Annotated in this window: 50 protein-coding genes, 2 rRNA genes and 1 riboswitch (2 of these 53 only partly in view); of the genes, 5 read left to right on the top strand and 47 right to left on the bottom strand. The window is 54.0% G+C overall.

Annotated features, from left to right (window positions below; translation table 11 throughout):
* The 5 genes from spoIIE to yabP all read right to left on the bottom strand — a co-directional run.
* Positions 1–1890 carry the 5' portion of a stage II sporulation protein E gene (spoIIE, locus tag NSQ80_RS00310; protein ID WP_339300863.1) on the bottom strand. Its footprint begins 618 nt before the window's first position, so only the first 1890 of its 2508 coding nucleotides appear in the window; it begins with the start codon at positions 1888–1890; its stop codon lies off the left edge, out of view.
* Positions 1891–2289: 399 nt separating this feature from the next.
* Positions 2290–2760, bottom strand: a complete 471-nt coding sequence (locus NSQ80_RS00305; RefSeq protein ID WP_009226325.1) for a S1 domain-containing RNA-binding protein — start codon at positions 2758–2760, stop codon at positions 2290–2292.
* Between the two features lie 124 nt (positions 2761–2884).
* Positions 2885–3241, bottom strand: a complete 357-nt coding sequence (locus NSQ80_RS00300; RefSeq protein ID WP_339300861.1) for a septum formation initiator family protein — start codon at positions 3239–3241, stop codon at positions 2885–2887.
* A 17-nt stretch (positions 3242–3258) separates the two neighbouring features.
* Positions 3259–3846, bottom strand: coding sequence for a spore cortex biosynthesis protein YabQ (gene yabQ / locus NSQ80_RS00295; protein WP_260071765.1), 588 nt, complete (start codon positions 3844–3846; stop codon positions 3259–3261).
* Positions 3843–4124 (bottom strand): sporulation protein YabP, encoded by a 282-nt coding sequence (gene yabP / locus NSQ80_RS00290; protein WP_009226328.1) that lies wholly within the window; start codon positions 4122–4124, stop codon positions 3843–3845. The genes yabQ and yabP overlap by 4 nt, the downstream gene beginning before the upstream one ends.
* A 159-nt stretch (positions 4125–4283) precedes the next feature.
* Here yabP and NSQ80_RS00285 point away from each other — a divergent pair, with 159 nt between their 5' ends.
* Both NSQ80_RS00285 and hydF read left to right on the top strand, forming a co-directional pair.
* The gene (locus NSQ80_RS00285; protein ID WP_339300859.1) at positions 4284–5717 is read left to right on the top strand and encodes an aspartate ammonia-lyase; all 1434 of its coding nucleotides are present in this window, start codon (positions 4284–4286) and stop codon (positions 5715–5717) included.
* 15 nt (positions 5718–5732) lie between these two features.
* A complete protein-coding gene (gene hydF / locus NSQ80_RS00280) occupies positions 5733–6995 on the top strand; it encodes a [FeFe] hydrogenase H-cluster maturation GTPase HydF (RefSeq protein ID WP_339300857.1) in 1263 nt (420 codons plus the stop codon).
* 1169 nt (positions 6996–8164) lie between these two features.
* Here the strand turns inward: hydF and hydG are convergent.
* The 29 genes from hydG to NSQ80_RS00135 all read right to left on the bottom strand — a co-directional run bounded on the left by hydG (position 8165) and on the right by NSQ80_RS00135 (position 43077).
* On the bottom strand, positions 8165–9601 hold the full coding sequence (gene hydG / locus NSQ80_RS00275) for a [FeFe] hydrogenase H-cluster radical SAM maturase HydG (RefSeq protein WP_323078424.1): 1437 nt from the start codon (positions 9599–9601) through the stop codon (positions 8165–8167).
* A 194-nt stretch (positions 9602–9795) separates the two neighbouring features.
* A complete protein-coding gene (locus NSQ80_RS00270) occupies positions 9796–11532 on the bottom strand; it encodes an NADH-dependent [FeFe] hydrogenase, group A6 (RefSeq protein ID WP_339300854.1) in 1737 nt (578 codons plus the stop codon).
* An 18-nt stretch (positions 11533–11550) separates the two neighbouring features.
* Positions 11551–13437 (bottom strand): NADH-quinone oxidoreductase subunit NuoF, encoded by a 1887-nt coding sequence (gene nuoF, locus NSQ80_RS00265; RefSeq protein ID WP_339300852.1) that lies wholly within the window; start codon positions 13435–13437, stop codon positions 11551–11553.
* Positions 13438–13453: 16 nt separating this feature from the next.
* A complete protein-coding gene (gene nuoE / locus NSQ80_RS00260; RefSeq protein ID WP_036646164.1) occupies positions 13454–13957 on the bottom strand; it encodes an NADH-quinone oxidoreductase subunit NuoE in 504 nt (167 codons plus the stop codon).
* 37 nt (positions 13958–13994) lie between these two features.
* Positions 13995–16286: a thiamine pyrophosphate-dependent enzyme gene (locus NSQ80_RS00255; RefSeq protein ID WP_339300850.1), complete on the bottom strand. Its 2292-nt coding sequence runs from the start codon at positions 16284–16286 to the stop codon at positions 13995–13997.
* A 63-nt stretch (positions 16287–16349) separates the two neighbouring features.
* Positions 16350–17342, bottom strand: a complete 993-nt coding sequence (locus NSQ80_RS00250) for a 2-oxoacid:acceptor oxidoreductase family protein (RefSeq protein WP_339300848.1) — start codon at positions 17340–17342, stop codon at positions 16350–16352.
* 100 nt (positions 17343–17442) lie between these two features.
* Positions 17443–18501: a [FeFe] hydrogenase H-cluster radical SAM maturase HydE gene (gene hydE / locus NSQ80_RS00245; protein WP_339300846.1), complete on the bottom strand. Its 1059-nt coding sequence runs from the start codon at positions 18499–18501 to the stop codon at positions 17443–17445.
* A gap of 504 nt (positions 18502–19005) precedes the next feature.
* Positions 19006–19287, bottom strand: a complete 282-nt coding sequence (locus NSQ80_RS00240; protein WP_009226338.1) for an RNA-binding S4 domain-containing protein — start codon at positions 19285–19287, stop codon at positions 19006–19008.
* Complete coding sequence (locus tag NSQ80_RS00235) at positions 19287–19559, bottom strand: HU family DNA-binding protein (RefSeq protein WP_009226339.1); 273 nt, start codon at positions 19557–19559, stop codon at positions 19287–19289. The genes NSQ80_RS00240 and NSQ80_RS00235 overlap by 1 nt, the downstream gene beginning before the upstream one ends.
* A 195-nt stretch (positions 19560–19754) precedes the next feature.
* Positions 19755–21251 (bottom strand): nucleoside triphosphate pyrophosphohydrolase, encoded by a 1497-nt coding sequence (mazG, locus tag NSQ80_RS00230; RefSeq protein WP_260071392.1) that lies wholly within the window; start codon positions 21249–21251, stop codon positions 19755–19757.
* 138 nt (positions 21252–21389) lie between these two features.
* Positions 21390–23045, bottom strand: a complete 1656-nt coding sequence (locus tag NSQ80_RS00225) for a polysaccharide biosynthesis protein (protein ID WP_260071391.1) — start codon at positions 23043–23045, stop codon at positions 21390–21392.
* A gap of 205 nt (positions 23046–23250) precedes the next feature.
* Positions 23251–23793: a stage V sporulation protein T gene (gene spoVT, locus NSQ80_RS00220; protein ID WP_009226342.1), complete on the bottom strand. Its 543-nt coding sequence runs from the start codon at positions 23791–23793 to the stop codon at positions 23251–23253.
* 314 nt (positions 23794–24107) lie between these two features.
* Positions 24108–25268 carry a peptidylprolyl isomerase gene (locus NSQ80_RS00215; RefSeq protein ID WP_036646169.1) on the bottom strand — a complete coding sequence of 387 codons (1161 nt, stop codon included), beginning with the start codon at positions 25266–25268 and terminating at the stop codon, positions 24108–24110.
* Entirely contained in the window at positions 25255–28779 is a 3525-nt protein-coding gene (gene mfd / locus NSQ80_RS00210) for a transcription-repair coupling factor (RefSeq protein WP_036646172.1), read from the bottom strand. The genes NSQ80_RS00215 and mfd overlap by 14 nt, the downstream gene beginning before the upstream one ends.
* A 158-nt stretch (positions 28780–28937) precedes the next feature.
* The gene (locus tag NSQ80_RS00205; protein ID WP_009226345.1) at positions 28938–29168 is read right to left on the bottom strand and encodes an anti-sigma-F factor Fin family protein; all 231 of its coding nucleotides are present in this window, start codon (positions 29166–29168) and stop codon (positions 28938–28940) included.
* Positions 29169–29253: 85 nt separating this feature from the next.
* Positions 29254–29814, bottom strand: coding sequence for an aminoacyl-tRNA hydrolase (pth, locus tag NSQ80_RS00200; RefSeq protein WP_009226346.1), 561 nt, complete (start codon positions 29812–29814; stop codon positions 29254–29256).
* A gap of 664 nt (positions 29815–30478) precedes the next feature.
* The gene (locus tag NSQ80_RS00195) at positions 30479–31432 is read right to left on the bottom strand and encodes a ribose-phosphate diphosphokinase (RefSeq protein ID WP_009226347.1); all 954 of its coding nucleotides are present in this window, start codon (positions 31430–31432) and stop codon (positions 30479–30481) included.
* Positions 31433–31529: 97 nt separating this feature from the next.
* Positions 31530–32945: a bifunctional UDP-N-acetylglucosamine diphosphorylase/glucosamine-1-phosphate N-acetyltransferase GlmU gene (glmU, locus tag NSQ80_RS00190; RefSeq protein WP_260071388.1), complete on the bottom strand. Its 1416-nt coding sequence runs from the start codon at positions 32943–32945 to the stop codon at positions 31530–31532.
* Positions 32946–33108: 163 nt separating this feature from the next.
* Positions 33109–33393: a septation regulator SpoVG gene (gene spoVG / locus NSQ80_RS00185; protein WP_009226349.1), complete on the bottom strand. Its 285-nt coding sequence runs from the start codon at positions 33391–33393 to the stop codon at positions 33109–33111.
* 176 nt (positions 33394–33569) lie between these two features.
* Positions 33570–34406: a pur operon repressor gene (gene purR / locus NSQ80_RS00180; protein ID WP_260071387.1), complete on the bottom strand. Its 837-nt coding sequence runs from the start codon at positions 34404–34406 to the stop codon at positions 33570–33572.
* A 116-nt stretch (positions 34407–34522) separates the two neighbouring features.
* On the bottom strand, positions 34523–35377 hold the full coding sequence (gene ispE / locus NSQ80_RS00175; protein WP_260071386.1) for a 4-(cytidine 5'-diphospho)-2-C-methyl-D-erythritol kinase: 855 nt from the start codon (positions 35375–35377) through the stop codon (positions 34523–34525).
* Positions 35378–35565: 188 nt separating this feature from the next.
* The gene (locus tag NSQ80_RS00170; RefSeq protein WP_036646175.1) at positions 35566–35745 is read right to left on the bottom strand and encodes a small, acid-soluble spore protein, alpha/beta type; all 180 of its coding nucleotides are present in this window, start codon (positions 35743–35745) and stop codon (positions 35566–35568) included.
* Between the two features lie 223 nt (positions 35746–35968).
* The gene (locus NSQ80_RS00165; RefSeq protein WP_009226353.1) at positions 35969–36244 is read right to left on the bottom strand and encodes a Veg family protein; all 276 of its coding nucleotides are present in this window, start codon (positions 36242–36244) and stop codon (positions 35969–35971) included.
* Positions 36245–36451: 207 nt separating this feature from the next.
* Positions 36452–37354, bottom strand: a complete 903-nt coding sequence (gene yabG, locus NSQ80_RS00160) for a sporulation peptidase YabG (RefSeq protein WP_260071385.1) — start codon at positions 37352–37354, stop codon at positions 36452–36454.
* A 38-nt stretch (positions 37355–37392) separates the two neighbouring features.
* A complete protein-coding gene (gene rsmA, locus NSQ80_RS00155) occupies positions 37393–38289 on the bottom strand; it encodes a 16S rRNA (adenine(1518)-N(6)/adenine(1519)-N(6))-dimethyltransferase RsmA (protein WP_260071384.1) in 897 nt (298 codons plus the stop codon).
* A 5-nt stretch (positions 38290–38294) separates the two neighbouring features.
* Complete coding sequence (gene rnmV / locus NSQ80_RS00150; protein ID WP_036646178.1) at positions 38295–38840, bottom strand: ribonuclease M5; 546 nt, start codon at positions 38838–38840, stop codon at positions 38295–38297.
* Between the two features lie 164 nt (positions 38841–39004).
* A complete protein-coding gene (locus NSQ80_RS00145; RefSeq protein ID WP_260071383.1) occupies positions 39005–40141 on the bottom strand; it encodes a 3D domain-containing protein in 1137 nt (378 codons plus the stop codon).
* 446 nt (positions 40142–40587) lie between these two features.
* A riboswitch (cyclic di-AMP (ydaO/yuaA leader) is annotated at positions 40588–40800 on the bottom strand.
* A 197-nt stretch (positions 40801–40997) separates the two neighbouring features.
* Positions 40998–41771, bottom strand: coding sequence for a TatD family hydrolase (locus NSQ80_RS00140; RefSeq protein ID WP_009226358.1), 774 nt, complete (start codon positions 41769–41771; stop codon positions 40998–41000).
* 16 nt (positions 41772–41787) lie between these two features.
* Complete coding sequence (locus NSQ80_RS00135; protein WP_009226359.1) at positions 41788–43077, bottom strand: HD domain-containing protein; 1290 nt, start codon at positions 43075–43077, stop codon at positions 41788–41790.
* Positions 43078–43381: 304 nt separating this feature from the next.
* On the opposite strand from NSQ80_RS00135, the gene NSQ80_RS00130 reads away from it, so the two are divergent.
* Positions 43382–43636 (top strand): AbrB/MazE/SpoVT family DNA-binding domain-containing protein, encoded by a 255-nt coding sequence (locus NSQ80_RS00130; RefSeq protein ID WP_009226360.1) that lies wholly within the window; start codon positions 43382–43384, stop codon positions 43634–43636.
* Between the two features lie 150 nt (positions 43637–43786).
* Here the strand turns inward: NSQ80_RS00130 and rsmI are convergent, their stop codons facing one another.
* The 10 genes from rsmI to NSQ80_RS00080 form a co-directional block, all read right to left on the bottom strand.
* The gene (gene rsmI, locus NSQ80_RS00125) at positions 43787–44686 is read right to left on the bottom strand and encodes a 16S rRNA (cytidine(1402)-2'-O)-methyltransferase (protein ID WP_036646180.1); all 900 of its coding nucleotides are present in this window, start codon (positions 44684–44686) and stop codon (positions 43787–43789) included.
* Entirely contained in the window at positions 44683–45438 is a 756-nt protein-coding gene (locus NSQ80_RS00120) for a tRNA1(Val) (adenine(37)-N6)-methyltransferase (RefSeq protein ID WP_260071382.1), read from the bottom strand. The genes rsmI and NSQ80_RS00120 overlap by 4 nt, the downstream gene beginning before the upstream one ends.
* A gap of 67 nt (positions 45439–45505) precedes the next feature.
* Positions 45506–45877 carry a DNA replication initiation control protein YabA gene (locus NSQ80_RS00115; protein ID WP_009226363.1) on the bottom strand — a complete coding sequence of 124 codons (372 nt, stop codon included), beginning with the start codon at positions 45875–45877 and terminating at the stop codon, positions 45506–45508.
* A gap of 49 nt (positions 45878–45926) precedes the next feature.
* Entirely contained in the window at positions 45927–46727 is an 801-nt protein-coding gene (locus tag NSQ80_RS00110) for a stage 0 sporulation family protein (protein ID WP_016314716.1), read from the bottom strand.
* Positions 46728–46877: 150 nt separating this feature from the next.
* Entirely contained in the window at positions 46878–47858 is a 981-nt protein-coding gene (gene holB / locus NSQ80_RS00105; RefSeq protein WP_028539759.1) for a DNA polymerase III subunit delta', read from the bottom strand.
* Positions 47859–47882: 24 nt separating this feature from the next.
* Positions 47883–48326, bottom strand: coding sequence for a YaaR family protein (locus NSQ80_RS00100; protein WP_016314718.1), 444 nt, complete (start codon positions 48324–48326; stop codon positions 47883–47885).
* 162 nt (positions 48327–48488) lie between these two features.
* Positions 48489–48818, bottom strand: coding sequence for a cyclic-di-AMP receptor (locus NSQ80_RS00095; protein ID WP_009226367.1), 330 nt, complete (start codon positions 48816–48818; stop codon positions 48489–48491).
* A gap of 51 nt (positions 48819–48869) precedes the next feature.
* Positions 48870–49520: a dTMP kinase gene (tmk, locus tag NSQ80_RS00090; protein WP_009226368.1), complete on the bottom strand. Its 651-nt coding sequence runs from the start codon at positions 49518–49520 to the stop codon at positions 48870–48872.
* 55 nt (positions 49521–49575) lie between these two features.
* Positions 49576–51108 (bottom strand): aminotransferase class I/II-fold pyridoxal phosphate-dependent enzyme, encoded by a 1533-nt coding sequence (locus tag NSQ80_RS00085; RefSeq protein WP_339300826.1) that lies wholly within the window; start codon positions 51106–51108, stop codon positions 49576–49578.
* 143 nt (positions 51109–51251) lie between these two features.
* Positions 51252–51437, bottom strand: coding sequence for a sigma factor G inhibitor Gin (locus tag NSQ80_RS00080; RefSeq protein WP_036646182.1), 186 nt, complete (start codon positions 51435–51437; stop codon positions 51252–51254).
* A 216-nt stretch (positions 51438–51653) separates the two neighbouring features.
* On the opposite strand from NSQ80_RS00080, the gene NSQ80_RS00075 reads away from it, so the two are divergent.
* Positions 51654–52181 carry a hypothetical protein gene (locus tag NSQ80_RS00075; protein ID WP_323078385.1) on the top strand — a complete coding sequence of 176 codons (528 nt, stop codon included), beginning with the start codon at positions 51654–51656 and terminating at the stop codon, positions 52179–52181.
* 253 nt (positions 52182–52434) lie between these two features.
* Here the strand turns inward: NSQ80_RS00075 and NSQ80_RS00070 are convergent, their stop codons facing one another.
* Positions 52435–52866, bottom strand: coding sequence for a hypothetical protein (locus NSQ80_RS00070; protein ID WP_009226373.1), 432 nt, complete (start codon positions 52864–52866; stop codon positions 52435–52437).
* A gap of 415 nt (positions 52867–53281) precedes the next feature.
* Between NSQ80_RS00070 and NSQ80_RS00065 the strand changes: the two genes are divergently transcribed.
* Positions 53282–55195, top strand: a complete 1914-nt coding sequence (locus NSQ80_RS00065; RefSeq protein WP_260071999.1) for an amidase family protein — start codon at positions 53282–53284, stop codon at positions 55193–55195.
* A 368-nt stretch (positions 55196–55563) separates the two neighbouring features.
* Here the strand turns inward: NSQ80_RS00065 and rrf are convergent.
* A 5S ribosomal RNA gene (gene rrf, locus NSQ80_RS00060) occupies positions 55564–55680 on the bottom strand.
* A gap of 215 nt (positions 55681–55895) precedes the next feature.
* Positions 55896–57671 (bottom strand): 23S ribosomal RNA (locus tag NSQ80_RS00055); it runs 1154 nt beyond the window's last position.

Genomic DNA, 57671 nt, shown 5'->3' with positions numbered 1-57671 from the left:
CACAGCAAACGTGCCGTTGCCCAGCTCCTTGGCACTGAAGCTGTCGCCCGAGAGCATGTCTCCGCCTTTGGCGGTGCCGGCGACCCCGGTCGTAATCTCAAACGCTTTCGCCGAGCCGAAGGTGACGGTCGCCAGGCCTTCTTTTCCTCCATGATGGACTTCATTCATTACAGCGATATGCTCTCCGAGGATATCTGACAGCAGCGGAGCAATAATCTTCCGGCATTCATCGAAACCGCGGGTGTACGCATGTACGATTTCGATCTCTACGTTTCCGTGGTCCAGACTCACAATGTCGATGCTATGAATGGACAAGCCCATTTTCTCCAGCGCTTCGCGGATTTGCTCCTCCTGCTTATACATGGCTTGTCCTTCGCGTTGGATCTCTCGGGCCAAATCCTCCATCACCTGCGAGACCCCCGAGAGCTGTTCGGCCACCAACTGGCGGCTGTCGTAGATTTGCCGTTTCCAATGCAGATCATGCTGATACAGATCGTACTCGTGTTTCATAATATCCAGCACCTGGTCGGTCTTCGCGCACATCTTCAACCATCTTGCCGGCAACTCGTCCGCAGTAATGTCCGGCTTCTCCTCGATCGCGGTCATCATTTCTGTCATCAGCTTGTACGTTTGATAGAATCGTCCGTCCCAGCACGTATTCTTGCGGAAGCAGGTAGCGCAAGCGCCCTGGGTCACCGCATTCATAAAATGGTCGATCTCCTCGCCGCGCTTAGCGATTTCCCCGGTGCTGGACACTTGTCCGAAGCTTCGCGCCAGCTGCTTGAAGACTTGGGAGAACTGCGCCACCCGGCCAGCCGTAATATCGCGTACCCGTTTGGCGTACTCATGCTGGGTTTTGGCATGCTCCTGCGTACCGGGTACGTATTTGGCAATAATTTGGACCATCTTTTTGGGGGTCAGCAGGAAGAGCAGAACTGCGGTGCAGCTCTCCCAAGTGGAGGACATCACATCCGCCGGGCCGGCGATATAGATGGACAGAATGGACGAACCGAGCAACATGCCGAATCCGACCGCCCATTTGCGCCCTTCCCGAAGCATCCCGGCCAGCATCCCGGAGAACGCCAGCAAGCTCATTTGATACAAGGCCGACGTATCTGCAAGGCTGAGGATCAATCCGGTGATCACGCCAACCGAAGCTCCCAAAGGTGCACCGCCTGCCAAGGCGAACAGCAGGATCAGGTACCTCGACAGCACGTGCTCGGCCGATAACCCTTGAATCTCCCACCCGACCGTTCCGGTCATCACTGAAGCCAGCAGGATCACGAGGCATAAAATTTCCTCGCCGCGCAGCTGGTAATGCTTCTTCCGGTAGGTAAACACCGGGACCGCCTGAATGAAGACAAGCGTCAATACGAAGCTGAGCAGTGCATCCATCACGGTCATCGCGAGTGCGTACCAAGTCAGGGAAGGGCCAATCACCGCCCCGAACATCCCAACGAAGAACGTACTCGTAAACACCATAATCGGCGCATAGGAGAGATCTGCCCGTTCAAAAGACTCCAGCCCCTTTTGCAGCAAAGCGAAGATCAAAAGCTCCACGGCGATTTCCATGGCATGAAGATGCGCACCCGGCGTCAGCAGCGCTCCGCAGACCATCGCCGCCCCTGCGAACCACGCGATATCCCGCCGCATAAATCGAATCACCGCAAAGAAAGCGACGGCAAAAGGAGCCAGCTCATCCAAGATCGTCGCCCGGCCCAGCAGGAAGCTCATCGCAAGAAGCAGTCCGGTCCACTTGTTGACCGCGAACAGCCGCCCAGCCCGCTGGATGATTGGCTGGCCCAGCAGCATATTCCGCAACGCTCCCTTGTCCCATGCCTTCGCCTTTCTCATCCCTGGAAACAGGGTGACATTCCACTTATTCAACATCCTGGCACCGCCTTTTCCAAATTAGTAAGGTATGTCCCATTATAGGAGGCTAGAACCGGAAAGTTTGTCAGATACCGGAGCCGGTGCAAAAGAAATTTCCGACAAATTGAGAGGGAACGCCGACACCGCGCGAATACAGGCCCCCCATAGCGATGAGCCGCATCAGGGGTTTCTATGTTCGCATGGGGAATCACGGGCTTGTTCTGCGAACAACGGCCATTTGAACGCGCTCCTCGTAAAAAACCGTAAGAACCTGTCGGCAAAAAGCCCAGAGGCGACAAAACATGCTTTATCGCATAGGCAAAAGTCAACTTGTGAAGATTGGAGCGCGAAACAAAACAAAAAACCGCAGGCGAGCGATTCGCCTACGGTGGGTTTGATTAATTAAGTTTTCAGGGATTACATTCGTTTGGCTCCGCGACCTCCGCGTTTGCCTTCCGTATTCTTCTTCAACGAAGAAATGCGCTCCTCGCTGTCCTTCAGGAAACGAGAAACTTTGTCTTCGAATGAGGATTTGCTGGCTGGGGGCTTGAAAGAGCGTCCTCCCCGGTCCCGGTTAAATCCGCCGCCAGGACGGTCTCCGCCGATTGGCCGGTCCGTTCTCGGTGCACGAGGCGGTCTGGCTTCGGCCGGTTTGTCAACAGCCTGCTTGATGGAAAGTCCGATCTTGCCGTCCTTATCGACATTGATTACCTTTACGGTAACCATATCGCCGATCTTCAGATGATCGTTAACGTCTTTCACGTAATTGTCGGCGATCTCCGAAATATGAACGAGACCCGTGACACCTCCTGACAGATCCACAAATGCTCCGAAATGCGTGATGCCTGTCACTTTTCCTTCTAACTTGGTGCCCACTTCAATTGCCATAAAATAAAATGATCCTCCCTTAAAAATATACAGCCAGGCCTCGAAATCTTGACTGCGGTGATTTGATTATACCGAATGACTGAAACAAGGTCAACAGACGGATGTCCCGTCAACCCGCATGGGGTCAGTCATTTCCGGCTTCGGACTCGGATACCCGGACAGGGATTTCACCCGGTTTGTACAGACCATATTTCTTCATGGCAATTTGTCCAATGTATTCGGGGTCATTCAAACGGTCAATCTCATATTTGAGCTGGTTCAAGCTCTGCTCACTGGCTGCCTTGGCGGCTTGCCGTTCCGCCAGCTCTTGCGATTTGCTGCCGATCTCCCCGGCTTGAGAAATGAACGTATATCCGGCCCAGCTTAAAAACAGGACCATAAATCCCATCCAAATCCGCAGCCTGCGCTTAGCGAAAGCAGATCCGTTTCCGGAGGATGAAGTTTTGTTCGATGGTTTCGGATTTGTCGACACTTCGCGCACCAGGGCACCTCCCAGCCTTATTCTTTGTAGAACCAGCGTAATAGACGCAAAACACGCTCTCGCCACACAGCCGCCCAACGCCGAATCTTGTCCACCCCCTGCGGAATCCGAAGCCTTGTCCATATAGGTGTAAGCACCCACACGAGCAGCTTCCAGATCGGCAACAAGGTGATCCGGCCTAGGAACAGCAGCACAATCCAAACGAATCCGAGCAGAACACGGATCATTTTGACCAGCCATTGTAACGGAGCGATGATGAAAATCTCAATCGTTCGTACGATAAAATGATAAATTTTGTTAGCTATCCTCATTAACATTAACACAAAACGCTCGGTGAGAACACTAAGGAACAAAAAATAAATCCAAATACCTAGAAAAAGTCCTAAAAAAACATAGAACCTTAGTTCCCCCTGGTTGCTGTGATACAACGTGCGGAAGACGAATAAGGCGGCAGCCAACCAGTAGAGCAAATCGAGGGCATGGACACTCCAGCGGGGAAACCGGAGCTGTCCCGAGACGACGCGATAGCTGTCAAAGGCGATACCCATGATCCCCCCGGATGCCAGCATCCAGAGCAGGGTCGCCCATTGTGTCTCCAAATTCATCGGAACAGCTTGCCGAGCAGGCCCTTACTGGACGAATTGGACCCCGGATCCAAATACGAAAGCGAGTTCACCGTACCTTCGATGCTGACCAGTCCCTGCTCCAGGTTCAGGTTTTTGATATGTAAATTATGCCCTCGGATCGTCATCGCACCAAGTTCGGTTTGAAGCAAAAACTCCTCGCTGTCGAAGCTTTCCACATTGAGGACCCCCGTAATGTCCAACAGCTTGCGATTTAGCAAATGCAGCTCCTGATGCTTGGCTTTATTTGGTTCGACCATGGCATGTACCCCTCCTTCTTATCCCTAGCTTATGGACGAAAAATCGTCTTTAGAACAAGTTCCTTCCGGCCTTTCACGTGATCTTCTTTACTGTCTCGAGAAATCGCTTTCAACTACGATGGAAAGGAAGAGATTGACATTTGTCGGAGGCGAACCCGAATGCGTCAAGAATTTCCGAATGAACCCGATTCCGATCAAAAATATCGCATGGAGACCGACGCGCTAGGCCCCAAAGCGATCCCGGCAGAAGTCTATTACGGCATTCATACGGCGCGGGCGATGGAGAATTTTCCGGTCAGCGGGCGTCCAGCCCATCCCCGGCTGATCGAAGCGATCGCCGTGGTCAAGAAAGCGGCGGCGCGGGTCAATGGCAAGCTGGGCCTGATCCCGGCTGAGGTCGCGGAAGCGATTGAATGGGCGTGCGACAAGATTGCCGAGGGCGCCTTGGTCGATCAATTCGTGGTTGATGCCCTGCAGGGCGGCGCGGGCACGTCCACGCATATGAACGTCAACGAGGTGATCGCCAATTTAGCGATTAAACGGCTGGGAGGGACAAAAGGCGACTACCAGCTTGTCCATCCGTTGGACCACGTCAACCGATGTCAATCGACCAACGACGTGTACCCCACCGCGCTTCGAATCGCGGCGATCCGGCTGCTGCGCCCGCTCAGCGACGCTTATGCCTCCCTGCAGGAGGCGCTGCAGGAGAAGGAGCGGGAATTCGCGGATGTGCTGAAGCTCGGACGCACGCAGCTGATGGACGCCCTGCCGATGATGGCCGGCCAGGGCTTTGGCGCTTCCGCCAAGGCGGTCGCCCGCGACCGGTGGCGGCTGTACAAAGCCGAGGAGCGGCTGCGCGAGATTCATCTCGGCGGTACGGCGATCGGCACCGGGTTGGACGCGCCCCGGGCTTACATCTTCCAGGTCACCGACACGCTGCAGGAGTTGACCGGGCTGGGCTTAGCGCGCAGCGAATTTCCGATGGACGGGACGCAGAATATGGACGTCTTCGTCGAGGTGTCCGGGCTGCTGAAAGCGGCAGCCGTGACGCTGTTCAAGATCGCCGGCGACCTGCGGTTGCTGGCGTCCGGCCCCGCCGGGGGCATCGGCGAGTACACGCTGCCCGCCGTCCAGGCCGGCTCGTCGATCATGCCGGGGAAGGTGAACCCCGTCATGGCGGAAATGGCCGGCCAAGCGGCCATGCGCGTGATCGCAAACGATGCTGCGATCACTTGGGCCGCCGCGGGCGGCCAGCTCGAACTGAACGCGTACGGCCCGCTGATCGCCGATTCCCTGCTGGAATCGCTGGAGATTCTGGGGCGGGCCATGCCGCTGTTCGAGCAGCGCTGCATTCGCGGCATCGCCGTCAACGAGGGCGTATGCCGCGAGCATCTGCGGCGTTCCACCGTGCTGGCCGCCGCGCTGGTCCCGCATCTCGGCTACGAGGCGGCCGCCGAGATTGCCGGGATCGCCCGGCGCGAGGGGCTGTCGGTGGAGCAGGTCGCTGTGAGCGGCGGCTGGCTGACCGCCGAACGCGCTGCCGCCATCCTGAATCCGCTGCAGGTCACGAAGCCGGGCATCCCCGGCGAATAGAGGGGGAATGGTTAGATGAGTCTGAACGCAACGCCGCGCGGGGAGCGGACGCATATCGCCGTCTTCGGCCGGACGAATGTGGGGAAGTCCAGCGTGGTGAACGCTTTAACGGGGCAGGAGATTGCCGTCGTCTCGCCGGTGAGGGGGACGACCACCGACCCGGTGTACAAAGCGATGGAACTGCTGCCGCTGGGACCAGTGGTGCTGATTGATACCGCCGGGCTGGACGACGAAGGCGAGCTTGGCGAGCGGCGCAAGCAGAAAACGCGGGAGCTGATCCACCGCGCCGACCTCGCCTTGTTGGTGATTGATGCGTTGACGGGTCCCGATGATTTTTATCGGGAGCTGTTGGCCGAACTGAAGCAACGGAAGATCCCTGTCGTAGGCGTGGTTAATAAAGTCGACGCGCTGTTGGATACGGACGCGAGGGCGGCTGTACTTGCCGAGGTGAAGGCCCAGCTTGGCCTGGAATGCGTGGCATTCAGCGCTTTGGACGGGAGCGGCGTGCCGGAGCTGAAGCGGGCCATCGTCGCGGCGCTTCCGCACGAGGAGGAGCGCTTCCGGCTCGTCGGCGACCTCGTGGCGCCGGGCGACCTGGTCGTGCTGGTCGTGCCGATCGACAAAGCCGCGCCCAAAGGCCGGCTGATCCTGCCGCAGCAGCAGACGATCCGCGACCTGCTCGAGAGCGACGCCATCGCCGTTGTGACGAAGGAGCACGAGCTCCGGGCCACGCTGGATCGGCTCGGGACGAAGCCGCGGCTCGTCATCACCGACTCGCAGGTCTTCCTTAAGGTCGCCGCCGATACGCCGCGGGACGTGCCGCTGACCTCGTTCTCCATCCTGTTCGCCCGCCATAAAGGCGACCTAAATGAGCTCGTCCGAGGCGCGCGGGCCGTGGAGAACCTGCAGGACGGCGACCGCGTGCTGATCGCGGAAGCCTGCACGCACCATCAGCAGTCCGACGACATCGGCACCGTCAAAATCCCCCGCTGGCTGCGCCAAACCACGGGCAAGCAGCTGCAGATCGAGCACGTCTCCGGCTACAGCTACCCGCCGAACCTGTCCCGCTACGCGCTGATCGTGCATTGCGGCGCCTGCATGCTCAACCGCCGCGCCATGCTGCACCGCCTCGGCGAAGCCAAAGCGGCCGGCGTCCCGATCGTCAACTACGGCGTGCTAATCGCCTACCTTCACGGCGTGTTCCCTCGCGCGATCGAGCTCTTCCCCTCCGCCATGATGGCGTGGGATGAGGCGGCTCGGGGGTCTCAGTCGCAGTGAGAGAAACTCGGCTCCTGTGATCTGATCGGCTCCGGTGATGGCTGTTGAGGCGAAACGAACCTCTAACGCTTGCCAGCAACGCTATTGGGCCCAAAATGGGGATTTTCAAAATGTAACGCTTATGAGAGAGCTTATTTTCCTGTTTCGCCCCCGAAACGAGGCCATTTGATGCCAATAAGCTCGCTGACAAGTGTTAGAATTGAAATCCCCCTCATTTGGCCCAAATAAGCGCTCTGACAAGCGTTAGCCGCACGCCGGAGTCCGCAGGCGAAAGCAAGAGAAATAGTTACTCCAAAAGCAAGGTGTGCAGGAGCTTTAAACGTCGCAGGTGTGTTAGGGCAGTTGGGAGTAGTTAGAGTAGTTAGAGTAGTTAGAGTTAGCAGAAGTTAGGTGCAGTTAAGGTAGTTTGAGTAGTTAAGCACATTTAAGCGCAGTTAAGCACAGTAGTAACTTTCGCGTCGGCAGCGTCAATAGTGACAACAGTGACACTCACGGATCAACAACATTAGCGTCAGCAATAGACACTGAAAGAGCACAATAGTAGTGTCAGCAAAGATTGGCAAAACAAAAACAGTAGCAAACAGCACGGACATTGGTGGAATAACAACAGTAACTAACAGTACGGACACTCGCTGAGTAACAACACTAGAGACAGCAGAGACACTAGCAGAGCAACAACACTAGAGACAGCAGAGACACTAGAGGAGCAACCACGGCAGAGACACCAGGCAACCACGGCGAAACGAACCTCTAACGCTTGCCAGCAACGCTATTGGGCCCAAAATGGGGATTTTCAAAATGTAACGCTTATGAGAGAGCTTATTTTCCTGTTTCGCACCCAAAACGAGGCCATTTGATGCAAATAAGCTCGCTGACAAGCGTTAGAAATGAAATCCCCCTCATTTGGCCCAAATAAGCACTCTGGCAAGCGTTAGCCGGAGTCCGTAGGCGAAATAATGGGTTAGCCACACGCCGCACGCCGGAGTCCGCAGGCGAAATAAAGCACTAGCCGGGAGTTGAGCGCAGTAAGTGTACCCTGTACCGTGGCAAGCGGAATGGAGTTGGCAACTGGGCGAGATGCCGAATAATCAGCATATTGGCGCCAAAAAAACCTTCAACGCCAACCGCTAAGGTGGCATTGAAGGTTTTTGATTTCCGCGGGCCCCGGGCTAGAAATACAAATCCCGCTCGCCTTCCTTGAGACGCTGCAGGCGGTTGATCGTCGCATCGCGGGCGGAGGTTTTGGGGATGCGGCGGAGATTGTTTTTGATCAGCGTGGCTCCCATCTCCCGGGCTTCGTCATCCCCGTAGTCCAGCAAATACTCCTGCAAAGTGAGCAGAGCGTTGGGATGACAGATGTTGTGGATCTGGCCCGATTTGGCCAGCCGCATGAAACGGTCGCCCGTCCGCCCCTCCCGGTAACAAGCGGTGCAGTAGCTCGGTATATACCCGTCCCGGCACAGCGACTTGATCATCTCCAGCGGCGAACGGTGGTCACCTACCTCGAACTGGGCGGTATCGCTGCTTGAGATCGCTTGGCCCTCGCTGCCGTACGTGTTGGTATAACCGCCAACGCCGGTGCACGAGCCTGCGCTGATCTGGGAGATCCCCAGCTTGATGACCTCGTCGCGGAATTTCGAGTCCTCACGGGTGGACAGAATCATGCCGGCATAAGGCACCGCGAGCCGTAACACGGCCACGATCTTCTTAAATTCATGATCGTTCACGAGATACGGGAAGCTGTTCAGATCCACGCCGTCCGCCGCCCGCAAGCGAGGGACGGAAACCGTGTGTGGCCCGCAGCCATACGTCGCTTCCAGATGCTCGGCATGCATCAGCATGGCGATCGTCTCGTATTTGTGATCATACAGCCCGTACAACACCCCCACGCCAACGTCGTCGATGCCGGCTTGCATCGCGCGGTCCATCGCCGTCGTATGCCAGTCGTAATCGCGTTTTGGCCCTTTGGGGTGCATGCGGCTGTAGGTCGGGCGGTGGTACGTCTCCTGGAACAGGATATACGTGCCGATCCCGACGCTCGCCAGCTTGCGGTAATCCTCCACCGTCGTCGCTGCGATATTGACGTTAATCCGGCGAATGCTTCCGTTGTCGACCTTCACGGAGTAGATCGTTTCAATGCATTCAAGAATGTAATCGATCGGGCAATGCTCCGGATCCTCCCCGGCCTCCAGTGCCAGCCGCTTATGCCCCAGTTGCTGCAGCACCTCGACTTCTCGGATCAGCTCCTCCCGGTTCAACCGCCGCCGAACCATGCCCCTATTCGACAGCTTATAGCCGCAATACTCGCAGTTATTGACGCAATAGTTGCTGACATATAAAGGAGCAAACAAGACGATCCGATTCCCGTAAATGCGTTCCTTCACCTCGCGTGCCGCATGGTAAATCTCCTCCAGCAATACATCGTCCTCCACGTTCAATAGGACGGCGGCTTCCTCCGCACTGATGCCTTTGGCGGTCCGGGCACGCTCCAGAATCGCCAGCACTTTTTTACGGTCGCGGGCTAGCCGCGACCCGTAAGCGAGCGCTGACACAATGGTCTCATCCCGGATGAAGTCCGCTGCCTGCCTTTGATCTGACCTGCTCATCCCCATCCCTCCCTGTGAGATGCCAAAATGACTTCTGAACCCCTTCGAGACTGTATGGACAATAGCAACTTAACACTTAACGCTCAACGATGAACACTCAATACTCAATACTCAATACTCAATACTCAATACTCAATACTCAACACTCAACGCTCAAAGCGCAACACCGATACCCCACACGCAACGGCAAAAAGCTAATAACGAGAGCGCACCAAATAATGTGTATGCAAATACTTATGGCTCTTATGGCTGTTCGGCTTCTCCAAAAACTCGCGATAAATTTGCTGGATATACGGGTTCTTGTGCGATTTCCGAACCGTAGACGCTTCGTCCTCGTCATAAATCGCCTTGGCTCGGGCCGCCTTCACGTCGAGGGTATCCCGCAGGCTCGCACCCACGATCGGCTGCCCGCCGCCGCAGATACAACCGCCCGGACAAGCCATCACTTCAATAAACTCGTATTGGCGCTGACCGGACTGAATCATCGACATCAGCTTACGCGCGTTGCCGAGCCCGTGAACCACCGCCGTGCGGATCATCCGGCCGTCCGGCAGCTCCACCGTCGTCTCCTTCATGCCGTCCATTCCGCGTACTGCGGTATATTCCACCGTCTCCAGCTCTTCGCCGGCGACCAGCTCGAACACCGTGCGAAGCGCCGCTTCGGCCACCCCGCCGGTCGCGCCGAAGATCACGCCGGCCCCCGAAGCTTCGCCAAACGGGTTGTCGAACGTCTCGCCCTTCAGGTTCACAAAATCGATCCCCGCCTCTTTGATCATCCGCGCAAGCTCCCGGGTCGTCAGCACGTAATCGACGTCCGGTAATGACTCGTGAGCCAGCTCCTCGCGCTGTGCCTCAAACTTCTTCGCCGTACACGGCATGATCGACACCACCACAATGTTCCCCGGATCGATCCCCATGGTTTGGGCGAAATAGCTCTTGATCATCGCCCCTTCCATCTCATGCGGCGATTTGCAGCTCGACAGATTCTCCATCATATCCGGGAAGAAATGCTCCACAAACTTCACCCAGCCCGGACAACAGGAGGTCATCAGCGGCAAGTTCTCCCCGGTGGCCAAGCGATGCACCAGCTCGGTGCCCTCCTCCATAATCGTTAAGTCGGCGGCAAAATCGGTATCAAACACCTTGTTGAAGCCAAGCCGGCGCAACGCGGCGACCATCTTGCCCGTCACCCGCGTCCCGATCGGCATCCCGAACTCCTCGCCCAAGGCGACGCGCACCGCCGGAGCCGTCTGCACAACGACGAATTTATGCGGGTCAGCGATTGCCTGCCACACGTCGCCCACATTCTCCCGCTCCTGCAGCGCGCCAACCGGACAAGCCATGATGCACTGCCCGCAGTTAACGCAGACCGATTCGCCGATCGGCCGCCCCAAAGCCGGCCCAATCACCGTGTTGAATCCGCGGTTCATGAACCCGATGGCCCCCACAGTCTGCACCTCGCTGCACACGGAGACGCACCGGCCGCACAGCAGGCATTTTGAAGTGTCGCGCACGATCGACGGCGACGAGATATCAACCGTCGACCGCGCCTTGCCTCCCGCATATCGCACATCGCGCACCCCAATTTGATTCGCCACCTCCTGCAGCTCGCAGGTTCCGCTGCGCAGGCAGGTGAGACATTCCCGATGGTGATCCGACAGAATCAGCTCAACCGTCGTTTTGCGGGCTTTCCGCACCCGCGGCGTATTCGTCCGAATCCGCATGCCGTCCTCGGCCACCAGCGTGCACGAAGCGATCAGGCGGGGGCCCGACTCCACCAAGCAGACGCGGCAGCTGGACGGGTGGTTCATGCCCTGCAGATGGCAAAGGGTAGGAATGTGAATGCCTAGTCCGCTGGCAGCCTGGAGCACCGTTGTTCCCTTCGGCACTTCCGTTTCCATATCGTCAATCCATAATTTCACCGTATCCATGCTCGAACTCTCCCCCCTTCAGCTCTTATAGATCGCTTCAAATTTGCAGCTGTCGAAGCAAATTCCGCATTTGATGCACAGCTGCGGATCGATGACATGCGGCTCTTTCATCTCGCCCGAGATCGCTTCCGCCGGGCACTTCCGGGCACAAAGGGTACAGCCGCGGCATTTCTCCGGATCGATCGTGTACGTAATCAGCGAGCGGCAAACGCCGGCAGGACATTTCTTGTCGACCACATGGGCGATATATTCCTCGCGAAAATACTTCAGCGTGGACAGCACCGGATTCGGCGCCGTCTGGCCGAGCCCGCACAGCGAAGCCGCCTTAATTTGCTCAGACAGGTCCTCTAGCACATTCAGGTCCTCCATCGTTCCTTTGCCTTCCGTGATTTTCTCCAAAATCTCCAGCAGGCGTTTGGTCCCGATCCGGCAAGGCGCGCATTTCCCGCACGATTCGTCACGCGTAAAGTCGAGGTAATACCGGGCCACGTCGACCATACACGTCTCTTCGTCCATCACGAGCATGCCGCCCGAGCCCATCATCGACCCCAAGCTGAGCAGCGTATCGTAATCGATCGGCCGATCGAGATGCTCGCTCGTTAAGCAGCCGCCGGACGGCCCCCCGGTCTGCACCGCTTTAAACGCTTTGCCGCCGGGAATCCCGCCGCCGATTTCGTAGATCACATCGCGCAGTGTAATCCCCATCGGCACCTCCACCAGCCCGGTGTTGACGACTTTGCCACCCAAGGCGAAGACCTTGGTGCCTTTACTCTTTTCCGTCCCGATGCTCGCATACCACGAAGCGCCCTTGAGCATAATGATCGGCACGTTAGCCAGCGTCTCCACATTATTGATCACCGTCGGCTGCCCCCATAACCCGCTGACGGCCGGGAACGGCGGTTTCGGGTTCGGCATGCCGCGCTTGCCTTCGACGGAGTTCATCAGCGCCGTCTCTTCCCCGCAGACAAACGCCCCAGCTCCCAGACGGACGCTGATATCAAAGGAGAAGCCGGTGCCAAACAAATCCTCGCCCAGCAGCCCGTAATCCCGGGCCTGCTTAATCGCCGCCTGCACCCGGCGCACGGCGATCGGATATTCCGCCCGTACGTAGATGAAGCCGTGATTCGCTCCGATGGCGTAGCCGGCGATCGCCATGCCTTCCAGTACAGAGTGCGGATCGCCCTCCAGGATCGAGCGGTCCATAAACGCGCCCGGGTCGCCCTCGTCGGCGTTGCAAATCATGTATTTTGGCCCCGTCTGCTGCTTCGCCGCCGTCTCCCACTTGATTCCGGTCGGGAACCCGCCGCCCCCGCGTCCGCGAAGGCCTGCTTCCTTCACCTCGGCGACAACCTGCGCCGGCTCCATCGTCGTCAGGACCTTATGCAACGCTTTATACCCATTCATGGCGATATATTCGTCAATGTCCTCCGGATCGATCGTCCCGCAGTTACGCAGCGCGATCCGTTGCTGTTTGCGGAAGAAGTCGACCTCATGCAGCGGCTTGATCCGCCCGTCCTTCTCCAGCGACTGTCGGTAGACGAGGCGATCGACGATTTTGCCCTGAAGCAGGTGCTTGTCGACGATCTCCGCTACGTCCTTCACCTTCACCCGGTTGTAGAATACCTCCTCCGGGTAAATGATCACGACCGGCCCCAGCTCGCACAGCCCAAAGCAGCCCGTCCGGACAATCTCGATTTTGTCCTGAATCCCTTGGCTGGCCACCGCTTGCTCAAAGGCTTCCGCAATGAACATCGAGTCCGAGGAGGTACAGCCTGTGCCGCCGCAAATCATGACAGAACGCTCGGCAACGCCCCCTTCAACAGCCTCGACCTTGCCCAGCTTACGGCGGACCAGCCGGCTAAGCTGCGACGTTCGAATGCCCTCGAGATCCAACAACGTTTTCATCGTTCCACCATCCCTTCTAATGCGTCTGTACAGGTGTGCGCATCTGCTTCAGTATTTTCGGTATCTCGTTTGGCGTCAGCCGGCCATGCACTTTCTCCCCAATGGTCATGACCGGCGCTAAACCGCAAGCCCCCAGACACCGGGTCGCATCCAGCGTGAATTTCCCGTCGGCCGTCGTCCCTTGGACCGGAACGTTCAGCTCCTGGCTCAAGCGATCCAGCACCCCTTGCGCGCCCTTAATGTAACAAGCCGTCCCCATGCAGACGCGGATGATATGCTCTCCCTTGGGCTCCAGCGAGAAAAAAGAGTAGAACGTCGCCACCCCGTAAATCTCAGCCATCGACATTCCCAGCTCCCGCGAAACGATCTGCAGCGCTTCCTCCGGCAGATAGCCATACAAATCCTGAATTTCGTGGAGCACCGGGATCAGCGCGCCCGGCAGCTGGCGAAACTGATCGATGATTTCCCCCACCCGGTGCAGCCGCTCCTCATCCTTCGCACAACGGCAAGTCTCTTCCATCTTCGCTTTCTCTCCCTTCATCGTCCGAATGCTGACCTTAAAGCAGCGGACTTTCGTGCTTCAGCTTGAGCCGTTCCCAACGCCGGTTGACCTCTTCCTCGAAGGCATCCAGCAGTTCCTGGTCATGCAGCATGTGCTTCGTTTTACCCATCAGCTTCAACCATTCCTGCGGCGAGATCCGCTTGTTTTTCGCCTCCGGATTGTAGGTGATGTTCGTCACGCCATGCTCGACTTCGTACAATGGGAAGAAGCAGGAGTCTACTGCCGTTTGCAGGATTTTCGTACCGAGCTGATCCTCAGACCGCCAGTTGAGCGGACAGGTACTAAGCATTTTTCCGTAAACCAAGCCTTCATGTTGTGCGTACCACTGCGCTTTGGCCGCCTTCATAATCAGGTCCTGCGGGAAAGCTTCCGCCCCGGTAAACACGTACGGGATATTCGTCGCCGCCATGATCTGCGGAGTATCCTTGTGGTGGAACGCTTTCCCCTTCTGCGCCTTGCCTACACCGGACGTGCTGGTCTGATGACCCAGCGGCGTGGAGTAGGAGAGCTGTGAGCCGGTGTTCATGTACCCTTCGTTGTCGTATTCCAAAATAATCATCTTGTGGTTCCGCAGCGCCGAGCCGATCGCCGGCCCCATGCCAATGTCCATCCCGCCATCACCGGTCACCATGATAAAGGTCACGTTATCCGAGACGTCGATCTCGCCGCGGCGCTTCCGCTCCCAGAACGCTTCGACGACACCGGCCACGGTTGCGGCCCCGTTCTGGAACAGGTTGTGGATGAATGTTTGCTTATGCGAGGTATAAGGGTACCCGGCCGTAACGACGTACGAGCAACCGGTCTGGAACAACGTGACCACGTCACCTTCAATCCCTTTGTAAAACAGCTCCAGTGAAGAGATCGCGCTGCAGCCCGGACATGCCCCATGGCCCGGCGCCAGCCGCTTCGGCTTCGCCGTCAGGCTGCGCAGCGGCGGCAGCTTCACCTTCAGCTTGCCGGTTGCCTCATCCGGCGTTACTTGAATCAGCCCGCTGTTAAAGGCATCGCCGTGCTGCGGCGTCAAGATCGGTTTGAGCTCGTGCACCGGATCCCCGGGCACCTGCCCAAAATAATCGAACGGCACCGCAGCTTCGCCTTGGTTCATCGCCTCAACGGCCAGGTTAAAGAACGCTTCCGCTTCATCCGGATAGAAGTCTTTACCGCCCAGGCCAAACACGCGGGACAAGACGATCGTTTGGTTCGCCGGGTCCAGCTTCAGCGCGGAGCGGATTTCATGCGTCATATTGCCGCCTTTGCCGCCGTAGGAATCGGCGCGTTCCCCCACCAGCAGCGCTTTGACGCCCCGCAGCGCGGTGCGGATCTCCTCCGCCGGGAAAGGCCGGATGACGTTCGGCCGAATGAGCCCCGCTTTAATCCCCTGACCCCGCAGCTTATCCACGATGATCTTGGCCGTTTCCGCCGCCGAGTTCAGCAGAAATAAAGCGACCTCCGCATCCTCCATTTGATACAATTCGAGCACCGGGTAATCGCGTCCCGAAATCGCCTTATATTCGGCAGCAATTTGTTGATACACTTCGGCTGCCCGCTCCTGAGCCAGGTGCAGCTGGTAGTGGTCATTCAATAGGTCATCGCCGTTCATATGCGCGCCAACCGAGATCGGCCGCGACGGATCGACTACGTTATCAAATCCGACCGGCGGCGTTTCACCTACGAACGCCCGGACCGTCTTGGCGTCCTTGAAATAACTTAACTTCCGTTTCTGATGAGACGTGAAGAACCCGTCATAGGCAACGATCACTGGCAGACGAACCTCTGGATGCTCCGACCACTTCAGCGCCATGATGTTCATGTCGTATGCCGCTTGCGGGGTGCTCGCCGTCAGGATCAACCAGCCGGTGTTCAGCGCGAAATACAAATCGGAGTGGTCGCCGCGAATATCCAGCGGACCGCTGATCGCGCGCGTGACCAGGTTCAGCACCATCGGGAACCGCGTCCCGGACTGCACCGGCAGCTGTTCGATCATGTACATGAACCCGTTGGCGCTGGTCGCATTGATCACCCGAGCCCCAGCGAGTGCTGCCCCGTAACAGATCCCCGCCGAGCCATGCTCCCCATCCGCTGCAATCAGCTGGATATCATGCAGGCCTTGCGACTTCTTCTGGTCCAGTATTTGCGCGATCTCCGTGGACGGCGTGATCGGAAAATACCCCATCACATGGTAATTGATCTGAGCCGCCGCCATGGCTGCCGCTTCATTGCCTGACTCGAAGGCCGTCGTTTGTTCCGCCAGCGTCATTTTCGTGATTTTCTCTTCGGTTATAGACATCGATAAAGTCCTCCTTTAGGCTCTTCTGCGAGTTCAAAATACCTTGACCTTGGAAAAAAACCTCTACTGAAAGACGTGAGCGACGCGGTGGCTGTCGGCATATCCGGGTTCCTCCCGACGCATGCTAAGCGCCCCCGTTGGGCAGATTTCCACGCATTTCAGGCAACCTTTGCAATATTGGTAGTCGATTCCGCTCAAGAACATTTGCGGGCGCCCCTTCTTGTCCTCCCCAGCTTCCCACACGAAGCAAAGATCGGGACAAACCGAGTCGCAGTTAGCACAATGGATGCAGCTGTCCGTATCCAGCTCCGGCACAAAACCCTGCCGGGAGCCGCTCAAATCCTTCAGCAGGCTGTTGCCCTGCGCCCGGATAATGCCGCCCGGCGCCTGCGTCTTATAGCCGAGCAGCGGCTGCGGCCGTTCGAATTGTATCCCTTGTACCCCCTCGGGAGACGGGATCGTCTGGAAGCGCACCTCATGATACCCCCGGTCGAACGTACGCAGATTGGGCTCCACCAAGTGCGGGTATTTTTTCTGGAATGTATGCTGAATCACTTCGCGCATCGAATCTGGATCCAAAAAATCGCATATCCGGAACAACGCCCCCAACATCGAGGTGTTCACCTTCGTATGCTCGTCAATGGCAATCCCCATCGCGTCCACCACAGCGAGCGTCCCGTAAGGGAACATCAGGTCGCGCCGAATTTCCTCAAAATCGCGGGTTGAGTTCACCAATACGATTCCGTCCGGCTTCAAGCCGCTTAGGACATTTACCGTTTTGTGCAACGCTTCGTGGAACACGCCGATGACGTGGGGTTCCTCGATTGGACTGTGGTCATGGATCTCCACGTCCGGCTCGCAAAAGCGGATAAAGCTCTTCACCGGGGAGCCCTTCTTCTCCGAACCATAAGACGAGAAGCTTGCTCCATTTAGGCCGAGCCCAAGCACCCCGGATTCCGCCAGCATCTTCCCGGCCAGGTTGGCGCCGAGCCCGCCGATAGATTCCAGCCGAATTTCAAAAAAGCCAAGGTCATTGGTTTTGGTCAATATGCTCATTCGCCATGTCTCCTCTACGTTTTTTGTGAAATAATTCACGAATAATAACGAATTAAAAATGCCTCATCTCTTGACTCAACCGACTTCTGTGCAACGATGACTAAGCATGACGGCGGCTTGCCAGCGCCTTCAGGCTGTCCCCCCTTCCCATATCTACGGAAAAGCCCGCGGCTTCAATCCGGAGCTCAAGGCAATGCCTGCACTGGGCGGATTCATCACCCGTGCAGATTTTGTTGTTGTACAAAGCGTATTTCTTGCGGACGGCAACGGGTGACAGATTGGGCATGACCACATTGGCCCCGGCCTTCAGCGCCAACTCCCTTCCTTCCGGGTGTAACGTACCAAGCGCGGTTGTCGCGGGAATTAAGGCTTCGGGAAGGAACAGGCGGGCCAGCGCGACCATAACCAGTGTATCCTCCAGCGATCCGGCCTTCGCATTGCCAAGCGGGGTCTGATCATGGGGAATAAACGGGCCAATGCCAATCATGTCTGGGTTTAGCGTTTGGAGATAGTTCAAGTCCTCCGCTAAATCCTCCGCGGTCTGGCCGGGCAACCCGACCATAAAGCCTGCACCAACTTGATAGCCGATCGACTGCAGCGTCTCCAAACATTGGCGCCGGTGATCAAAGGACATCGAAGGATGCAGCGCCTGGTACAACCTTCGGGAAGCGGTTTCATGACGCATCAAAAAGCGATCCGCCCCCGCTTCATACAGCAATCGGTAGGTTTCCGCCTCCCGCTCGCCGATGGATAAGGTGATGGCCGCATCCGGAAACTCCGCTTTGATCTCCCGGATTAAGGCAGCCAGCAGATCGGCCGTATACCAGGGATCCTCCCCGCTTTGGAGCACAAACGTGCGGAAGCCCAGCTCGTATCCTTCCCGGCAGCATTCGAGAATCTCCTCCGGGCTGAGCCGATAACGCTCCGCTTCGCGATTCCCGGCCTGCAGTCCGCAATACAAGCAGTTCCGCCGGCAGTAGCTTGAAAATTCAATCAAACCGCGCATATACACCTTGTCCCCGTAAGCCTGCTCCCGCCTTAGACGGGCCAATCGGAAGAGCTCCTTGCGCGTTTCGACATCCATATGCTCCAGTAGATCGACGAGCTCCTCCTTGGAGAGCTCTCCCCGCGCATAGAGCTTGTGCACGAGCTGTTTCATCAGACAATCATCCTTTGGATAGACTGGATTATGGACCTTGGTATACCCTATGGCTGTCGTGAAAAATGATGAACGAAATAGTTGTGAATATTTTCACTTTGTAAGCGTTTTAAATTATCTTCGTTGATTGGATCACCCCGGTTTCTGAATAGTGAGCTGCAGCCTGAGCGACGATAGGATTTACTGCTCTAGTTGGTTTGTTGTTGCCTGTTTCTTCATTTCCTGCTTCGTTTGGTTGTTCGATCGTTAGTATGAAAGTTGCTTGATCGTTAGGCGCGATTTCATTTCGTAGAGGTGTGCCGCATGTGCAGCGTCGATGATTTAAACATGAGGTTGATTCAGAGGTGTTCTCTAAGAAGCAGATGTGTGCTTATCGAAAACATTAGTAAGTGTATTTACTATATTATCATGAATTCACAGTTTGGCTAGGATATTTTTTACACCTCATGAGGTTAAAAAAGAGCATGCCCCGAAGAAACGGAACATGCTCTGAGCGTCACTATGTCAGGACCAGTCCAGACCGGTCTCTTTTGCGATGGGCTCTTCCTTGATTAAGGTATACATCGAAGCAGCTTCATCCTTACGAGTCGTTTCGACCAGACGTTCGACGCGCACGGTCACCAGCTTCTGGCCGAATTGAACCGTAATTTCGTCGCCCACCTTCACCGTACTGCTCGGTTTGGATTCGCGCCCGTTGATCAGAACTCTGCCTTGTTCGGAGACGTCCTTCGCCACGGTGCGCCGCTTGATCAGCCGCGATACCTTCAGGAATTTATCGAGACGCATTATTTTACAGCTTCTTTAAGTTTGTTGCCCGCTTTGAATGCCGGAACTGTGGAAGCTGGGATTTCGATTGTTTTGCCGGTTTGCGGGTTGCGGCCCGTACGACCGGAGCGTTTGCGAGTTTCGAATGTACCGAAGCCGATCAGTTGAACTTTGTCGCCGCTAGCAAGTGCATCGGTAATTTCGCCGAGAAAACCATTCAATACGGATTCAACGTCTTTTTTCGTCAAACCGCTTTTGCTGGAAATGTTGTTGATCAGATCTGTTTTGTTCATTAATAATGCCTCCCAATAATTAAAGAAATAGGTGATACCTTGGCACTATAGGCTTCAGGCCTGCCTTCAAGCCTACCCAGCGCCAGATGGTTATCTTTGTATGAGTATTCTTGCTTGATTTGAAAAATCCTGCACTCTTAGGAACTTTTTTTTGTTTTTTTCTCAAAAAAACTGAAATTTAGTCCTTTTCTCCCATCATTCCCGTTCTTTCGACTTAGCTTCGTCCCATAAGGCGTCCATTTCGGCTAATGTGCTGTCGCCAGGTGTTTTGCCCTGTTCGCGAAGCCGTTCCTCGACATAATGGAACCGCTCCGTAAATTTGCGGATCGTCCGCGAGAGGGCTTGCTCCGGATCAACTCCGATGTACCGGGCAGCATTCACCACCGAGAACAGCACGTCGCCCAGCTCCAGCTCCTGCGACTCAGGATCTTGCTTTTGCGCGACGGCTTCCTTCAGCTCGCGGATCTCCTCCTCCAGCTTGGACCAAACCCCGTCGATATCCTCCCAATCGAATCCGGCCTTGGCCGCCTTCTTCTGGAGCTTGTATGCCTTCATCAATGCCGGCAAATCACGCGGCACCCCGCTGATGACCGATTGGCGCTCCGGCTGGATGCCTTTGCGTTTCTTCTCCTCGGCCTTCATCGCTTCCCAGTTGTTCAGCGCCGCCTCGGCATCCTCCGCACTCAAATTGCCGAAGACATGCGGATGGCGGTAAATCAGCTTCTCATTCAGCTCCTGGATGACATCATACACCGTAAAAGTGCCGGTCTCCTCCTCCATCTGGGAATGGAGCATGATTTGCAGCAGCAGATCGCCAAGCTCCTCACGCATGTGGTCGGGATCGTCGTCGTCGATCGTCTCCAGCACCTCGTAGGTTTCTTCGATGAGATTTTTGCGAATCGATTCATGCGTCTGCTCGCGATCCCACGGACATCCACCCGGACTGCGCAAAATCGACACGATCTCATGAAGCCGCTGGAAGCTGCGGTTGCGAAGCGTATCGTCCTCGCTGGCCGGCACATAGACCAGAGACAGGTTCCCGTAGCCGGTCATACGATCCAGTTCAAACAGCGGAACCCGCTCGATCCGCTCCTGTCCCGCCACCCCAAGGGCATGTCCCACAACGACCGGATAATCGTCAGGCAGCAGCTCCATTAACCCCAGCTTGACTTCCGAAGCAGTGATCTGGTCATAAACTTGCCCTATTAATGTATGCCGTCTCGGATCGATCGCTTCCCCCCGGACCTCCGAGGCGTCTAACAGGAGGAACCCTTCGATCGGATCGAAGCCCAGACGAACGAAGGCCTCGTCCAGGAAGCTCTCCCCGCCGATGATATCGAGCGAGATTCCATGCTCCGGACAGCGTTCCCGCAACAGCTTCACCGTCGCTTCGGCAACCAGCGGATGCCCAGGAACAGCGTATACGATATTCTCTCCCTGTCGCCCTGCTTCAGCCCGCGCTAACAGTCTGGAGGCAATCTCCTCATAAACGGAAGGAAAATCGTCCTTCGCTTCATACACCTCGTCGAACGAAGTAAATTGGACGCCCGTCTGCTCCAGCCAGTCCACCACCGGATGGTCCTTCGTCCGGACGTAACGTTCTTCCGCCTCCTGCAGCCGCTTCAGGCTGCCTAAGGTCAGCCGGTCGGGATCTCCCGAGCCGAGGCCGACCACTGTAATGGTTGCGCTCATGTTATGCCTTTCACTCCCTGTCCGTTCAGCATGTTATTACTATACCATTGCTGGCGGCGAAACTGAAATTTTCTGCGCCATCCGGCGGTAACCGCAGTAAGTTCCGCTGCAACGGCAAGCAGCAAGCTGCGCAGAGCGCTACGGCAGCAGCCGCAGCTTCCGAAGCAGCGTCAGCAGCTTCGGGCCGATCCGCGGCAGGGCGCCCAGCTCTGCCGCGCTGAGCAGCCGTGTGCGCAGCACGGCTGCGACGAACACGGCTGCGCCAAGCAGCACGCCGAGCAAGCTCACGGCCGCGGCCCCCCCGCGGCCTGCGGGCAGCTCGGCGGCGGCGAGGCGCAGCGCCAGCACCGCGGCGGCCATCGCCAGGGCGGCCGCCGCCGGGCGCAGCAGCGCGTCCCGCAGGCGCGGACGCAGCTGGACCCGGCGCAGCAGCAGCGCGGCGTTCAGCGCCGCTGCTGCGCCGTACGCGGCGACGCCGGCGATGGCGGCGCCGGTGATGCCAAGCTGCGGCACGAGCACCGCGTTTAACGCGGTCTTGAGCAATGCCGCAGCGAGCAGGTGCAGCGCCGGGGCGCGCACGTGGCCGAGGCCCTGTAACAGGGCACTCGTCGCTGCGACCAGCGCGCCGGGCGCCGCCGTCCAGGCCACCCAAGCCAAGGTGGCCGATCCCGCCGCATCCTCGTACAGCATGACGTTGATGGGCGCAGCCAGCAAGGCCAGGCCCAGCGAAGCCGCCAGGCCGATCAGCCAGAACCAGCGCAAGGCCAGCTGCACCTGACGCCGGATCGCCCCGGTATCTCCCTTCATCTGCAGCTCGGCCATCGCGGGCACAAACAACACCGACAGCGACGTCGCCAGCATCGTGACGAGCTGAACCAACGGGATACCCCGGTTGTAAATCCCCACCTGGGCCATGATCTGCAGCTCCTCCCCATGGGCGGAAAGCAGCCGCGGCAGCGTGAACGTATCCACCAGGCTGATCAGCGGCACCCCAAGCGAGGCCAAGCTGATCGGCAGCGCAACCTTGAAGAGCGCGGACCATCGCTGCCCCCTTGTTTCCCGAGGTAACAATCGTTTCTCGTCAGTCAGCGGCTGATCCGCCTCCGCCGATGGTCCGGCTTCCCGCCGCTGCAGCGAAGAACGGGTATAGCCCCGCCAATACAGCAGCATCACGGCAAGACCCGCAGCTGCTCCCGCGGAGGAGCCGACCAGTGCCCCTCCGGCAAGATCCGCATCAGCGGCTCCCAGCCGGCTTAACGCCAGCAGCAGGACGATCATCACCGTGACACGAATGGCCTGCTCCACCACCTGGGAGACCGCGGTCGGCGTCATATTTTGGTGTCCCTGAAAATATCCCCGCAGCGCCGCCGCCACCGGGATGAGCAGCAGCGCAGGCGCCGCCCCGCGAAAAGCCGGAATCAACAAGCTGCTTCCGATGAGCTGCGATAATACCGGGGCGCCAAAGTAAAGCAGCACCGCAAAGGCAACCCCCAACACCAGCATCGTCGCCGATGCCAGTCGCAGCACCTCGCTCCGCTCCCGTTCCAGCCCAGGGGCCTGGCGTTCCGCAATAAATTTGGCCACCGCCGCCTGAAACCCCGAGGTCGTGAGCGTAACCAGCAGGGTGTACAAAGGGTATACCGTATTATAAATACCGAATACGCCGTCTCCCCCGATATTTTGCAGCGGGATCTTCTGCAGCATTCCCAGCAGCTTGGTGATTAGCGCCGCCGCGCTCAGAACGGCCGCTCCCTTTAGCAGCTTGGAGGACAGGCTTTCCTTCGTTTCCATCATGGCAACCTACTTTGCTTTAACAGTCATCAGCATGTTTTTAAGCTAACAGGTTCCATTATAAGACGAAACGGAGGCCATCGCCATTTCCTAAGCCCCAACACAAAAAAACTTACACATCCCTCTAAGTTTCGGACGGACGGCGTCCGCCCCAAACAGCGGTGTGTGTAAGTTCCTCCATGCGTCTTGCGGATATCTTGAGTTCTTTTTATTGCTCCATCTGTTTTGCGAGAAAACCGGCAGCTGTCTCCGCCATTTTCGATTCCAAGTCGGACATCTTCACAGAATCGTCCTTGTTCACAAGCACCACAGTCCCGATCGGGTCACCGCCAGCAATAATTGGCGCAATGACAAACGAAGAGATGTTTTCTGGATGATCCTTCGTAATTTCGTACGATCCAGACGCTGTTTCCATGATGATTTTACGGCTATCCATGCTGCTCTCCAGCAAGGAACTAATTTGCTTATCCAGATATTCCTTCTTGGAAGCGCCTGCGACAGCAATAATCGTATCCCGGTCGGAGATTAAGGTAATATGGCTGGTGCTCTCATACAGCGACTCCGCATATTCCTTGGCAAAATCGCCCAATTCCCCGATCGGCGAATATTTCTTCAAAATCACTTCTCCATCCCGGTCCACAAAGATTTCGAGCGGATCTCCTTCCCGAATCCGCAACGTTCGGCGGATTTCCTTAGGGATAACAACACGGCCTAAATCATCGATACGGCGTACAATACCAGTAGCTTTCATTTCACTTGATGCCCCGCTTTCTTAGAAGTTTTGAACTACGGCTTGATTTCCTAAAGCTTCACCTAATCGGACTTTATACGTAATCTGCGGCTTACGCAGATGTATGCGCCATAAGCTTCGCCAAAACGAGCGGCCGAAGGTGGGGACAGGGATGGCTTGTTCTGTGATTCTGACCATAGTATTCATCCCGGGCGAACACCTTATTCATCATAATGAACCATGATTTTTAACAGCTGGATGCGTATAAGGAACAATAGGTCCGTCCGCAAAAAAAGCAACGCAAACCTTCTCCGCGCTGCTTCCTAAGCTCTGCTTTATTTGCTCGTATTGCCGCTGTTGGAGCCGGCATTGTTGGCAGCACCGTTGCCCGTGTTGCTGCCCGTTCCGGTGTTTCCGGCATTGCCGGACCCTTCTGTACCGGCATTCGTACCCGTGTCAGTTCCTGCATTGGAGCCATTGCCCGCATTGGTGTCCGTTCCCGTGCCATTTTCGCCGGTGCTCGTTTCCACTTTAGGCAAGTCGATTTTCTTGATGATCTTCTTCTCTAGATCCCCCGCCATGAACTCGTCCAATTTGTTCGAGGCCAGCGTTGTTTGGATCATGTCCTTCTGTTCCTGCGTCAGATCCTCAAATTTCTTCTCGGTCCGAGATTCCACGCGAATGATGTGGTAGCCGTATTCCGTCTTCACTGGATCACCAATTTGGTTCAGCGGTTGGGTCAAAGCAGCTTGTTTAAAAGCTTCTACCCAGTTGCTCACTTCCACGTTCTCGTACAAACCGCCGTTATCCTTGGAGCCCGGATCCTCGGAGTACTGCTTCGCCAACGCGGCGAAATCCTCGCCCTTGTCCAGTTTCGCTTTCACTTCCTTCGCCAGCTTGAGCGTTTCCTCTTCAGTCCGCTCTTTGCCGTCTGGATCGGTGAAGTTAATCAGGATATGGCGGACCGAAGCCGTCGTATAGTCCTGTTTTGTCGCTTCGAATTCCTTCTTCACATCATCCTCAGAGATCTTCTGCCGTTCGCCTTCCATCACGGTATAAATCCGAACCATATAGTCCTTGAATTCGGCTTCGGATACCTTCTGGGCGTCCAGCATATTTTTGAAGTTCTCTTCGCCGTAGGACGATTTCATCAAATCAAACTGCTCCTCGGCTTTCTTCTTGCCGGCTTCTTTCGTCTTCTCGTCGGCTTTGGCTTCAAGGTATTCATACGCGATCTCCTGCTTCACCAAATATTGACGGAAGTCTTCCATTTGCATGAATTGTTCCATTTGCGGCTGAAGGGCAAGCACGATCCGCTGCTCGCGGTCGAATTCGTTCTCCGTAATTTCGCCGCCTTCGTACGTCGCAATAACCTTACTCGTATCTTTCCCTCCCGAGCTTGCATTCTTGCCGCATCCAGCCATAACGGAAAAAGCCAGTACCGTTACAAGCGCAATCAGCAGCATTCTCCATGAGCGCCTTTTACTTTGAAACATTCTGTAGTTCCCCTTTCACTTTGAACGCATCCTTCAGGGCGCCGAGAAACTGCTCCAGCAAGCCCATCATTTCTTTGTCGTCCATTCCCTTGGTATTTATCCGGATAAGCATCACGGACCCTTGACTAAATTGTACACATCTTCCGAATAGATTGCCAACTTCCGCAAGCTTGCTCGGAACGATGGCCTGTTCCTGTCCTTCGTAGAACTTGATCGTCACTTCCTCGCCCCGCAGCGTCATCGACTCGATGCCATACTGCTTGCCGTACAACTTGACGCGGGCAACCGCCAGGAGATTCTGCACGGCATCCGGCAGCTCCCCGAACCGGTCGAGCAACTCGTCCTCCAACTCGGCCACGTCCTCAAAAGTCTGCACAGAGGCTGTCTTCTTGTAGATCTCGATCTTCTGAATGCTGTCGTAGATGTAATCCGACGGCAAATACGCGTCGATGCCCAAATCGATCGTGGTGTTCCAAGTCGCCTCAGCCGGCGGGGTCTCCCCAAGCATCGTAATTTTACGCTTCTGAATTTCTTCCGCCAGCATCTGCGAATACAGATCAAAGCCGACGGAAGCGATGAAGCCATGCTGCTCCGCACCAAGCAAATTCCCGGCGCCGCGGATGGCTAAGTCGCGCATGGCGATTTTGAAGCCGGAACCGAGCTCCGTAAATTCCTTAATCGACTGCAGCCGTTTCTCCGCAACTTCGGTTAAGGACTTATCCTTTTGATATGTGAAATAAGCATAGGCAATCCGGTTGGATCGTCCAACACGGCCGCGCAGCTGATACAGCTGGGACAAGCCCATCTTGTCCGCATCATGCACGATCAGCGTATTGACGTTCGGAATGTCCACTCCGGTTTCAATGATACTGGTGCTGACCAGGACGTCGTATTCCCCGTCAAGAAAATCGAGAATCGTCTTCTCCAGCTCCTGCTCCGACATCTGCCCATGACCAACGACAACTCGCGCTTCCGGCACGAGCATAGAGATTTGTGCGGCCATTTCATGAATCCCTTGCACGCGGTTATACAGGTAATAAATCTGTCCGCCCCTCGCCATTTCCCGTTCGATTGCTTCGCGCACGAGCGACTGACTGTACTCGACGACATACGTCTGCACCGGGAACCGGTTTTCCGGCGGCGTTTCAATGACCGACAGATCCCGTACGCCCAGCATGGACATATGCAGCGTCCGCGGAATTGGGGTCGCCGTCAGCGTCAGCACGTCTACGTTGGTTTTCAGTTTCTTTAACTTCTCTTTATGGGTGACGCCAAACCGCTGCTCTTCGTCAACGATCAGCAGTCCCAAGTCTTTAAAGACCAGATCCTGCGACAAAATGCGGTGGGTTCCGATCACGATATCCACCGTGCCCTGACGAATCCCCTTGATGGTTTCGTTCTGCTCCTTGCGGCTGCGGAAACGGCTAAGCGTCTGAATGTTGATCGGATAACCGGCAAACCGCTCCCGGAACGTCTCATAGTGCTGCTGCGCCAAAATCGTCGTTGGCACAAGCACGGCAACCTGCTTGCCTTCAATCGCTGCCTTAAAGGCCGCGCGGATAGCGACTTCGGTCTTGCCATAACCAACGTCACCGCACAGCAGGCGGTCCATTGGACGGCTTTGTTCCATATCTCTCTTGATTTCCTCAATGGCCCGCAGCTGGTCCGGAGTTTCCTCATACGGGAACATCGCTTCGAATTCCTGCTGCTCCGGAGTGTCCTTCTCGAAGGCATACCCCGGGGCAGCTTGCCGCTCAGCGTACAGCTTGATCAAATCGTCGGCGATGTTCTGGACGGAGGAACGAACCTTGTTCTTCACGCGGTTCCACTCGTTGCCGCCCAGCTTATAAATCTTCGGTTCCTTGTCCTCGGAACCCACGTATTTCTGAATCATGTCGATCTGTTCGATCGGTACCGACAGCTTGTCGCCGCCGGCATAGAGGATATGCATGTAATCCTTGTGGATCCCGCCGACCTCCAGCGTACCGATGCCCATGTATTTCCCGATCCCGTGGTTCTGGTGAACGACGTAATCGCCGACCTTCAGCTCGGTATAACTCTTGATCCGTTCGGCATTGTCCATGCTCTTGGCGACGCGGCGCGCTTTGCGCTGCTTCTGGGAGAACATCTCGCCTTCGGTAATCACGACGAGGTGTACAGAAGGCAGTTCGAAGCCGGACTGCAGGTTGCCTTGCAGTAATTGAGGCTCATCAATGCCGTAATCCTGCAGCACCCGCCGCATCCGATCCATGCGCTCTTCGGTGCTGGCCAACATGATGACGTGGGCGCCGCTTTTTTTCCAACGCTCCATCTCTGCCTTTAAGACATTCATTTGCCCATGAAAATCCTGCATTGCCCGCGTAACGAAATTCACGATATTTTGCGGCTGGGAATGCGGGACTTGACGCAGGAACAATGACAGAAACAACGTCTGGAACGGACGATGGTAGATCAGATGATCCACGTCCACCGCAAGCGGCAGGTCGGGGAGACTCTTCCCGTTCTGGTACAGGTGCAGATTCCACTCCGCCTCATCGCGTTCCAGCTGCTTGGCCGTTTCCAGCAGGCGCGACGGTTCGTCCAGCAGAAGCAGCGTATCCTCTGGCATGTAGTCGTATAACGTTTTTCGCTCTGGATAGATCAAAGAAATATATTTATAGATTTCCGAAAAATAAACATGCTCGCGCAGCATTTCGATTTCTTTGTACATCTCTTCGCGGAGACGATTTTTGGCCTGGCGGTCGGTCATCTTGTCCAGCTGGATCTCCAGCTTCTCGGATAACGCCTGCGCTGCCTGGCCCATCCGTTCCTTCGTTGCGATCAGTTCCTTGCAAGGTGGAATGAACACTTCCTTGATCTGGTCCACCGATCGCTGATCCGCCGGATCAAAGGTCCGGATCGAATCGACCTCATCATCAAACAGCTCCACCCGGTATGCCATGGACGCTGTCAGTGGATAAAAGTCAATGATGCCCCCGCGCAGGCTCATTTCGCCGCGGGATTCCACTCGTTCGACCCGCTCGTAGCCCAGCTCGACCATTTGAGCCATGAAACGCTCCAGCTCCAGCGTGCCCCCGAGCCGGACGGTCAGTCCCGCTTCGGCCATGGCCTCCGGCGTTGGGATATAGCGGCGAATACCGGAATAAGGCACCACCACGATGCCCCGGAATCCCCGGGAGCATTGCAGCAGCACCTCGATCCGCTGGGCCAGCGTTTCCGGGCTGGATACGGCCGATTCGGCAGCAACCAGCTCATTCGCCGGGTACATCAGCACCTGATCCGGTGATAACGCTTCCTGTAAATCTTCATACATTTTCTGTGCGGAGAACATATTGTGGGTCACGACGAGCAGCGGCCGTTTCGTTTCCTGATGCAGCGCGGCTAGCATCACTTGCCTGGATGAACCCGACAAGCCGGAAATCAACTGCTCCTTCATGCCCGAATTAATGCCCGCAACCGTCGAAGCAAAATCGGTATCGCGTGAAAAAGCTTCAATAAGTGCTTGTAGCAAATGAGGCACCTCTCTTACTGCTGATGGATAGAAATCTATGGCTAGACGAAAAGGGTAAGTCCAGCTTACCCGAACCAAAAAGGAGCCTCAGCAACGTGCCAAGGCTCTATAACCGTATATTCCGGTAAATTTGTCCATTGTTCCTCGTAGCTTGCAGTCTACTGCAAAGGATTGGCGAGCAGCAGCAGTTCCGGGTTATGATCAAGTGCTTCCTTGCAATAGTCGCAGGTCACCCGGACCGTCATTTCGCCGTTTGAATCATACGCTATTATATCTCTCCGCTCATCGGGGGTCAAGGAATGGAAGCCTAATTGGGCTTCTGTGACTTGAGGCGATTCGATTCTACCAATCACCGTTCGGCAGTGCCGACAAACATAGTTTACAGCCATCTATATGCCTCCTGAAGATTCATTATGTCTCCAGTATGCCCCAAGCGGACGGCTTTTAGCCTATCGACCCTGCTAGATCAATTATTTAGCCGTTAAACTTTGCCATCGTTTGTTCGAAGGTATGGTCCAGGCTATATTCCAATGCATCGCATGCCGCTTGAATGGACTGATCAAGCAGCGGCTTATCTTTCTTCGGAAACGGCGACAGAACATAATCTACGACCGCATACCCTGGCTCCGGCCGGGAAATGCCCATCCGAATTCGGTTAAACGTCTGCGTGCCGATATGTTGAATGATCGACTTAATGCCGTTGTGCCCACCGGCACTGCCTTGATATCTCAGCCGATTACGCCCCAACTCGGTGTCGAGGTCGTCGTACACCACGATCATGTCTTCAATCGACGCCTTATAGTAGTCCATATAAGCGCGCACCGCTTCGCCAGATAAATTCATGTAGGTCATCGGCTTGATCAGCACGACTTTCCCGCCCGGCAGCATCCCCTCTCCAATCAAAGCCTTGCACTTGCTTTGCTTGATCTCGATGCCATGCCGGCGCGCCAGCTCATCCACGGCCATAAAGCCGATATTATGCCGGGTTTTCTCATATTGGGCTCCCGGATTGCCGAGCCCTACGATCCACTTCATGGGTCATGTCCCTCCAAACGCTAATGTATCTTCAAACCGCCTCTGGTGCTTGATTGTTCGTTAAACTAACTACTACTTGCCTCGAATTAACTGGAAAATGTACCGTTAATTTCGGCGTGGATCGGCTGTCCGCGCAACTAACGGTAAAACCTACTGTTAATTTCAGCGAAATTGCCACTTTAGCGAAAAAGTACCCAAATTAACTATACAATTTACCGTTAAATCGCCCAAAACCTACGTTCCCGCCAAAATTAACGGTAGAAATTCCAGTTAGTTTGTATTCACCGACGGGGAGTGCCAACAATCCCGTCGTCCCTACTACTCCCCACCCCACTGCCACTCCAGGGCATTGCGGCCAACACCCTAACGAGGACGTTGCCCTCAGCGTATGGCCATCACCACTCGATCGGTGGGGCAGCATTGTCCGTTGGGCGGATTCAGGCAAGAGGGGGAAATGTTCTGAAGAAGCGAGGCGTTCGCCTTTGTGAGCGGATTTCTACCACTTCTGATTTTAGTCCAATTCAAGAAATCCGCGAGCAACAGCGATCGTAAGAACATTTCACACGGATGCCTGCCTCCGCCTAACACCCAACACTGCCAATACACCGATAGGGGTTACGTCCCCGATTGGGAGGACGCAACCCCTGGTGTGGCAGTGACCATTTTATTCGATCTCGAACAGCTTGCTGATCGACAGCTCCTCGTGCACGCGAATAATCGCTTCGCCCATCAGCGGAGCGACGGACAGCACTTTGAGCTTGCTTGTCGGATTTGGATGCGTGATCGGGATCGTGTCGGTCACGATCACTTCCTTCAGCGGAGAGTTTTCCAGACGTTCCATTGCCGGACCGGACAATACAGGGTGCGTACAGCAAGCGTACACTTCTTCTACCCCGCCTTCCTTCAGCGCGTTAGCGCCAAGGACAATCGTACCGGCGGTATCGATGATGTCGTCGACGAGAATCGCGGTTTTCCCTTCGATGTTCCCGATAATGTTCATGACTTCGCTGACATTCGGTTCCGGACGGCGCTTGTCGATGATCGCCAGCGGCGCGTTCAGGAAATCAGCCAGCTTACGGGCACGAACCACCCCGCCATGGTCAGGCGAGACGACAACCGGATTCGCGATATGCTTGGAACGGAAATACTGGGCCAAGATCGGCACGCCTAGCATATGATCAACCGGGATATCGAAGAAGCCTTGGATCTGCATCGCATGAAGGTCCATCGTAATGACCCGGTGAGCGCCGGCTTTCTCGATCAGATTGGCAACCAGCTTCGCCGTGATCGGATCGCGCGAACGGGCTTTCCGGTCTTGGCGGGCGTAACCGTAATACGGGATAACGACATTAATGCTCTTGGCCGAAGCTCTTTTCAAAGCATCCACCATCACGAGGAGCTCCATCAAGTTATCGTTGACGGGTGCGCAGGTCGATTGCACCACATAGACGTGGCAGCCCCGAACGCTTTCGGACAGCTTGACCTGAATTTCACCGTCACTAAAGCTTGTCGTCTCCGATTCGCCCATCGGAATGCCGATGTAATCGGCGATCTGATGAGCCAATTTCGGATTGGAGTTACAGGTGAATATCTTTAATTTAGAATCACAATAAGTCATAAAATTAAAACCCTCCGTGCTGTGTAGATAGCGTCAGGGAGTCTCTTAAACAACCCACCTTCACAGCTACCCCGTCTATTCAAATGGTCACTGCAGATCACTGCATTCGAAGTTTGGATTCCTGCTGTCTTTGCTTCTTGGCTTTCGCCCGGGCACGAATCTTCTCGGCATAGCCGGGTTTGTTCTCCTGCCGGGTTCTGGCGATGGCGAGGTCATTGTCCGGAACCGATTGTGTGATCGTAGATCCGGCAACGACATAAGCGCCTTTTCCCACCTTAACCGGAGCGATCAAGTTGACGTTGCTGCCTACAAAGGCATCGTCCTCGATCTCCGTAATGGACTTATTATAACCATCATAGTTCACTGTTATCGCGCCGCAGCCAATATTCACGTTCTTACCAACCTTCGCATCGCCGATATAGCTGAGGTGCGAGACTTTGGAGCCTTCATCGAGGGTCGCATTTTTAATTTCTACAAAATCGCCGACCTTCACATGCGCTCCGAGCTTCGCCCCTGGACGCAAATAAGCGAAAGGACCAACCGTCGTCTCCCGGCCGACTTCTGCCTGGCTGAGCACCGACTGTTTCACCTTCGCGCCGTTTTGGATCACGCTATCTTCGATTTCTGCGGCCGGCCCAATCACGCAATCTTCACCGATGGACGTTTTACCGGATAGAACGGTCCCCGGATAAATTACGGTATCCGCTCCAATGGTGACATCGGCCCCGATGTACGTGGAAGCCGGATCAATCACCGTTACGCCGTTCAGCATATGGTTGCGCACGATGCGTTCCCGCATGACGGCTTCCGCTTCTGCCAAGGCCACCCGGTCATTGACGCCAATCGATTCGCGAACGTCGGCTACTGCATAGCCTTCTACGATTTCGTTCGCCTGCACCAAAATGCCGATCACGTCGGTAAGATAATACTCCTGCTGGGCGTTGTTGTTCGTCACTTTCTCCAGTGCAGCAAATAATTTTGCATTATCAAAACAATAAGTGCCTGTGTTAATCTCCTGCACGGCGGCTTCCTCCGGCGAGCAGTCCTTCTGTTCAACGATCCGTTCAACCGTTCCGTTCGCGCCGCGGATCACTCGGCCATAACCATACGGTTGCTCCATCACCGCCGTAAGTACGGTCGCTGCCGCTCCCTTACGTTGATGAAGTTCGAAAAGAGCTTCCAGTGTTTCTGCCGTAACCAAAGGGGTATCGCCACAAATAACCAGTGTGACTCCTTCTTCTCCCGCCAATAATGGCCCGGCTTGCTTGACGGCATGTCCGGTTCCCAGCTGTTGCTCCTGCAACACGTATTCCGCCGATGCACCCAAATAGGATTTCACAGCTTCGGCCCCATGGCCAACAACGACGATGCTGCGTTCGCAACCTGCTTCTTGAACCGCGTTTAGTACATGCCCAACCATCGGTTTGCCGCAAACGGGGTGAAGCACCTTATAGAGCTTGGACTTCATCCGTTTTCCTTGACCTGCAGCAAGAACGATCGCTAACCTCTTCAAGTCCCCGGCCTCCTTCACACTTTTAAAAAAAGAAGTAGTTCTCTCTCTCATTAAAACTCATTACTGAATATATCTCATTTAGGGCAAAAAGAAAAGGGAGCCATGCGGACATGGCTCCCTTTTCCTCGAACCCCAATTAATCAACAAATCAAATAAATGCGACTTACGCCCCTTCTTCAATCGCTTCCTCTTGTTCGGCGGCACGCTCGTACTCAGCCAGAACTGCGGCTTGAATCTTTTCGCGGGTACCGGAGGAAATCGGATGCGCGATATCCCGGAACTCCCCGTCCGGCGTGCGCTTGCTAGGCATTGCTACGAACATCCCATTGTTCCCATCGATGACGCGAATGTCATGAACAACAAATTCGTTATCGATGGTAATGGATGCGATGGCCTTCATTCTGCCCTCAGAGCTGACTCGGCGGAGTCTTACATCCGTAATTTGCATATGTGTTCACCACCTTTTTCCATCAGAGACTTGGTGTATTATTCCACATAGCAAACGGAAATCCTTTTTTTTTGATCAACAAAATGGCCTAAAATCACGATTTTTTTTGATAAAACGGGGTGTTCGACATGTTTCGTCGAGAATTCTTACAATTTGAGGAGATCTCGACATAGTTCTTATTGTTCAAACTTCGAAAAATAATTCCCAGGTTCTACTGAAATCTCCTTTTCCTTGGGATCCACTGCCCGAAGCGTGGCCAGGGAAACGTAATCATGCAGCAGACGCTGCTCGCTGGCAACTTCCCCGGATTCAACCAGAACGCCAACCCCCGCAACCTCTGCGTTAAACTCGGCCAGCAGGTCAACCATCCCTTGGATCGTGCCCCCCGCCTTCATAAAGTCATCGACGATCAATACGCGGGAGCGTTCCTTCAATGCCCGGCGCGACAACGTCATCGTATGCAGGCTCTTATGGGAGCCCGATACGTAATTGATGCTAACGGCGGATCCTTCCGTTACCTGATGGTCGCGGCGAACCAGGACGACCGGCAGATTCAGCTCCGCTCCCGTTGCATAAGCGAGAGGGATCCCCTTCGTTTCCACGGTCATAATGCAGTCGATCTCCAAATCACCGAAGACGGTGGCAAACAACTTGCCCGCCTCATTCATCAGCGCCGGTTGTCCTAAGAGATCCGACATATACAAATATCCGCCCGGTAAAATTCGGTCTGGCTGCGCCAGCTTCTCACAGAGCTGCTGGATAAAAGCGTTCGCTTGCTCCCGTCCGACCCGGGGAATGTATTTCACGCCGCCAGCCGCCCCGGCAAGCGTCAGCAATTCCCCCATGCCTTCACCTTCAAACACTTCTTTAATAATCCCCAAATCCTCGCTGATGGACGACTTAGCCGCCCCATACCGTTGCGCAAAGGTAGTCAGCGGGATTAAATGATGTGGTCTAGACAACAGATAATGGGTCATCTCCACCAAACGAGCGCTTCTCTTTAATTTCTTCACGAAGTACCCCTCGCTGAATCCGAATATTTTAATGAAACTATAACACTTTTGTACGGATTTGTCCAAGCCTTGGAATGAGGCGAAGGAGTACCCGGCTCCAGTCCCGCAGCTGAGCTTTAGGTCAACAGCCGCACGGCGTAAACCTCTTTGCAGAACCCGCGTAATCCGTTATAAATGCGGGGCACCTTCGATTCCTTCGACACGAGCCCAAACACCGTGGGTCCGCTGCCGGACATCAACACGCCGTCCGCGCCAAGACGCAGCATCGCTTCTTTCAGTTGCGCCACCTCCGGGTGAAGCTCTAGCGTCACCTGCTCCAACACGTTGCCGAGCTCTTGGCATACACCCGTGAATGATCGTCTCTCCAGCGCCTCCCGCATCCGGGCTGCCGACGGATGATCGGTAATTCGCTCCGCCTGTAGACGTCCATACACCTCTGCAGTCGACACGTTGATCGGAGGCTTCGCCAACACCACCCAGCATTGCGGCGGATTCACCAGCGGCGTCAGCACTTCGCCTCGCCCTGTCGCCAGCGCCGTCCCGCCCGTCACGCAAAACGGCACGTCCGAGCCCAGCTCCGCCCCCAGCTCCTTCAGCTCCTCTTCGGGAATGCCAAGCTCCCATAGCCGGTTTAAGCCCCGCAGCGTAGCCGCCGCGTCACTGCTGCCGCCGGCAAGGCCGGCAGCCACTGGTATTTTCTTATCGAGGTGTATATAAACCCCGCTCCGCACGTTGTAGCGTTCCTTAATCAACTTCGCCGCCTGAAACGCCAAATTCTTCTCATCCAGCGGAATATATCCGGCCTGGCTCGAAATAATGATCGTATCCCGCGGAAGGGCGCTCATTTCCAAACGATCTGCCAGATCCACCATGGTCATGATCATCTCGACCTCATGGTATCCGTCAGGACGCTTATGTAACACGTCGAGCATTAAATTAATTTTGGCCGGTGCTTTTTCGTAAATTTTCATGCCGCTTCCCCACCTCAGCAATTCCGTGGAATATCCGCATCCATCCGGTCTTTTTGGCACATTCTTTAATTCTAAAAAAACGTTGCCTCCACGTCTATGTATGAAAGACAATTTTTCCTCCCTCTATCTTACTGCATCCAACGAAAAAAACGAAGCTCCCTGAAAGGGACGCTTCGCTGTGGCAGAGGTTATTGCTGTTTCGATGCCGCCTTCTCGGCGAGCTCGATCGCCCGCTTCACCATATTGCCCGCATCTTTCGCCTTGATGCCGCCCCAGCCCTCCTGCTGGACGGTATCGTAAAATCCCAGATCCTTCGCTAACTCGACCTTCAAGTTCTCCGACATCACGCTGCGTCTTCTTCGCGACATGGTCAGTCTCCTCCTTTGGCCATGGATATAGGAACGATGGTTAGTATACGCAGGCACCGTTTCGAGCATACACCGAAACTTTGTCCATCTAAGGTGAACACCCGACAACCTTGGTTGGTGAACCCAGCGACAGCGAGATCACCCTAACCTGCATCTTCGAACGTATCAAAAAAAACGGCCTCACCCGAAGGGCGAGAACCGTTTGCGGTTTGATTCATGATGTTCACGGTTTAATATACGAAATCCGCATCCCGTCGTTGTCGTCATAAACCATAACTTCAACGGATTCGGTCAGTATATCGGCATAACTGTAAGACACACGCTTAAAGGTTTGCTGCTCTTGATCCAGCTTCACAATGAAGACCGAAGGATAGGTCTCCTCCAATACTCCAGTGCGTTCGACGGTCTTCCGGCGACCACCGTTTGCCCGGAGCATAATTTTCTGTCCAACGTGGGCGTCGAGACTATGCTTTATTTCCGACAGCGCATTTTTAGCCATTGCCTGTGACCACCTTCTTTCTTTGTCCATTATACAGGAAAGTCACAAACTTGTCAAATCGAAATAAATAATTATATCAGCAGCAAAAAAGATGTGTCAACGATTATTTTTCGACATTTTCTTTTTACCTGATGGCTAAAGAGCCAGGTACTAAAAAATAACCGGAAGGTCCTGGGGCACTAGCCTCAGTTCCTTCCGGCAACCCTTTCACATGGACGGCACCACTTTCAGCGTCGACAAGTCCTTCAGTTTGGGCAACCCGATTCGGTAACTGCCACGAGTCTCGATCCCGCCAACCCCCTGGGCGCCGCTGATCGTATGATTCAGCACGTCAGTAATCTGGATCGTATCCCGAATCGAGGTGAGCGACGCTTTAGCGGCGATATACACCGGATCCAGCGCATGGATCAGCACCCGGCCGGGCGAACTCGCAAAATTAGCCCCCGCCTGCAGCAGCGCCTCAAAATGCGACTGGCAAGCGCCGGCCACAATCGTTAACGTATCGAAATTCCGTTCGTATTGCCGAGCCATTTGAATGGCCTCCACAAAATACTTGGAATTTTTATAGCTGGTCAAATTATAAAGGTCGCTGGTGGGGCGCGATTTTAACACGCCGTCATGACCCGTGATCACGACGATATCCGGCTTGACCACAGGCAGCAGACGGTACAGCGCATTTGCCATTTGCGATTCCGTGACATAATAGCCTTGAACCGGGACGCGCAGCTTCTGATACAGGCTTAAGCTCTTTTGCAAATAGCGTTCGTCGCCATCGAGATGCAGGACCTTACCCGGGACCTCAAAATAGGCCGGCTCGCCTTGCCCATACAGTTCCCGTCCAATTACCATTCGATTGCGTTCTGCCAATTCCTTGCGGTCTTGCGTTAACCGCTTCAGCGATTCCGTCGCCTTAATGCGGGCCCGCTGCGTCGTCTCTCCTGGGGAAGCCGGGTCTACCCTAACCAAATCAGTTAAGGGCGCATCCGCCAGCAGCCGGAATTCCGTTCCTTTAATAATCGCTTCACTCCGCACAATCTGTTCGATTCGGAACGTAACATCTCCACCGTATGATTTGCGGACGACCAAGTCTCCCAAATTCGCCAAATCCATCACCTCTATCCCATCGTATGGGCGACAAGAGGGAATGGTTACTCGCGGAGTTCCTTCACCCCGGCATTCAGCAGCGTATCACTCAGCTTGGCGAACTCGTCCAGGCTTAATGTCTCCGCCCGCCGGGAGGGCTGGATCCCGGCTTCCTCCAGCAGTTGCTCCAGTCTCTCCCGCCCTTCCTTCGGGAAGAAGCGGCTTTTCAGATTGTTGGAAATCGTCTTTCGTCTCTGGGCAAAAGAAGCCTGCACCACCTCGAAGAAAAACGCCTCATCCTGAACCGCCACAGCTGGCGTCTCCCGCACGGTTAAGCGAATCACTGCGGACTCTACATTCGGCTGTGGAATAAACACGCTGTGCGGCACCGTGCAGATCATCTCCGGGGTGCTGTAGTACTGCACGGCGATGCTAAGGCTGCCGTAGTCCTTGCCGCCGGGAGTGGCAGCCATGCGCTCGGCCACTTCCTTCTGGATCATGACGACGATATGTTTCAGCGGCAGTTTCTCTTCCAGAAGCTTCATCATGATGGGAGTCGTCACGTAATACGGCAGATTGGCGACGACACTGACGCCGCTCACCCCGCTGAATTCCGCAGCAAATAAAGCCTTTAGGTCCAGCTTCAACACATCGCCATGGATCACATGGACGTGCGGGTAGGGCTCCAGCACCTCCTGCAGAATCGGAAGCAGCCGCTGGTCAATCTCCACCGCTGCCACCTTGCCTGCCTCCTGCGCCAGCTTCTCCGTTAAGGCGCCGATGCCCGGCCCGATTTCCAGTGCGCCCTGGGTCTTGTCCAATTCGGCGGCGGCAACAATTTTACCGAGGATGTTCTGGTCGATCAGAAAGTTTTGCCCCAGACTTTTTTTGAACGAAAAACCGTGCCGCTGAATGATCTCCTTCGTCCGGCGCGGTGTGGATACGTCTTCCCTTATGCTCATGGTTCTTAAACTCCTTTGCTTTCCAACTCGGCTAACGCAGCTGCAAACTCCTCGCGGCTGATGCGGAACACGGTTAACCGTTTGTAGAGCTGCTTTCCGTTACAATATCCGATACCCAACAGCTCGCCCAGCGCTTTTCGCCGCGCCGCAGCTTGCGGGTGTACGATTAACCCTGCGTTAATCAAGTCTTCCCAGGTGATTGCGGCCTCTACTCCCGGCGCTTCGCTGCGCACCCGGGACAACGCGGTGCGGATCGCCTCCGGCGAGGCATTCTCCACCCCGATGTCGCCTTTCTTCGTAGCTTCGACCTCAGGCAGGAAAGCGTGCTTGCAGCCCGGCACCCGCGCTGCCACGATTTTACGAATCCGCTCCCCGGCATGGTCGGGGTCCGTAAAAATAATCACGCCCCGGCGTTCCTGCGCCAAAGCGATTTTCTTTAGCACGGCTTCGCCTATCGCCGAACCCCCCGTCTCAATCGTATCCGCCTCTACGGCTCGTTTAATGGCCACGGTGTCATCTCGGCCCTCCACCACGATGACCTCTTTGATCATGGATCTGTCTTCCTTCCTGTTCTTGCTTGTCTCCACCAGAATAACAAAAAGAAGAGGATCATATCATCCTCTTCTAATCCACTGTCCTTCTAATCCACTGTCTTATTCATCATCCTAATACTATCTCATTCCCTCCGCATTGTAAAACGAAAGAGAACGAGATCTTAGTTCAATTCCGGCTTCGTCGGACCGATTACGTATACGGTGCGGCCCTTCTTGCGGCCGAATTTCTTAGCATCCTTCAGACTATCAAAATAGACGTCCATCTTATTTCCATCGATGGCTCCACCCGTATCCTCTGCCTTACGGAAGCCGACTCCTTCGATGTATACCCACCAACCAAGCGGAACGACGTCTTTATCAACGGCAATCGTTCTGCCTTCCGTCACGCGGGTACCCGAAGCCGTACGGGTGCCTATCCCGTCTTCTTCCGCCGAATACGCGGTTAACGTAACATTTTTCAGGATCTTTTTATATTTGAATGAGACGCCACCTTTGGTCGTCGTCCCGCTGATGTTCACCGTATTTCCCTTACGGCTTATGCTGGCCGACAGGACCTCGGTAGGTTTCTTCGTGCCGACTGCGATCACCTTCGGCTGAGGGTCCTTGGAGACCTCTTTGCCGAGCCAACGCTTCGCCACGAATTTTCCGTCTTCGTAGGTTTTCTCAATGTTGTGAATGACCAGACCTTCGGTACCTTCTTGAATGACCTTCGTGGTACCTTTTAGCAGCTTGTCGTCCGACGTTTTGACCACGCTAAAGGGCACAGTCTCCTTGCTCTGCACCGTTTGCTTGCTGACCCGAACGACCTTGACATTCAGGTTCTCGGTAACTTTACTGTCCAATGCCGGGGTCACCTTGTCGTCTTCATCCAAAGTGATGCCGAGCTCGGACAATACGCCCTCTACTTTGCTTTGCGTCGTGAAGTGGACTTTCGTATTGCCGTCCGCGGTCACATTGACCGGCTTCGCGCGTACTATGACAATGCGGTCACCGTTCTTCAGCGAGCTTTCCAGCGGGAGGGATACTGAATCCTTCGCACTGAGCTTAATCGATTGTTCCTCCAGCAGATGAGCTACACTGGATTGGGTTGTCTCCACAGACTGGACATTCCCGTCCACAATCAGGGATACTTCCTTCTGTGCCTGGCTATACAGCCAGATTAGGATGATGATGATTCCCGCGATGGCCAGAACGCCGACGAACGCTATCTGACGTAAATTCTCATGCTTCCATCGCATTGCGTAAGACATGCTGGATGAGCGTGATTCATGGGTCTCCTCTTTGCGGAAAATGCCCATTTCTTCCGTCCTCCTTCATAGTCCCGCCGTCTAGGTCGATGCATGATAACGATTGACGCGACTACAGTTACTTTTTACAAAACGCCTAAGGTAGTCAAAAAGTCATCTTTTGATCACGAAGCAGGTCAAGAAGTGAATTCGGCATCGAATCTTGAATTCAGCCGGGCCTTCCGTTGCTCACGTACCCCCATGTACGCTGCGCTACTCAGTCCCAAGCTTCATCCAACCTTCTCGGTGCTGAAAAACCTGACTTTTTGAACACTGATCTTAAATTTAATCCTAAGCGTTTTGCATCCTTGACCAGTCTCTCCTGCTTGTCGTCACCTCCTGTTTTCCAACAGTATGACGACCCTATTACTTTTATTCAAAACAAAAGAAGCCGGGAGAAAGAGTTAGAGGAACTCCTTCGTGGCTTCTTGAATGTCTTGGGTGTAATAGCTGCACGAGTGACCTCTCTTATTCGCTTACGAGGTTAGCTGTCGGGTTCGGGCGAAAGAGAGCCGCCCTTTCTCAGTACATTCGCTCATGGCGCAATGACCTTGAATTCACCCCATAGACCCTGGAAAGAAATCGAATACGAACGCATACAGGCTATCGCCAACTGCAATCCGTATTGGTTCCCCCGTTCTCCGTCATAGGAGATTCAGCGAGACTGGTTCATGGAACCAAGCATCGTACGGTTCAAAACGAACCGAATCGATACTGAAAAGATTCTATCCTGTTTCGATGCAGGTTGTAAAGGACGAATCAACCACGTTTTTTTAAAAAAATGGTTAAAAAAATGTAATGACCTTGTTTTTGAGGGTTAAAAAGCATTAATCTTTCCGAAATCCTCTTTATTTCATCCGTTTTGCTCTCAAATACTCGGGATTCCAAATCGTTCCAATGCGTTTCGGGTGGTAATTTCCGCGATTTCCTCAAAAGTGACCCCTTTGAGCTCGGCTGCCATTTCTGCAACCAAGCGGACATGAGCGGACTCATTCCGTTTACCACGATATGGATGCGGCGTTAAATAAGGGGAATCCGTTTCGATCAGCAATCGATCCATCGGCGTCTTGGCCAACACTTCTTTTGGCTGTTTTGCATTTTTAAACGTAATCGGCCCGCCAAACGACAAATGAAATCCCAAATCTAGACACATTTTGGCAATTTCCCAACTGCCGGAGAAAGAGTGCATCACGCCTCCAACTTCATTGGCTTTCTCTTCCCGAAGGATGCGTACCACGTCTTCGTGAGCGTCCCGATTATGAATGGAAATCGGCATGCCCAAGCTGCGAGCCAGTCCAATTTGCTCACGAAAAACCTTATGTTGAACGTCCTTAGGTGACGTATCCCAATAATAATCCAGCCCAATTTCTCCGATGGCGACGACCTTCTCATGCTTGCACAATTCTGCAATCCAGTCCAAATCGCCCTCTTGCATTGTAATCGCGTCTTGCGGATGCCAGCCGACAGCGGCATAAATGAAGTCATAGGTCTCTGCCAACTTCATGGTCGAAGGGATCGTCTCGCGGTTAAATCCGATGTTAATCATCCGCGTAACCCCTTGTTCCACGGCGCGCGCGATCACTTCCTCGCGGTCCTCGTCAAATTGGGGAGCATCCAAATGCGTATGCGTATCAAATAACATAAACCTTGTCATCCTCCTAATTCCGTTGCTCGAAAATGCGGGCTACCGGGCGGGGCAGCCGATCTATCACAGCACACAATTTATTATCCGGATAGTACAAATGCGTCTTCCCTCGGTGCAAGCCGCTGATCGACCGCACGATATCCGATACTTCTGAAATTTCCCGGAGCCGTTCCTGCCGGTCCAACAGCAAAATTTGCTTCTGTCGAACCCCATCGTCCGGACGGAACACATCATACGGCAGATCGGTCGGAAAATCAATTTCCATGTCGTATTCAGGTTGTAGGCCCACTTGTCTAAAAGCGTTCCGAATCTCCTCCAGCATTTCCAGTTCCGGCGTGTCCAATTCTACATATTTATACAATTTGCGATTTAAAAACCGGGAACATAAATCGCTTAATCGCTCATCCTTTTCCCGCGTCCACTGCATGAAAGCCGTTTGCATCAACGCTTCGTCCAGCTGCAAATAATCGGCAACGCCGATATCCCCTTGAAATAAAAATGGCAGCGGATGCGGCAAGAAGTTAAAGGAATGCCCGCTCCGGTATAATTCCTTCGCCCGTCGCAAAATTTGCCGGAGAATGATCTCCGAGCTCCGCGTCACCGGGTGGAAATAGACCTGCCAATACATCTGATACCGCGACATCAAATAGTCTTCCACCGCATGCATCCCCGATTCTTTGACAACAACCCGCCCTTGAAAAGGTCGAAGCATCCGCAGAATTCGGTCCATGTCAATCGTCCCGTAGTTTACGCCGGTAAAATAAGCATCTCGCAGCAAATAATCCATCCGATCCGCATCCAGCGGGCTAGAGACCAAGTTCACCACAATCGGATTTTCGTAATCCTTCCGGATCACCGCAGCCACCTTGTCCGGAAAATCCGGAGAAATCTCGCGCAGGACGTTCCCCACCTCGGTTTCCCCCAAGAGGATTTTGCAGGTCCAATCCTCATGATGCATTTGAAAAGCTTCTTCTATAGAATGGGAAAACGGACCATGCCCCAGGTCATGCAGTAGCGCCGCACACAAAGCTACCAATTTCTCACTGCGGGGCCAATCGGTGTAGCCGCTTCGTTCAAACTGCGAAATAATCCGCCGCGTAATCTCGTAAACGCCAAGCGAATGGGAAAAACGGCTATGCTCGGCGCCATGAAAGGTCAAATACGATGTTCCAAGCTGACGAATCCGGCGAAGCCGCTGGAATTCCGGCGTATTAATGAGCGACCAGATCACTTCGTCCTGTACATGAATATAATTATGTACGGGGTCTTTGAACACTTTTTCTTCGCTAAGCCGACGATGCATGAACCAACACTCCTTTTTCATAAAATTTGGCGGGTCACCGTGTGGAGACGACAAGATATGTCGAATTGTGTCGTAAAATGACCGGATGACGATTTCCAAAATGTCGAATTATAGATCATTGTGAACTTGCTAGATTCCGTAAAGGTTCTCGGAGTTGTGTATCCGAATTTTTTAGAAATAATGTTGAACTATACCATAAATAGGTTGACTAATCTGGCAATGGTTGGTATTATAAAAATCAGAAAAGATAGAATGATGTCGAATAATGACAATTCCAAATTATAGCGAGAGGGGCAATCATCCTATGATGAAATCCACAGGTATTGTAAGAAAAGTAGACGAATTAGGCCGTGTTGTCATTCCAATTGAATTGCGCCGCACTCTGGGGATCGGAGAAAAAGATGCGCTCGAAATTTATGTAGACGGTGAACGGATTATGCTCAAGAAATATGAGCCTGCTTGCATCTTCTGCGGTAATGCGGAGAACGTAACTTACTTTAAAGGCAAAATTGTTTGCCATGAATGCATTACGGAGCTTCCGACCCCTGTGACAAATTAAGAAATATAGTATATAATAGATTTACTGAAACTGTTAATTCTAACCTTTTTCATATCTCCTTGGCGCCTTCCTAGGCTTGAACCCGGCTTAGCGAAGGCCCCTTTTTTGGCCGAATTGGATAATATTTCATGATTTCGGAGAGAAGTGGGGCTACAATAATTGATTGTAGATATCCCGCTTTGCAACCCCCCGGTCGGCCGCAGTTTTTTTCATGGCTTCCTTCCGCGACAGCCCTTCTTCCGTTTCGTAATGCCGGACATGCTCCTCCACAGTTAGCGCTTGCCACCAGGCATCCCGCTTCTCCTTCACTTGGTCGGGATGTGCCCCTTCCACAACGAGGCAATATTCACCCAGCGGCGGATGCTCCTGCAGCCAAGCCAGGCAATCGTGAATCGTCCCCCGAGCCATTTCCTCATAACGCTTGGTTAATTCTCTCGCCAATACGATTCGCCGATCTCCCCAAACCTCGAGAAGGGACTCCAGCGTTTTGATCAATCGATGCGGCGATTCGTACAGCAACATCGTTCCCTCTTGATCCTCCAACGACTTCAACAACCGTTCCCGCTCTTTATGATCTCTTGGCAAAAATCCAAGGAACGTAAATCGATCCGTTGGCAAACCGGAAACGATGAGCGCCGATAATGCAGCATTCGCTCCGGGCACCGGAACGACTGCGATACCCGCCTCTAGCGCCAGCTTCACGAGATCACTTCCGGGGTCGGAAATCGCCGGCAGACCGGCATCGCTGACTAGCGCTAAATTTTTTCCTTCTATTATAAAGCGGATCAATTCTGGGCCACTGGCGGCCTTATTATGTTCGTGATAACTCAGCAATTTACCTGGAGAGATGTCGAAATGCGTTAACAGCTTGCGCGTCTGCCGCGTATCCTCCGCCGCGATAATGTCCACCTCTTGCAAGGTGCGCACGGCCCGGTAGGTCATATCCTCCAAATTCCCGATAGGCGTGCCAACCAGGAACAACTTGCCGTTTCCTGCTGGGGTGGTGTCCCTCGCAGCATTTTCAAAGCTCTTCTGTACTTGAACGTTCATGCTCTACCCTCTTTTGGCCCGTAATAGATATTCATGATTTCTTCGCAGTATTCCCCGTTTTCATTATATACGATCAATGGCGGCAGTACCCGCACATCCGGCTTGCCGTCCCGCAGCGCCTCGATCAGCACCATGTTCGCTTCCGCTCCCGCCCTTGGATGCACGAATCGGATGACCTTCGGCTCTAATCGATATTGACGCAGCAACGTCATAATTTCCCCTAAACGCTGCGGTCTGTGGACCATTGACACCTTGCCTCCCGGCCGCACCAGCCGCATCGACGCAGCCGCCACTTCCTCCAAACTGCAGTGAATTTCATGCCGGGCGATCGCCTGATACGTATTCAGCTTCGCCTCGCCGCTCGTCACCGGCATATACGGCGGGTTCACCGTAATGGCATCATACACCCCATGGCCCGTCACCTTCACCAGCTCGCGTAAATCTCCTTCACGAATTTCGATCCGGTGCGTCAGCCCGTTCATCTCCACACTGCGGCGAGCCATATCTGCAAGCCGCGGCTGGATCTCGATCCCTTCGATCTTCGCCTCCGTCCGGGTGGAGAGCAGCAAGGGGATCACCCCATTGCCGGTGCATAAATCGAGTATTTTGCCGTACTTGGGCACTGGTGCAAACCGGGCCAGCAACACGGCATCCATCGAGAAGCTAAACACTTCGTCGCTCTGGATGATATGTAAATCATGGGTCAGCAGGTCGTCTATCCGCTCCTGCTCATAAATTGGTACATGGTTCATCGACTCGGATACCCATCCTTTTTCAGCCTAAATTTAAAAAAAACCGCAGGGACACCCCCACGGTTCATCATTTATTCAAAAACGACAAGCAGAACAGGCAGTCACCTTCGGTGCGCAGATGCCCGTAATAAACGTTGCAAATATGAAAGCCCTCATGATAAAGACGCGCTAAGTTATCGTAGCCTTCACCGACGACATCGATCGCTTCTTTGCCAGCCGGAACCGGACTATCGGTTCTGACCGACGCCGGCATGGGCAGCGGTCCCTCGGTGCTCTCCCGCTTTAATATTTTGCGCAGCTGTTCATTCTCGAGGCGAAGCCGCTGGTTCTCTTCCACCAGCTTCTTGACCTCCAACATGAGGCTGCTCAAATCGCCGTGTACTTTTCCCATTTGCGTTTCCAGCGCCTGCATATTTGTGAAAATGTCCTTGTTCTCCAAGTTCCCACCCCAGAGTCATCTCTAGAATCTATCTTGAAAAAGATCTTCTTTATTTCAGGACGACATCGTCCAGCGGAAGCTCCTTCACTTTCCCGATTTCGAACAACTGTACATGGACGGTGCGGCTGCCGGCGTTGAGTCCAACGACCTTGCCGTCTCCCAGCGAGGTAACGACGATTTTGCCTACGGATGGAAGCTCTTCTTTCGTGCTTTCGTAGTTGTCATGCTCGAACTTCAGACAGCACATCAGACGGCCGCATAATCCTGAGATTTTCGTAGGGTTCAGCGACAGGCTCTGGTCCTTCGCCATCTTGATCGATACCGGCTCAAAATCCCCCAACCAAGAGGAACAGCAGAGCACGCGTCCGCAGGGGCCGATACCGCCAAGCATCTTGGCTTCGTCCCGCACGCCGATCTGTCTGAGCTCAATCCGGGTCCGGAAGATGCTGGCCAGATCCTTCACCAACTCACGAAAATCCACACGGCCTTCCGCCGTAAAGTAAAAAATGATTTTATTGCGGTCAAACGTAAATTCCACGTCGACCAGCTTCATTTTCAAATCATGATCTTTAATTTTATTTAAACATGTGACAAAGGCATTCTTTGCCGCAAGCTTGTTCTCCTCGACAACTCGGGCGTCGGCTTCATCGGCGATCCGAATTACCTTCTTCAGCGGAAGGACGACATCGGATTCTCCAACCTTCTTCTTGCCGACCACCACTTTCCCATATTCGATCCCCCGAGCAGTCTCAACAATAACGTGTTGATCTTTCTCTACCGGGAGGTCCAACGGATCGAAATAATAGATTTTGCCCGCCTTCTTAAAGCGGACGCCCACTACAGTATACAAAAACTAACCCCCTCGTATAGCTCTACAAGACTGGCGAACCGCAACTCACGAAAGCAGCGCGATCCAAAGAAACTATTACATTCCCTGCTCTTTCAGGGGAGAAAGTTTCATGCGAAATCAAAGCCTATCTGTCTATTCTTGGTGCAGGTCTTACCGTTGTCCATCCACGGCAATCAAAAACTGCTCTACGCAGAGATTGGCATTCATATGCTGCCGCAGCTTCTTCTTGCTCTCTGCAGCCAGCGCCATGGCCTCAATCCACTGTTCTGCACTGCGGCTAGTACAATGTTGATTGATAAACTGAAGCTCATCTATGAAAACGATTTGATCATGTTTATGATAGAGCGCATGGATCATATCTTTGAACCACAAATGGAAAAGGCTGAACAGCATGTCCAAATGATCGGTCAACCCGGATTTGAACAATACCTGCTGCGCCGTAATTAATGGAGAGCCGCCACGGCCTGCGATCTCCTTTCCTAATTGTAACACTACGTTTCGAACTTCTGCAAACCAATTCTGCTGGATTAAATCACGGCATGGACCCAGTCCTGCCGCGAGATGAACGGCACTGCGAGCCAAGGTTGTCGAAAATCCCTCGTTCGCCAATATCTGGAGCATCGTCTCCGGATTCACCGGAGAGAATGGAACCCATTGGGCGCGCGATTGAATTGTAGGGAGCAACGCTCGTCCATTATCCGACAGCAGAATTGCTACGGCCGGAGATGGCGGTTCCTCCAGAAATTTGAGCAAGCTGTTGGCCGCTTGCACTGTCATTTTTTCGGCTTCGTCAATAATATAAGCCTTAGGATTCCCGCTCTCCGAACGGTAAGAGAAAATCCGCTGCAGATCGCGGATTTGTTCGATTTTAATCGTTGCCCCGTCGGGCTTGATTGTAAACAAATCGGGATGATTGCCATGCAGTACCTTCCGGCACTCCAGACACTCCCCGCAAGCATCGTCTCCGCCCCGTGTACAGAACAACGCCTGGACGAAGGCCATGGCCATTTCCATCTGCCCGCTTCCAGGCGGTCCACTAAATATATAGGCATGGGAGATTTCCTGGCGCCGCAGACTGCTTTGCAGCAATTGTTTGGCCGTCTCCTGCCCAATGATCTCTTGAAATGACATCTCTTCTGCCTCGTCCTTTCAAAGCTAGAAAACCAGATTAATCAGCATGCCGCGGATCTCGCCGATCTTTTGCAATAGCTCGATCTTGCCTTGCTCCGTCTCCAGCAATTCGTCTGCCATCGCCAGCAGCGCAGCATCCACTTCATCAAGAAGCTTATAACGCTTCCCACGGCCGCGGCGGTCCCAGCCTCTGGATTCTTTGATGCCCACACCCCGCCGAACCGTATCCTCGAGAAACCGCTTGACCATCATCCGGTACGCCTTCAGCTCCCGAACGGTCATGGACCGGGCAAGCCGGTCCCCTTGCATTTGAATCTCCTTAAATCTCCGGTTCAATTCTTCTTGGGTCGCCTGCTGCCCATGCCGCTGCATGACGTCGGCGAAGCTTTTCGACTGTACCGGCTTGGCAGGGCTGTCACTCACCCCCAAGCCGCTTTTGAGCGGCCGGTATCCCGGATCAATTTTCAAAGCGTCCACCGCCTATAGTTGATTAAATAGATTGAATGAACTATGAAATCGAAGCCTCGACTCCGCGAGTGCGGAGAAGCAAGTTGAGTTCAAGATTCGACGTCGAACCCTCATCCCTGTGCTACATCGTGATCAAAAGCCTACTTTTTAATAACCACTATATTAGAAGTGTTCGAAACGGTCTACTGGGAGAACAAACACCGTCGCCCCGCCCACTTGCACTTCCACGGGCAACGGCAAATACGAATCGGTTGTACCGCTCATCGGGGTAACCGGGGTCACTAATTGTTCCCGCACTTTACAACTGTTACGGATCACTTTCAATACGTCATCCACTTGATGGTCGTCTACACCGATCATAAATGTGGTGTTCCCCGCCCGAAGAAACCCTCCGGTACTCGCCAGCTTCGTTGCCCGATAATTTTCTTTCACGAGCGCGCTGGATAGCCGGTTGCTGTCTTTATCTTGGATAATCGCAACAATCAGTTTCATATGCAGTACCTCCTTGTTTTATAAAATGTACCATACTAACCTATTTGACACCTAGGCCATGATCTCCTTTATTGCCACATAAAGATGCCCGCGAATCTCCGCCGCAACCTCTTCCTTACTACGAGAGGCATCAATCGTTTTGATCCGTTCCGGATACATCCCGGCGAGGATTTGATATCCTTCCCGAACCTTTTGATGAAAGTGCAGGCTCTCCATATCCAAGCGGTTCACTTCACGTCCGGCACCGGCAGCAATCCGGGCTAACCCGACTTCCGGCTCAATATCGAGGTAGAAAGTGAGATCCGGAAACCGTCCCTTGGTGGCAAAAAGATTAATCTTCAGCACTTCATCGATCCCCAGCCCGCGGGCATACCCCTGATAGGCCAGGCTGCTATCTAAAAAGCGATCGCAGAGAACCGTAATCCCACGCTCCAGGGAGGGCTCCACCTTCTCCGCTAGATGCTGCCGCCGGGATGCGGCGTATAACAGCGCCTCGGTCCGCGCATCCATCGCCGTGTGCTGCGGATTCAAGATCACCTCACGGATCTTCTCCGCAATTTCAATGCCGCCAGGTTCCCTCGTAGAGATAAAGTTCACGCCTTGTTCCTTGAGCAGCCGTTCCATTTCCCGCATAACCGTCGTTTTGCCGGAGCCATCCCCCCCTTCAAGCGTAATAAATAATCCCTTGGCTTGATGGTTCATCTAGTTCGTTCCCTGCTTTCTTCTCCAAAAATCATGTACAAGTATATGCTTGGCTTTACCCTTTCTTGACTTGAATCGTCTGCAGCCGCGGGTCGGCCGGCCCCTGGCACTTGGCTCCCGAATCCCGCAGCATCCGCAGCCGCTGCCTTACCGCCTCGGTGATCGTCTCTCCGGGGTAGAGCAACGGAATACCTGGAGGATACGGAATGATCATTTCCGCCGCTTGCCGGCCAAGGCTTTCTTCAACGGGGATCGCTTCGCTCTCCCCTGGAAGCAGTGGCTTAAGGCTAAACGGTACAGGCTCAGACACCTCCGACAGATGCACTTCATGAACTGAATTGTTCCACGTGGAAAGTTCCTCGGCCGAACCTGTTGGGGAAACGAGACCACTCCTCACCGCATTCCCCGGTGAATCGGCTTGGGCGATGCGATCCAGCGCTTGCAGCAGCCGATCGGCATCTTCCATCGTTGTTCCGGGGCCCAGCGCCAGGACCACAAAGCGGTCATCGCTCATCTCCGGCACGCAGCCTTCGGCTTCGAGCCGCTCTTGCAGTTCATACCCGGAGAGGGCTGCGGATGCATCGAATATCACAAGCTTCAAAGGATCTTGGATAGTATATGCAGCAGCCTCTCCGCTGGCGCCCGGCGGTGCCACGACGCCGAAGCGCGATTGCTTGGCCAGGCCGCGCCGCAGATGCGCGGCCGCGGCGAGCCCGCCCTCGAAGAAGGCGGGGCCCTGCTGCCCCAGCAGGCTTCGGCTCAGATCGAGCGAAGCCATGATGGGGTAGGACGGGCTGGAGCTCTGCAGCATCGCCAGCCGTTGGCGCAGCAGCGTGCGGTCGAGCAGCCCGCCTTGCACGTGCAGCATCGCGCCCATCGTGAGCGCGGTCAGCATCTTGTGCGTCGACTGCACGACGCCATCGGCCCCCGCGGCCAGCGCGCTCTCCGGCAGCGCCGGGTGCTGGCCGAAGTGGGCGCCATGCGCCTCGTCGACGAGCAGCGGCACCCCGTGCGCGTGGCACAGCTCGGCCAGCGGCTGCAACGGCGCTCCCATCCCGTAGTAGCTCGGGTGCGTGAGCAGCAGCCCCTTCGCGCCGGGATACCGGCGCAGGGCTTCCCGCACCGCAGCTTCGCTCGGGATGGTGGCCAGCCCGCTGCCCGCGTCCAGCTGCGGCGCCAAAAACACCGCGTGCGCGCCCGCCAACATCAATCCGTGAATGACGGATTTATGCACGTTCCGCTGCACGAGCAGCACATCCCCTGGCGTGGTACACACGCTCAGGATTAAGGCCAGGTTGCCGGCTGTACTGCCGCCAACCAGAAAAAACGTCTCCTCCGCCCCAAACTGGGCGGCGGCCAGCCGCTGCGCCTCGCGGATGACGCCCTCGGGATGATGGAGATCATCCGTCCCGGTGATTTCCGTCACGTCGATTTCCATCACGCGCGCCAACTCCTCCATCACATTCGCATTGCTGCGCAAAGCCTGTCCATTTTTATGCCCCGGGACATGAAAGGAAGCAACCTTTTTCGCCTGATACTGCAGCAAAGCTTCAACCAAAGGGGCCCTTCCGTTATGTTCCTCTGCCATTTCGATTCCTTCCGACTCTGGGTTAACCGTATATTAACGTGATTGTATTCATTGCTTCATCTCATTTTACCGTTAGTTCGCTCAGTAGAGCAATATAAAAGGACCCGCTCCCCAAAATGAACAGGTCCTTTTATCCGGCAGTGTTATGCATTTTTTTGCACCCAGATCTGCTTCATTTGATGAACAAAGAAGTGGTATTTCTCCTCCTGCACGTCGGTGCGCACCATCTCAGCCTCGCAAGCGTCGCAGATAAATTCAGATACGATATGAATACCCTCTGTTTTCGGTTCTCCACATATAATGCAGGTGCTAACGCTCGACTCATCCATGTCCGATCCCACCTTGTCTTTTTTTACTATCAGTATGACACAGATTCTACTATTTTAAACCTTTTCATAGTCCGCTTCCTACTTTATCTTATGCCGACAGCCAGAACAACGTGTTTGTACGCGCCGCCTTAATTATTCTTGTATTCTTCCGATATATTAAGAAGAGCTAGTCCGCGATGTGCGGAGCTGATGAAAATTGGGAGGAGGATCAAACGCTTGAAGCCCGCTGAAACCGAAAGCCAAGCGACATTTTATCACTACACCTTGCTCAAAAAGAAGGCTTTACCGAAGTCGCTCATATATAGCTTAGGCATACTCCCCGTCATTTGGCTTGCAGCCGAGACGGTATTCATATCCTGGACCAGTATCTTTTTCTTCCTATTAGCCATACCGGTCATCTTATGGATCCAATATGTCATTTCCCGCTCCGTGCTGATGATTGTCAGCCACTCCTATCGCAAGCGCTGGCGGTTTTCCCGTCAAATGCCATGGATTGGTTACTCACCTGATCAATACGTTTCTTATCCCGTATATCGCCGAGTCCACCTTCATTCCGCCTGGATCGGTTGCTGTATTATCGCGATTCTCATCCCTTGGTCGCCGGTCTCCTTTGTGCTCTCTTTATTTTTCTGGCACCTTTGGCTGATGATCCCGCGATTCATTGTGCTTGCTACCCTACGTGGACAGCGTAAAGACGGAATGATCAAAATCACAGGTCTCGAAATTGCTTACTACAGGCAATGAAGAATCTCATAGATTAGATGCTGTTAAGAAAAACGTCTATCGACGTACATTCAATGTAGCCAGACCGCGTTTAGCGGAAGTTTTTCTTGCGATATCAGGATGCCGATCCCCCGAAATTTATACTTTCTGATATCTTAAAAAAGCCTGCTCCCTGCGCAAATGCAGAGATCAGGCCTTTTGTCTTCTTTAGCACATTCCAGTACCGGGCTTGTCCGGTAGAGGGGCGGTTGCCTTTCATATCCGAATTCTGATGCTAAGGGCTGCTGCTTTCCAACCCTTGAATGACTGTTTTCGCTTCCTTTTTCGGGACCAATACGGTAAAAGAGTTATCGTGAAGCGTCAATTGAACAATTTGCTTCCCCTTCTCGTACACCCGAGTTGAACCGGTGCTTTCTTCTTTCTTCTCCTTCCATCCCCACTCCGCTATCACCTTCTGATAGGCCTCGGGGATTTCGCTGCTTTCCTTAAGTCCGGTTAGTCTATAATTAACATAGTCCATCTTCGAATTATTAAGAGCCGTTTCCGTTTGATTGGCCTCTTTAGGAACAGGGAAATTCTTCTCAACCGTTGCTCCCACAAAATCCGTCCACGAAGGCTCGGAAGACGCACAGCCTGCGATGACTACCATCATCATCAAGACTCCCCACATGAAGCATAAGGATATTTTGACTCCTCTTCGCTGCATGATCCATTCCTCCTTACCCTGCCTATATACTGAAAAATACTCCTGTTGTCATTCTGATATAGATTCCGGATAGGCTAAATGCCCTAGATGCTCATTTACCAATCTAATTATAACGGGTGGCGTACCCCTGTCGGTAACAAAAAGGTTACATTCCCTTTGGTAGAAACTGAAAATAGCACAGTGAATTTTCTGAAAAAACATCATTGCGTTATATTTACGTAAGATTATATAACATTTTATTCTCTAATTATGAATATTTTTTAACGGGAGAAAACCTAAGAGAAACTGTAATTCACTGCGATATTCCTTAATGTATGCGTTTTAACAGATGGTCCTCCTCTTTGTCATTATATCTTACATGAATTTATGATAGTTCACATAAACTTCAACTTTTCACTAGGAGGGGGAAACCTTTATGAATCGTTATCGACGAGGCCTTAAACTAGGAAGTGTAGTTCTGTTGACTTCTGTATTGGTCACAGAACTTGGAATCGGACACCTTCCACAAGCTCAGGCCGCTTCAGGTACAGCAAAGGTTACGGCAAGCCAAACCTTTATCACCGGCGAACAATTTCGTCAGTCGATGAAGCAGGCTGCCGGCGAAGCAGGAGGCTCCTTTACGATGCCGGAGGTCTCCAGCAACCGTGTGCTCCGCAGCCAAGCGGCTGTACTGCTTCAGCAATGGCTGGGGCTAGAGAATGCCCCTGAATCCTTCAGCGACGTTCCAGACCAAGCAGCTTACGCGGGATCTGTTGGGGCCGTCAAAAAGGCCGGACTCATGAAAGGCTATTCGGATACCTCGTTCCTGCCTGGCGCCCCTCTCACTGCGGACGATCTAGAACGGCTTCACGACCGTGTTGTCAGCTACTTAAAGCCCTTTGTCCTTCCGGAAGCCACGATTTCTGAGCTTCAGCTGGCTATGGAGCAAGGCAAGGTGACTTCAAAACAACTCGTACAGATGTATCTCGATCGAATCGTTAAATATGACGATCAGGGGATCTCCCTGCAAGCTGTCCTTTCGATCAATCCTGACGCGCTCAACATCGCCGAAGCGTTGGACCAAGAACGAGCCGAAAAGGGACCAAGAGGACCTCTGCACGGCATTCCGATCCTTGTCAAAGACAACTTCGATACCGCCGACATGCCGACGACCGCAGGCTGCCTTTGCTTGAAGGATTCTATCCCTCCGCAAGATGCGGATCAAATCGCCAAGCTAAAAGAAGCCGGCGCGATCATCCTAGGCAAAACGAATCTTCATGAATTTGCTTTTGGCATTACAACATCAAGTTCGTTAGGGGGGCAAACGAAAAATCCATACGCACCCGATCATTATCCCGGCGGCTCCAGCGGCGGTACCGGTGCGGCAATTGCAGCCAACTTGGCTGTCGCCGGCCTGGGTACGGACACAGGGGGTTCCATCCGTATTCCTTCCAGCTTCAACAGCTTGGTTGGGATCCGCCCAACGATTGGTTTATCCAGCCGTGATGGAATTATCCCACTCGCTTTGACGCAAGACGTAGGAGGACCGATCGCCCGGACAGTCGAGGATGCAGCGATCCTACTCGACGCCACGGTTGGTTATGACCCGGATGATGTCGCCACCTCCTATAGCGTCGGTCGCGTTCCTACGAGCTACACCGACTTCCTTGATGCTAACGGTTTGAAAGGCACACGGATTGGCGTAGCGACGGAACTCTTCCTGGAGAGCAACGATCAAGAAAAAGCCGTCTTCGAAGTAGTGTCCAATGCCGTTAAAGAATTAGAAGCCCTTGGCGCAACAGTCGTGAATATCAAGATTCCGAATCTAGAGGAGATTATGAAATATCCGAGCTTAAGCGGCTACGAGTTCAAATTCCAATTAAACGATTACCTAGAGGAACTCGGGGATAACGCCCCTTACCACAGCCTGGCTGAAATCATCGCCTCTGAAGAGTACGATAAAACTCAAGAGCAATCGATGAAAGCCCGCGAGGCCCGTGAATCGCTGGATACTCAGGAATACAAAGACATCGTGCTGAAACGCACCAGCCTCACCCGAGATTCCCTACTGAAGGTGATGGCCGACAACAAGCTCGACGCGATCGTGTACCCGACCAGCACCCAGCCGCCGGCATTGATTGGTGAGGGCCAATCATCCGGAAACAACAATCGCTTAAGCCCGTTCTCGGGATTCCCTGCCATTACGGTCCCTGCCGGATTTACAAAAGACGGCCTCCCCGTTGGCATCGAGTTCCTCGGTCGCGCCTTCGATGAAGGCACACTAATCAAACTAGCCTATAGCTACGAACAAGGCACTCATCACCGTCACGCCCCTGTACTTACGCCATAATTCTGTTATATGAGAGTACTGAGGAGAGCACTACCGTTATACCGGTAGTGTTCATTTGTTTTAGCGTTAGTGTTCTCCTCGGCTTCAACACGCACGCCCTTCCTCTCCACGCGATTCCTGCAAAAATGCAGTTATTTTGCGGGGGAGTGGCCGTTTTGCCTGGAATGCCTGCAAAAGTGCAGGCTTTTTGCGCCGATTTGCTCGAATTGACCTAAATCGAGAAAAATAACTGCACTTTTGCAGGCTTCGGCTCAAAAATCGGGATTTCCCCGAAAAAAACTGTACTTTTGCAGGTTTCCAGCTCGGGGTAAGCACAAGTCAAACACAAAAAGAGCACCACCGATCACCGGTAGTGCTCTTTCTTCTTTGCTTGGCAGCGTCCTACTCTCCCAGGACCCTTCGGTCCAAGTACCATCGGCGCTGGAGGGCTTAACGGTCGTGTTCGGGATGGGAACGAGTGGAACCCCTCCGCCATTGCCACCAAACATGATTTTTGCGCTGCTTTTACTTCCGCACTTTCCGCTTCAGCAAAAGATCAAACCTTATAAAAGGCGTGCAGCTAAAAATCGGTTCAAGGTTGAATCCTTGAAAACTGGATACGAAACTAGATTTGCATTTTAGCCCCTATTCAGTTCCCGGGGTCCCCGAAAAGTACTCGGTGTACTCTCCGAAGCCTCCGCTTCACTTTTTGGGGTGAATTTTGGATAAGCCCTCGACCGATTAGTACCTGTCAGCTCCATGCCTTACGGCACTTCCACCTCAGGCCTATCAACCTTGTCGTCTTCAAGGGGTCTTACATACGGGGAAATCTCATCTTGAGGGGGGCTTCACGCTTAGATGCTTTCAGCGCTTATCCCGTCCGCACTTAGCTACCCAGCTGTGCTCCTGGCGGAACAACTGGTGCACCAGCGGTGCGTCCATCCCGGTCCTCTCGTACTAAGGACAGCTCCTCTCAAATTTCCTACGCCCACGACAGATAGGGACCGAACTGTCTCACGACGTTCTGAACCCAGCTCGCGTACCGCTTTAATGGGCGAACAGCCCAACCCTTGGGACCTACTTCAGCCCCAGGATGCGATGAGCCGACATCGAGGTGCCAAACCTCCCCGTCGATGTGGACTCTTGGGGGAGATAAGCCTGTTATCCCCAGGGTAGCTTTTATCCGTTGAGCGATGGCCCTTCCATGCGGTACCACCGGATCACTAAGCCCGACTTTCGTCCCTGCTCGACTTGTCAGTCTCGCAGTCAAGCTCCCTTCTGCCTTTGCACTCTTCGAATGATTTCCAACCATTCTGAGGGAACCTTGGGGCGCCTCCGTTACTCTTTAGGAGGCGACCGCCCCAGTCAAACTGCCCGCCTGACACTGTCCCCGTACCGGATTACGGTACCAGGTTAGAACCTAGATACGATCAGGGTGGTATCCCAACGGCGCCTCCACCGAAGCTGGCGCTCCGGCTTCCTAGGCTCCCACCTATCCTGTACAAATCGTATCCAAGTCCAATATCAAGCTGCAGTAAAGCTCCATGGGGTCTTTCCGTCTTGTCGCGGGTAACCTGCATCTTCACAGGTATTAAAATTTCACCGGATCTCTCGTTGAGACAGCGCCCAAGTCGTTACGCCATTCGTGCGGGTCAGAATTTACCTGACAAGGAATTTCGCTACCTTAGGACCGTTATAGTTACGGCCGCCGTTTACTGGGGCTTCGGTTCACAGCTTCGGGCTAAACCCTAACCGCTCCCCTTAACCTTCCAGCACCGGGCAGGCGTCAGCCCGTATACTTCGCCTTGCGGCTTCGCACAGACCTGTGTTTTTGCTAAACAGTCGCTTGGGCCTTTTCACTGCGGCCCCCTCGGGCTATTCACCCTACCGAGGCACCCCTTCTCCCGAAGTTACGGGGTCATTTTGCCGAGTTCCTTAACGAGAGTTCTTCCGCGCGCCTTAGAATTCTCTTCTCGCCTACCTGTGTCGGTTTGCGGTACGGGCACCTTCTCCTGGCTAGAGGCTTTTCTTGGCAGTGTGAGATCATGACCTTCGGTACTGTAAATTTTCCCTCCCCATCACAGCCTAGCCTTATCGGTGTGCGGATTTGCCTACACACCAGCCTCACTGCTTGGACGAGCATCCATCAGCTCGCGTCACTACCCTACTGCGTCACCCCATCGCTCATAACGGATTACGGTGGTACAGGAATTTCTACCTGTTGTCCTTCGACTACGCCTTTCGGCCTCGCCTTAGGTCCCGACTTACCCTGAGCGGACGAACCTTCCTCAGGAACCCTTAGGCTTTCGGCGGATCAGATTCTCACTGATCTTTTCGTTACTCATACCGGCATTCTCACTTGTATGAAGTCCAGCTGTCCTTCCGGTCAACCTTCAACCCGCATACAACGCTCCCCTACCCCAGATGCAAAGCATCTAGCCATAGCTTCGGTGGTGTGTTTAGCCCCGTTACATTTTCGGCGCAGAGTCACTCGACC

Origin of the sequence: Paenibacillus sp. FSL K6-2441 (genome assembly GCF_037964765.1) — a bacterium.
In the GTDB taxonomy this organism is placed as follows: domain Bacteria; phylum Bacillota; class Bacilli; order Paenibacillales; family Paenibacillaceae; genus Fontibacillus; species Fontibacillus phoenicis.
This window is presented reverse-complemented; position numbering and strand designations above follow the sequence as displayed.

Excerpts from the sequence above, each read along its gene's own strand:
- NSQ80_RS00305 (WP_009226325.1), bottom strand. The coding sequence starts at position 2,760 with ATGGCAATTGAAGTGGGCACCAAGTTAGAAGGAAAAGTGACAGGCATC.
- yabQ (WP_260071765.1), bottom strand. The coding sequence starts at position 3,846 with ATGAATTTGGAGACACAATGGGCGACCCTGCTCTGGATGCTGGCATCC.
- yabP (WP_009226328.1), bottom strand. The coding sequence starts at position 4,124 with ATGGTCGAACCAAATAAAGCCAAGCATCAGGAGCTGCATTTGCTAAAT.
- NSQ80_RS00285 (WP_339300859.1), top strand. The coding sequence starts at position 4,284 with ATGCGTCAAGAATTTCCGAATGAACCCGATTCCGATCAAAAATATCGC.
- hydF (WP_339300857.1), top strand. The coding sequence starts at position 5,733 with ATGAGTCTGAACGCAACGCCGCGCGGGGAGCGGACGCATATCGCCGTC.
- hydG (WP_323078424.1), bottom strand. The coding sequence starts at position 9,601 with ATGAGCAGGTCAGATCAAAGGCAGGCAGCGGACTTCATCCGGGATGAG.
- NSQ80_RS00270 (WP_339300854.1), bottom strand. The coding sequence starts at position 11,532 with ATGGATACGGTGAAATTATGGATTGACGATATGGAAACGGAAGTGCCG.
- nuoF (WP_339300852.1), bottom strand. The coding sequence starts at position 13,437 with ATGAAAACGTTGTTGGATCTCGAGGGCATTCGAACGTCGCAGCTTAGC.
- nuoE (WP_036646164.1), bottom strand. The coding sequence starts at position 13,957 with ATGGAAGAGACTTGCCGTTGTGCGAAGGATGAGGAGCGGCTGCACCGG.
- NSQ80_RS00255 (WP_339300850.1), bottom strand. The coding sequence starts at position 16,286 with ATGTCTATAACCGAAGAGAAAATCACGAAAATGACGCTGGCGGAACAA.
- NSQ80_RS00250 (WP_339300848.1), bottom strand. The coding sequence starts at position 17,342 with ATGAGCATATTGACCAAAACCAATGACCTTGGCTTTTTTGAAATTCGG.
- hydE (WP_339300846.1), bottom strand. The coding sequence starts at position 18,501 with ATGAAACAGCTCGTGCACAAGCTCTATGCGCGGGGAGAGCTCTCCAAG.
- NSQ80_RS00240 (WP_009226338.1), bottom strand. The coding sequence starts at position 19,287 with ATGCGTCTCGATAAATTCCTGAAGGTATCGCGGCTGATCAAGCGGCGC.
- NSQ80_RS00235 (WP_009226339.1), bottom strand. The coding sequence starts at position 19,559 with ATGAACAAAACAGATCTGATCAACAACATTTCCAGCAAAAGCGGTTTG.
- mazG (WP_260071392.1), bottom strand. The coding sequence starts at position 21,251 with ATGAGCGCAACCATTACAGTGGTCGGCCTCGGCTCGGGAGATCCCGAC.
- NSQ80_RS00225 (WP_260071391.1), bottom strand. The coding sequence starts at position 23,045 with ATGATGGAAACGAAGGAAAGCCTGTCCTCCAAGCTGCTAAAGGGAGCG.
- spoVT (WP_009226342.1), bottom strand. The coding sequence starts at position 23,793 with ATGAAAGCTACTGGTATTGTACGCCGTATCGATGATTTAGGCCGTGTT.
- NSQ80_RS00215 (WP_036646169.1), bottom strand. The coding sequence starts at position 25,268 with ATGTTTCAAAGTAAAAGGCGCTCATGGAGAATGCTGCTGATTGCGCTT.
- NSQ80_RS00205 (WP_009226345.1), bottom strand. The coding sequence starts at position 29,168 with ATGGCTGTAAACTATGTTTGTCGGCACTGCCGAACGGTGATTGGTAGA.
- pth (WP_009226346.1), bottom strand. The coding sequence starts at position 29,814 with ATGAAGTGGATCGTAGGGCTCGGCAATCCGGGAGCCCAATATGAGAAA.
- NSQ80_RS00195 (WP_009226347.1), bottom strand. The coding sequence starts at position 31,432 with ATGACTTATTGTGATTCTAAATTAAAGATATTCACCTGTAACTCCAAT.
- spoVG (WP_009226349.1), bottom strand. The coding sequence starts at position 33,393 with ATGCAAATTACGGATGTAAGACTCCGCCGAGTCAGCTCTGAGGGCAGA.
- ispE (WP_260071386.1), bottom strand. The coding sequence starts at position 35,377 with ATGAAAATTTACGAAAAAGCACCGGCCAAAATTAATTTAATGCTCGAC.
- NSQ80_RS00170 (WP_036646175.1), bottom strand. The coding sequence starts at position 35,745 with ATGTCGCGAAGAAGACGCAGCGTGATGTCGGAGAACTTGAAGGTCGAG.
- NSQ80_RS00165 (WP_009226353.1), bottom strand. The coding sequence starts at position 36,244 with ATGGCTAAAAATGCGCTGTCGGAAATAAAGCATAGTCTCGACGCCCAC.
- yabG (WP_260071385.1), bottom strand. The coding sequence starts at position 37,354 with ATGGATTTGGCGAATTTGGGAGACTTGGTCGTCCGCAAATCATACGGT.
- rsmA (WP_260071384.1), bottom strand. The coding sequence starts at position 38,289 with ATGAGCATAAGGGAAGACGTATCCACACCGCGCCGGACGAAGGAGATC.
- rnmV (WP_036646178.1), bottom strand. The coding sequence starts at position 38,840 with ATGATCAAAGAGGTCATCGTGGTGGAGGGCCGAGATGACACCGTGGCC.
- NSQ80_RS00145 (WP_260071383.1), bottom strand. The coding sequence starts at position 40,141 with ATGGGCATTTTCCGCAAAGAGGAGACCCATGAATCACGCTCATCCAGC.
- NSQ80_RS00140 (WP_009226358.1), bottom strand. The coding sequence starts at position 41,771 with ATGTTATTTGATACGCATACGCATTTGGATGCTCCCCAATTTGACGAG.
- NSQ80_RS00135 (WP_009226359.1), bottom strand. The coding sequence starts at position 43,077 with ATGCATCGTCGGCTTAGCGAAGAAAAAGTGTTCAAAGACCCCGTACAT.
- NSQ80_RS00130 (WP_009226360.1), top strand. The coding sequence starts at position 43,382 with ATGATGAAATCCACAGGTATTGTAAGAAAAGTAGACGAATTAGGCCGT.
- rsmI (WP_036646180.1), bottom strand. The coding sequence starts at position 44,686 with ATGAACGTTCAAGTACAGAAGAGCTTTGAAAATGCTGCGAGGGACACC.
- NSQ80_RS00120 (WP_260071382.1), bottom strand. The coding sequence starts at position 45,438 with ATGAACCATGTACCAATTTATGAGCAGGAGCGGATAGACGACCTGCTG.
- holB (WP_028539759.1), bottom strand. The coding sequence starts at position 47,858 with ATGTCATTTCAAGAGATCATTGGGCAGGAGACGGCCAAACAATTGCTG.
- NSQ80_RS00095 (WP_009226367.1), bottom strand. The coding sequence starts at position 48,818 with ATGAAACTGATTGTTGCGATTATCCAAGATAAAGACAGCAACCGGCTA.
- tmk (WP_009226368.1), bottom strand. The coding sequence starts at position 49,520 with ATGAACCATCAAGCCAAGGGATTATTTATTACGCTTGAAGGGGGGGAT.
- NSQ80_RS00085 (WP_339300826.1), bottom strand. The coding sequence starts at position 51,108 with ATGGCAGAGGAACATAACGGAAGGGCCCCTTTGGTTGAAGCTTTGCTG.
- NSQ80_RS00080 (WP_036646182.1), bottom strand. The coding sequence starts at position 51,437 with ATGGATGAGTCGAGCGTTAGCACCTGCATTATATGTGGAGAACCGAAA.
- NSQ80_RS00070 (WP_009226373.1), bottom strand. The coding sequence starts at position 52,866 with ATGCAGCGAAGAGGAGTCAAAATATCCTTATGCTTCATGTGGGGAGTC.
- NSQ80_RS00065 (WP_260071999.1), top strand. The coding sequence starts at position 53,282 with ATGAATCGTTATCGACGAGGCCTTAAACTAGGAAGTGTAGTTCTGTTG.